Source organism: Peptostreptococcus faecalis (genome assembly GCF_900240845.1).
GTDB lineage: Bacteria > Bacillota > Clostridia > Peptostreptococcales > Peptostreptococcaceae > Peptostreptococcus > Peptostreptococcus faecalis.
Genome location: NZ_OERU01000008.1, coordinates 1 through 43792 on the forward strand (window position 1 = coordinate 1; position 43792 = coordinate 43792).

Here is a 43792-nt window from a genome sequence, read left to right on the forward strand (position 1 = left end):
AAGATTTATCTGAAGCAGTAGGGATAAGCAGCACAAATCTTTCTATATTGAAAACTGGAAAATCAAAAGGGATACGGTTTGAAACTCTTGATAAAATTTGTGATTTTTTAGAATGCACTCCAGGTGACATCTTGGAGCATAGAAAAGAAGAAAAATAAATAATATATTTTGATCGTTATTTTTATAGCTCTAGTAATATTTAAATAAAATATGCATATAAAAAAGCTTTATAACATCAATGTGATACATGAAGAGGAAATGATTATATATTAGGGGGGACTTTTATGAAATCAAAATCTAAAAAAGTTATAGCTGTAATATTAGGAGTTGTTATTGTTTATTGTGCAACTATGTATGTAACAAGCGATTACGTGGGATTTGGAGAAACTGCTTTAAAAGGCAACGAAGAAAAAGTGAAAAAAGAGGGTGGAACTCGCTGGTATCTTTTTAAAAATTTTAATAAGTAAAAAGATGATACTAAAAAACGTATATCACACTGTAATGTGATTAAATAAATAAAATGAAAAAAATCCACTGGCTATGCTAATGGATTTTTCTATTATTTTCACATTTCTTTTTCTCATAAAGTTTATCGATGATGTTTATGACAAATATACTAAGAACAAAGTTGGTTAAAAGTATAGATCTTATCAGAGTATCTTGCTTAGTATTCAAATATTAATATTTTTATAAAATTATATTTTGAGAATAAACGTATGTAAAACTTGATAGCACTATATTTATGATGTATTCTATATTATAAATAGATATACTAGCATATATAATAAATAGGATGACTTAAACGTGTTATGAAATAGAGATACGTAGATTTGATGTTAGTGTGTAGAATATCCAAAGGAGGTATTATTTATGAAAAGGGAGATAAATGTTTTTGATTATGGAGGAGAAATTATAAAAAATGTGGAAAAAGGTGTTTTACTAACTACTAAAGCTGATGAAAAAGTAAATACGATGACGATTTCATGGGGAACATTAGGTATTGAGTGGGCAAAGCCAATATTCACCGTTTTTGTAAGAGAAAAAAGGTTTACTCATGAACAACTTAATAAAAATGGAGAATTTACTATCAATATTTCGCTTGAAGAATCTAATAATCAAGTACTTAGTTATTGTGGAACTAAGTCCGGAAAAGATATAGATAAAATTAAGGAGCTAGGATTGATACTAGAAGAGCCGGAGTGTATTTCTGTACCGGGTATTAGAGAATTGCCTTTGACTCTAGAATGTAAAGTAATATACAAACAAAAGAAAGATAGTGATGAAATTTCAGAAGAGGACAAGCTGCGATTTTATCCGCAAGATATAGAAAGCTCGGATCCTGGTTCAAATAAAGATTTCCATACAGCATACTATGGAGAGATAGTAAAAGCTTATATTATTGAGTAAATATGGAATACTTTATTGATAAATGTTAAAAGGACAATCTATTGTGATTGCCCTTTTTTGCTTTAAAATTACGATTATCTAAGTTGTTTACGTCAAATATACCTACAAAATATTAACAGAAAATATTTATACTAATTAATGAAAGGTGATTTCCCAGAAACAGAACTTAGTTCGATTTTATAACATATAAACGTATCTAAAGTTCATTTACAATAATATATTTTAGTTCATTAAATATATTTTCGATTAGCTTGTCATTTAGAGGAATTTTGAAGATACCTTTAGAAGTGCCACTTTCTGATAGTGAAAAATACAGAGAGTTATCTATTTTTTGTAGAGGGTAATTAAAACTCATCGCATATTTGTCAAAAGACACTTTAAAGTTAAGAGTACAGCTATAGATTTCATATGTTCTTTTGTATTTACCAGAATTGACACCCTCTATAAATTCATTTAAATGATTGTATAGTTTTTTTGAAGTATTCGTTTTTTCAAGTAATCTATTACCAGAATTGAGTTTAGAGTCATATTTTATTTCACCAAAGACTATATCGCCCTCTTTTATTACATATCTTTTCAGATGGAACCCTTTGTTCTCTTCAAAAGCCTTGTGTGCATCTTTAATGTTATTTACAAAAGAAATATCATCAGATTCTATATATCCATTAACGTTGTTCCCTGAGAATATTTTGCTTGTATCGTATCTATCTTTTCCTGAAATTCTATCCGCTCTAAAAAAATCTTGTAGATAATCACTAACTACACTTTCTCCTCCTACTATTACATTATAAGTAGATAATCTATCTAGCTCTGACTTGATTTTAATATTTTCATTATCATCAATGTTATTTACTAGAACTACAGGCGTATCCTTTGAAGCTACAATGCTAGCATCGGCAAAAGACCTACCAGATACTAGATGTATTTTTTTTGTATTTTTAAGTTTTTCATGATACTTAAGTGTCTCTAGAGAAGTATCATATCTATTTTTACCAGATAGTCGAGTAACCTGATTATCATTGAAATACTTAGAATTTAAAGAATCCTCTCCTCCAATTAAAATTATGCTACTAGCATTTTTGATTTTTTCACTCTGTTCTAATCTTTCCTTTCCAATGCATTCATGTAAATATGGTTTTTCATCGAAAAATAGAATATCGCTATTTAATTTATTAGCTAAAGGCGTTGCAGATAGCATGTCTACAGGCTTGTCTTTAGAAACTACGACTAATGGTGTATTAGAAGTCTTTTCATCAATAGCACGTGCACTGGTTGCAAAAATAGTAGGTAGAACAAAAACACTTGTTAAAAAAATTAAAAAAAACTTATTCATAATAGATACCCCCTATATATAATTAAAAATTCTGAATAATAGATCTATTATTTAACATATCTTAAAGAGAGGTAAAAGTCAATAAATATAATAACTATTCACATAAAATAATTACAATAAATTACATAAAACTATTTTTTTATCTTAATATGATACAATAAAATTGAGAAAATATTTATTATAGGAGGAATTATGAAAAAAATATTATCACTAGGTTTATCAGTTATTATGTTTTTATCAGTTGTAGGTATGACAAAGGCAGATGAAAAATTAAATGTGTCAAGGATTGGCGGGAGAAAATAGATATGAAACTACGGTAGAAGTGGCAAAAGGGTATAAAACTGTATTAAAAGAAGATATAGACACAGTAATAATTGCAAGTGGTGAAGATTATCCAGATTCGCTTGCATCATCACCAATAGCTACAGTGAATAAGGCAGCTATTTTGCTTACTAAATCAGATAAACTAAATAAATATACTAAAGAATATATAGAAAACAACGATATAAAAAACATAATAATAGTTGGTGGAGAAAATTCAGTATCTAAAAATGTAGAAAATGAATTGAGAAATTTAAACTAATAAAAATATACAAAAGCACTTACATCAGTAGGTGCTTTTTAATATGATAAATTGCATAATAGTTGTGTTATATTAAATAAAATAATTCCACCTACTAAGATGGAATTGTTTTTTATTATGATTTGTCAGTTTTTTTACTAAATGCTTTTTTTACTAGGAATTTAGAAAGTTTATACACAAGAAAAACTAACCCAACTAATATAACAGTATTAAATAAAGTAATTAAAAATTCTGGGATCATGATAAAATCTCCTTATAATAATTTATATATATTATAACATAAATAATATAGTGAATAATAAGCAAGTTGATTCTATATCTTACGAAAAAAATAGTGTCAGTTCATACATAAAGAACTATATAACTAATAAAAATATAACGAATATAATAATCGTAGGCGAAGAAAATTCAGTGTCTAAAAATGTAGAAAATGAATTGAGAAATTTGAACTAATAAAAAAGAAATTTAAACTAATAAAAAATATGAAAACACTTACATCAGTGGGTGCTTTTTAATATCATGAAATGAGAAATATCTAATAATTCAACTTATTACAACATATACAAGTGTTGATTTTAAATTTGAGTATGATAGAATGAGATGTACACACGATATTATAAGGAGGATTAGTGAATGACAGCAGTAAAAAAAATTTTCAAGGAATTTTTTATAATTATTTTAATGATTATACTATTTATGATTCCTGATATTGTCAAAATTGTTAAAGCAATTAGTATAGCAGGGATTGAAAGTTTAAAAGACGGAAACATGCCATCTGTTCCATTACAAGGCGCAGATACAATATTCCCTATGATAGCATCAATTTTAGTCATAATTATATTTATTTACTTAGCTAAAAAATTGGGGATACAAAAATTGGATTTTTCATTTATAAACAAAAAAAATCTTATAACTATTTTATTAGGATTTTTGGCTTTACGAGCAATTGCTCATATCGGGACAGCTATTTTAAATCTTCAAGGTATGAATACTAGTGCAAATGACCAGGCTTTAATAAAAGTGTATAAAGGTTACAGCTGGTATCTAGTAATTGTAAGTATGACAATTTTCCCAGCAATTGTGGAAGAGATTCTTTTTAGAGGATACATAGTAGGACGTTTATTTAAGAATAAAAAAATTATAGGTATAATAGTCAGTGCATTATTATTTGGTGCAGTTCATACACCAACAAATATAACAAGCTACGCCATGTATTCTTTAATGGGGGCTGTTATGGGTATTCTTTATTATAAGACAGGTAGGCTAGAAGTTGCAATAGGAGCACATTTTTTAAACAATTTTATAGGAATTATAGGAATGTTTTAGTAATATTATAGATAAAAAAACTGATATATTAACTTATATCAGTTTTTTGCATATCAATATATAAAATAATATAGAGTTATTATATTTTAGTTATGTACTGTTGGAGAATGATAGTACATAATTAAAAAACTAAATCATCTAATTCTTTATTTTCTTTAAAAATTTTTGCGGCAAAGGGACAAAGAGGTTTAATTTTTAGATTATTTTTTCTTGCATATTCAACAGCAGCCATTACTAATTTTTTACCTACTCCTAAACCAGCAAATTCATCTCTGACTCCAGTGTGAGATATTGTAAATTTATCCTTTTCAGTCCAAGAATAAAAAACTTCACCCATTCTATTATCTCCATCCATGGCTATAAATTGCCCTATTTTTTCACCATTTTTATGTATTATTTTCATATTAAATACCTCCTTGTAAATATATTAAAAATCAAAAATTATAAATTTATAAATCAACACACCCATATATTGTTACTTTCATTATACTACACATTATTTAAAAATATTAAAAATAAGTATTTGGACTAATTTAATGTGGAAATATGGTTAATAACGTATAAAAACCATCAAGCTTAGATATATAAATAAATAGATAATAATCACTCATATATTTTTAATAAATTAGAAAATATAAATTATGGGTATATTTGTACAAATAGTTAAATTAAATAATTGTAGGAGGAGAGATTAAAATGAGTAAAAATACAAGTTCCTTAATTTATGTATGGGACCCATATTGTGGATGGTGTTACGGATTTTCTAAAAGTATACAAGCACTTCATGAGAACCATCCAGAATTACCGTTGACTATTTTATCTGGAGGATTGTTTACAGGGGATAGAAAGAAACCAATATCTACAATGTCATATATTGAAGAATCAAATAAAAGAATAACTGATATTACAGGAGCAAAATTCGGTGAAAAATATCAAGATTTAATTGATGAAGGCTCTTTTATTATGGATTCTGATATGGCAGCTAAAGGCTTTTCAACGTTACGTTTTTTTGCACCTGAACGTGCATATTATTTAGCATCAGCTATGTCGCAAGCATTTTATAATGAAGGAAAAAGTCTTAGTGATCCGAATACTTATAGAGAAATAGCCATTGCTAATAATCTTAATCCGGATGATGTAGTTTCGAGATTTGAGAGTGAAATTTCGACAAAAGATGCTAATAGTGATTTTATAAAGACTAGAGAGCTAGGTGTTCATAGTTATCCTACATTGATATTAAAAAAAGATGATAAATTTATTGAACTCGGTGTTGGTGATATGAATCTTGAAAGGCTGGAAAAAAAACTAAAAAGCATATAATCTATAAAGAATAAATTATTACAAATATGTAGATTATAGTATCAATTAAAAAATAAGGCAAAATAAAAAGGAATGAATCTTGTTAACCAGAGATTGCATTCCTTTTTTTATAAATCAACTTCAAAATAATATTTTGACTCAAATTATAGGAAGATAAAACTTTAATAAAAAAGCATTAAGAAAATCTAAAGTGAAGTATAAATACGTATAGATGTTTATTAGAGTAATAAATTAAAATTTTATAAAAAATATTAAGATTTTATAAAATATATGAAATATATATTTATTGCTGGTCAGAAAAGAGTATAATAATAAAAAACACGTATATAGTTTTATATAAAGCAAGTTAAATAATAATAAAGTAATAAGGGAGAAATGAGGAGGATTTATGAAAAGAGGATTTTTAAAAGCGGCAGTGGTAAGTTTAGTATTAGGCACTATGTTTGTGAGTACAGATATAAATGCAGAGTCTTATAATATAAGAATGGATGAAGGAAAAGTATACAATAATGAGAAATTGGTAGTAGATTATACAGGGGAAATATTTAGTCAAAGAATAGAAAATGGAAAAGTATATATAAATGACAAGCTAGTTTATGATGCAGATTCTGATAATATAGGTAGCACTGATTCAAGTAATATATCTAGGATATCTGGTGAAGATAGATATGAAACAAATTTAAAATCAATAAACAACAATTTTAAAAAATCGGATTATGCAGTAGTTGTAAGTGGAGAAGGATATGCCGATGCTCTTTCTGCATCACCTTATGCAAAAAAAATAAATGCACCATTATTTTTTCTAAATAAAAATTCTGTTTCTGATAAAATTATTACTACAATGAAGTCTTTAGGAGTAAAAAACATTGAAATAATTGGTGGTAATAATTCTATATCAAATATTCAAGAAAATATTATAAAGTCAAAGTTAGGTGTTAATATTAATAGAATAACAGGCTCTGATAGGTATGAAACTTCAAAAAATATATATAGTAAAATGGGTGACTCAACTTCAGCAATAGTTGTGAGTGGTCAAGATTTTCCAGATGCATTGTCATCAGTATCTCTAGCAGCGGAGTTAAATGCACCTATAGTTTTAAATAATGAGGAAAATATTAGAAATATAAATTCAAATAATAGTTTAGAGAATGTATATATTGTTGGAGGAGAAAGATCAGTACCTTCTATATCAATAGAGAGTAAAAAAAATAGTGAACGCATAAGTGGAGTAGATAGATATGAAACTTCGATGAAGATATATGAAAAGGTTAGAGGAAATAAAAATATTTTGGTATCAGGAAAAGTATTCCCAGATTCTTTATCAGCTGTAAATTTAATGCAAAACAATGCAGATAAATGGAATCTATTGCTTACAAATAAAGATAGTATTAATAAAAATACTAAAGAACTAGTTGAAAAAAACACAACAATTATATTGGGTGGAACAGAGTCTATTTCTAAGACTCTGTTCAATAAATAAAAAATGTATAAAATAGAAATGAAAAAATAAATTATAAATATATTTAGACACTAAAAAAGAGGTATACATATAAAATGATACCTCTTTTTTAGTATTTTTTAATTAATAGATTAAAAATTTAAAAAGAATGTTGCTAGCCCTAAGAAAATAAGTGCTAAATAAATTAAAATAATTGCTAGATAAATAAATAGAGTTACTAACCCCGCTCTATCCCAAGTTTTTTGTATTTCTAAAAAAGTTTCCAAGTTTCCTTCTTTATAATTGTTCCAAGCCCATTTTCTACCTTTAATTCCGCAAACAAACATCCAAATTAAGTTAAAGACAGGTATTAAAGTCAATAAAGCTAGATAGGCTTTGTTTCCGATTCCCCAGTAAAAACTTAGAGTAAATGCTCCCCAACTCCACTTGTCAAGTTCATTTTCTAGTTCGACAGTATTAACTGAATTATCCATATTAAATCTCCTTTATACTATTATTTATTATATTATAACAGAAATATAATTTTAATATAGAGGTAAAATTAGAATTAATGATATAAAAAATAATATTATTGTTTTACTGTTTTTTGCATGGAAAGTTTCTTCTTAAGTGGATTTGTTATAGTAAAATACTGTAAAACTGAAAATATATTTGAGATGTTCCAATAAAGTGTAAGAGCAGCTGGAAACATTAATCCTGAATATACAGATATTCCTGCAACCATTAGTGACATTATTTTCATAGGTCCTTGTACTTGATCTTTTGGAGTGCTTATTTTTTGCATAAGAAAAGCACTTATCCCAGACAAGATAGCCAACAAATAGTCTGGTGTTGACAGAGAGTTAATCCAAAGGAAATTTTCGATAGAAAGCAAAAAGGTTGCGTTATCCACAAAAACTCCATGAGCAATAGGATCTTTGAACACAATAAAAAGTGCATACATAATGGGCATTTGAATTAGCAGTGGAAGACATCCTGATAGTGGATTTACTTTAGCCTCTTTATAAAGTTTTGAAATTTCATTATTCAGCTTTTCGGGCTTATTTTGAAATTTTTCTTGAATCTCCTTTATTTTTGGACTTAATTCAGACATAACAAAAGTAGATTTAGTTTGCTTTATAGACAATGGTGTAAGCAATATTTTTACTAAAATTGTGAAAATAATTATGGCAAAGCCGTAATTACCAACTATATTTAGAATATGGTACAGTATTGCTCCAAAAAAATTTGCGATAAATTCCATTATTACCTCCTAAATTAATAAAGATCTGAGTCATAATTACAATGGTATTGCTAAATATAGCAAAAAAACATCACAACTTTGTGATTTTAGTAAAGATACTTTATGCATATAAATATATAATACAGACTATTTTGATGATTATTAAATATTATTGAGTATAAATTATACAGCGTATTAAATTATATGAAAAGGTATACTTTTTTATATATAAAGGTATATATTTAATGCTTAGAAGTTATATATCTATATATTAAGTATATTTTTTAAAATATTATCTATATATAAGTTATATAAAAATATTAACAGTGTGAATATTAATAAAAAACATTAAAATATAAAATTTGACGAGAAATAGTTTTTATATTTATAATAAAAAGAGAGTAATATGGTATTTAATATAAAAGTTTATTTTAGGAGGATTTTTTTGAATAAAAAAAATATTAAAAGTGTTATAGAAGAGGCTTTAGGTTTAAAAATAAATGAAGGCGATATACCTTTATAGATCCTTTTATGTTTACAGCTAGAGAATTGCTTAATAATTTAGATGAAATTGTGAGCTATCAAAATATTCATAAGAAAGAATATGAGAAAGTTATAAAAGGATTTAAAAATAGATTAACAAATTTTTCAGACGAATTAGAACAGTTTGACTATAAAATTGAAAAGATTATACATGATTTTAGCAATATAGATAATGCAGAGGAAGGTATTAATTATTTACTAGATATACATAAAGAACATAAAACTTGGAGAAAAAGAATAGTTCAAACCTTAAATATTATTGATAACATCGAATCTACAAGCATTAACACCAATAGAGTAAATGAAATCATTAGTTCAAATGATGCTGTAAGTGAAAGAATATTTAAAGAAATAAATTTTTTTGAAAAGTATCGCATAGAAAATAAAAAAAGCTTTGCTGATTATGTAATCTTATCTTCAAAAGAACATTTGATTAGTTCAGAAAAATTAAATTTTTATGATTTAGCTGTATATAGAGCGATATGTACTTTATTTGAACATGGGCATCAGCTAATGACATACAAAATGATACTTCACTCATTGTCTGGATCTAAAACAAAGACACCTAAGCAAAGTCAATTAAATGATATTGAAAAGTCTGTGGTGAAAATGAAAAATGCAATGATTACTATATACTTAAAAGAAAATTCATATAATAATGAGAATAATATTTTAAGGGAAAAGCTATTATATGTACAGATTGACAGAAATGATTATACTATTAATGGAAATAAATCAACCACTAGAGTAGTTAAGCTGTTAAGAGAACCAATTCTTTTTAGGCTAGCTAAAAAATATTTAAAAGCAGATACTATGAGTATAGATATAATCAAAGTTCCCATTTCATCAACAAAAGCGAATATCGAAATAAAAGAGTATATGATTCGTAAAATGGCGCGACTAATTTCAAATAGTAGAGAAACGGATGATAGTAGGTATAAAAATATATTCTTTGAAAGTATTTATAATGATCTAAAAGCAAATAATGCTTCTAGAAAAAAGAAAGTCCGAGAAGTAATATTAAAAATATTGCATTATTGGATTGAAGTAAAGTATATAAAAAGTTTTTACATAACTAGAAAAAATCATATTTACAATTCTATCAACATAAAATTTTAGTAAAATAAATTAAGTCATAAAAATTTTTTGTATAATTATCTTGGTATCTTTTAAGTAGTTAATAATTCTTCTCTTAAGAAGTTATAGAGGGCTTATAACATGCATATGCTTTAGAGGTTAAAGTTATATGATGACTGTTCATAAAGTTTCTAAAAATATTTGATAAAATCTGTAATATAAATATATTTAAACGTTTATAAAGAGGTATACCTATAAAAAGATACCTCTTTTTGTTGTATTTTTTAGTTAACTAATTTGAATAAAATATTTCATTTAAAAGTGTATTATTAAGTAAACTGCTATTATTAAAATAGTTATGATTTAAAATTTTCAGAATTTACTTGACAATATTATATTTAATCTCTAATATAGTAATAGTAAAATAATTAACAAAGATATGTAAATCTACATACAATTTTAAGTAATTAAGAAAGTGTTATATAAACTTAATAGTCTTATAGAAGTATACTCTTAAACAAAGCTAAAAAAAGATTTATAAGGATATATAAAGTCTAGTGTATTAGATGAAGAATATAATCCGAAAGAAATAGAAGCTATCATTTTAAAATGAATAGAGTGGACTTTGAAAAACGATTTTATAAAATGAATTATCGAACTGCTGAAATTAAATTTAATAGGATGTGATTAAAATAAACAATATTATTCAAACATATGTTAGAAAGCGCTTAGAAGTAAAAAGAGCGTATCCAATTAGTACAATTGTATCGTTAGTTATTACCGGTATCTTTAATATAGTATTTCCGGTGATTATTTATAAATTTGTATTTAATAGCCAAGTTAGTGATTCGTTTTCTACTATTACAAACACATCTAACTATATATCATATATATGTTTGGGTGCTTTATTTAATGTAATATCAATGACTATAATACTAAATATTGGTAAAAGTATGATGTCAGAGATAACGGAAGGAACTATACAAAACATATTTATGAGTCCAACTTCAAGGTTAGGATATTACATTGGTTGCCTTTTTGAGCAACTAGATAAATTGATACTAGAAGCGCTTATAATATTAATAGTGGGATACATGATTGGTGCTAGATTTGCAAATGTAAATTTATTTACAATTTTAATTGTGCTTTTAATTGCTTTGATAGCATTTTTTTCAATGTCAATTCTTATATCAAGTATTCTAATATTTTCAAGGGAGAGTTATTTAGTATTAAACACTATTTTTGTAGCTATGGACTTCCTTTGCGGAGTAATTTTTCCTGTTGAATATTTACACATAAGCTTACAATGGGTATCCAAATTATTTCCTCTTACTAATGTGCTTGGAATATTTAGAGGTGCGCTGATACTTGGAAATGATATTTTTATGTATAAATCAGATATATTATTTGTCGGAATTCAGAGTATTATATATATTTTTATAGGCATAAAGATTTTAAAGAAGATGGAGCCTAAAATAATAGAACAATTACTTTTTTAATATAGATATAATACATTTGAATATAAGACAAGCAACTAGGAGGATACTATGATAGTAAATGATTTAAAAAAAACATATGAAGTCGTTGAAAATAGTGGATTATTTAAAAGAGGAAATAAAAGATATATAGAGGCAGTGAAGGGGATTAACTTACAGGTTGAAAAAGGGCAGATAATAGGTCTATTGGGTCTTAATGGAGCAGGTAAAAGCACAACGATAAAAATGCTAACAACTATTCTTTCACCGAGCAGTGGAAATATAGAAATAGATGGAATTGATATTGTGAAAAATCCAAACTTGGCCAGAGAAAAAATTAATATGATAATAGGTGGAGAGAAAGGTCTTTATTGGAGACTTACAGCACGCGAAAATTTATTTTACTTTGGATCTCTTTATAAAATAGACAAAAAGACGTTGAAAAATAGAATAGATAAAATTATTGATGTTGTAGGATTGGCAGATTTTGAAAATGTTATAATTGAAAAATATTCTAAAGGTATGAAACAAAGAATGCAAATTGCAAGAGGACTTATAAACGATCCGGATTATATATTTTTAGATGAGCCAACATTGGGACTTGATGTTGTAATAGCAAGAGAGCTTAGAAATTACATAAAGAAACTTGCCAAAGACGAAAATAAAGGCGTGCTTCTTACAACTCATCATATTATAGATGTGGAGGAGATGTGTGATTATTTATATATAATTGACAAGGGAGAAATTGTACTCGAAGGTAAGATAGACGATGTAAAAGAAAAATATAAAACATATTTTCAGTATAGTATAAAAGTTTCGTATATAAATTCATCAGTAAAAAAAGAACTAGATAATCTAAATGGAACCAAATTTGATTATTATGAAAACGAAGAAGGGATGCTTATTGATGCATCACTAAAAGAAAATATACTGCCGGAAGTGTTAAATATACTTATTAAAAATAACATAGATATAATAGATACAAAAAGCACAGAGCCAAAATTAGAAGATATATTAATTTCAATATTTTCAAAAGGGGGGAATATTGATGCATAGCTTTAATATATTCGTTGTAGAAGTTAGAAAACTGATAAAAAATAGATACCACAATATCAGTATTTATATAAGTCTTTTCCTCTGGCCTGCTCTTATTCTAGCAAGTACATACTTTACATATTCTTCCTTTGAATTAAAGCATATTTATAGATTTGGTATAAATGGTAAAAAAGAGCTTATGATTTTTTTGTGCATAGGAGCAATGGGACTCAACGTATTTTTTTCAATGATGCAAAGTGCGTTTCATATGAGTGAAGAAAGAAAAAATGGAACACTTGAAATTATATTTTTAAGTCCGTGTAATAAAACACTTCTTATGATAGCTAGGGCTTTTAGTGCTTTAGTTGAAAATATTTGGATAATACTTTTGTGCACGGTATACATTATATATTTAAAAGGAAGCTTCGATACTTTAACTTTTTTCAAATCTATTGGGGCCATTATGATAATATTATTGTCAGCAGGTATTTGGGGAGCATTTATGAATGCTATATTTCTATTTTCTAAGGATGCCTCATTTCTATTTAATTTAATAGATTTACCTATGGATTTATTTGCAGGGGTTAGATTTCCTGTTCAAGCACTGCCTACAGCACTACAAGTTATTTCTGCTATATATCCGTTAAAGTATGCTCTTGATGTGTTTCGAAGCATATTTTTAGGTATTAGTTTTAATATTAAGGAGTTATTATATTTTGTGATTATTCTACTTATGATGTTAGTTTTGACTGTAGTTATAGTTAAGTTTGCTGAACATAATAATAAAAAAGTTGGAAGTTTTAATTTTTATTAGTGAAAATTTTTGTAGTGTTATTTAATTGGTATTGTAAGGGTTGATAAATATCTAAAGATGATAAATTTATATTTACTAGGAAGGATTCTTTTTCATAAAATCCTATAGGATTTTTAACATATAGATGTTTTAGATGTTAATGTGATATAATGACTGTACACAAAGTTCTAAAGATACATGATAAAATCTGTAATATAAAATAAGTGTTATATAAAAGTAAAAATTATTGTAAATTTCAAAAGTACAATTTTTTTGCAATGCAGGTAAAATCATTCAAATTGTAAAAGTAAATTAATATGAAGTTAAATCCTGTATGAAAGGAGATTCTTTTTATGAAAAAGACCAATTTTATAGTAACTTTTTGTTTATTAATTTCATTAATAAGTTTTGTTGGATTTTTAATAAACTTTAGTGAGTTTTGGAGAAATATATCTTTCTTAATAATTCCTTCAGTTGAAGAATATGATTTAAAAACACCGGAAATATATAGAAGTCTTATCACAAATATTCCAATGCTGATATTCACAGGGGTAACATTTTGTATAGGAGTTAAAAAAGGTATAAAGCTATATAAGAGCAGCAACGAATAATCTATGAATAATATGTTTGTGAATCAAGGGAGGATGTGTTTATGAGGAAATTAACGCTATTGACAATATCTGTACTTTTATCTATTACACTAGTGGGATGCAAAAAAGATAATAAGGCAAAAACGGATGATAAAAATACCACTAAAGTGGAAGTAAAAAAAGAATCTGAAGTAAAAGCAGGTTCTCCAGAAGAAACTCTTAAGATAGTTATTTCATCTTTAAAAAAATCTGATGGAAAAACTCTTAATGAATACGTTATTTATCCTGAAGTCAAAGGAAAAAATTATATGATAAGCGGCAATAAGTATTTTGATGATATGGACGATAAAGAAGACAAAAGGCTTGTAGAAGCAATGTTTGAAAAATTATCATACAAGATTTTAAATGTAGAAAGCAAAGGAGATCAAACAGTTATTTCCTGCGAAATATCAAATAAAGATTTTACAAAAATCATAAAAAATTTGTTGGAAAATGCAATTGATGAAAATAGTGATGAAGAAGTCGAGATGCTATCAGCAATAAAAAATACAAAGACGATATCAACAAAAAAAATTGACATAACTCTTAAAAAAATAGATAATAAATGGAAAGTTGTTATCGATGATGAGTTTGGAAAAGGAATTTTAGGAATCTTTGGAGATGAATTGTTAGAAGATTAATTACTATAATATAATATATTTCGCGCAAAAAGCACCTAGATTGTATTTCAGCTAGGTGTTTTTTGTATGGATGAAGTGATAAATTTTATTTGTCGCTGTCAGAATTATTGTTTTCAATACTTTTTTGAGAATCAACATATTTTGCTCCAAACAAAATACCACAAGCAATTTGTATAGCACTAGATTCTGAGAGCATGATGATTTCAATCAAAATATTATTAGAAAATAACTGGAAGAAATTAGACACTATATTATATAGTGTAGGACCAATTAAGGCGGCACTCCAATATAGAAGATATATAAATAATTGAAGTATTAGCAGTGAAAATGCACCTATATGAACTATTTTAGCTGTTTTTTTGTTAGGAATTTGAAGCCCAATAGCTCTTGATAGAAAAAATCCTGCTAAAAAGCATAGAATAATCATGGCAGAAATTGTCGTTATTAGCAAAGCATAAGTGTCATATTCTCTATTTGCATAATCTTTTACGTAAGGGATGATGTATAGATTTGCGATAAATATTAACGGTATCAAAATAATGGATAATATTGTAGGAATAGAATTTTTTTTCATTTTAATCAACCTCCTTGGTTAAAAAACTGAATATTCATACTTTTATTATAGCATAAAAAATATATATATAATTAAAAAGGATAACACAATAAAGTGTTATCCTCAAACGTTCATTATTAGTCTTCTTCTAATTGTGCAATTTCTCCTTTTGTTGATACAATTGGGTTTCCATTTGAATCTAGTAGAGGTGTAAGGCCGCCACCTTGTCCTTGAGCTATATAAAGATAGTTAACTCCTGTGACTTTATCAACCCATATTTCGACTGATTCAAATTTGCCTTGATAATAACTATTTACAAATCTTTTTTCCTTTTTTGCCATATCGCACCTCCATTTAGTGATTTTAGTTTTGTATAATACTAATAATAGCACCAATTTAAAACGTTTGCAATTGAGTTAAATATTTTAGAGGAGTGTTTACGTATAATTAAAAGATTTTATGTTTTTATAAATATTTGACATAAATCATGCATACATAGATAATGTAATTATAATACTAATAAAAAGGAGTGAGAGAATGAAAAAAATATTTAGCATATTGACTTGTTTTGTATTATTAATGACATTGTCAGGGTGTAATGAGGCGAGTGATGTAAAAGTAGAAAATCGTACAGATATAAATTTTATCGAAAGCGTACAAAACGGATTGACTGCAAGATGGACAATATTAGATGGAGAAGAATATAAGAAGGCAGAGCAAAATGACGATGGAGCTAAAATAGCCGAACTATTTGCGGAATCGATAAGAGTTGAACTATCTCAAGTAAAGGAGTATTCAAATGCAAATTTTAAAGATGATAATCTAAAAAAAATAGCTAATGAATATATAGAGTCTCTTGAGCTTCAAAAAAAATCTCTAGCTGAGGAAGATCAATCTAAAGCAGACGAATTATATAATGAAGGAAGCAATAAAAGAGCAAAAGCAATAATAGAATTAGTAGATAAATATAAAATGAATATACCTCAAAACTATTATGATGGATTTAAAAAAGAGGTATCTTAAGCTCGTTTTATTGAATAAAGTTCAGATTTTTTTAAAAGACTCAAAATTATTGAGTCTTTTTTGTTTGTTTTTTTAAATCATGAGGTATAAAGGTAATATACATAAAATTCTAAAAATAAAGAATTGGAATTGAATGAATTTTTAATGAAATATGGTATAATATATTCATAGCGATAGGGCTTTGAATGTTCGTATAAAATTTTTTAGGAGGATGATATTATGAAATTTGAAAGTTTAAAGAAGAATGATCCAGAAATACATGCAATATTAGAAAAGGAATACAATAGACAGCAGAGAAACATTGAGTTAATTGCATCTGAAAATGTTGTTTCACAAGCTGTTATGGAAACAATGGGTAGTTATTTTACTAATAAATATGCAGAAGGATATCCAGGAAAGAGATATTATGGTGGGTGTGAATTTGTAGATGAGATGGAAAATACTGCAATAGAAAGAGTTAAAAAGATTTTTGGAGCAGAACATGCAAATGTTCAGCCTCATTCAGGATCTCAAGCAAATCAAGCCGTATATTTTGCATTTTTAAATTATGGAGATAAAGTATTAGGTATGGATTTATCACAGGGTGGACATCTTACACACGGATCTCCAGTAAATATATCAGGAGTTAATTACAATTTCTTGGCGTATGGAGTAGATAAGGAAACTGAAACAATAGACTATGATAAATTGAGAGAAATTGCTTTAGCTGAAAAACCTAAAATGATAGTAGCAGGTGCAAGTGCTTATTCTAGAGAAATTGATTTTAAAAGAATATCTGAAATTGCAAAAGAAATAGACGCTTATTTTATGGTAGATATGGCTCATATCGCAGGATTGGTAGCAGCTGGGCTTCATAATAATCCTTGTCCTTATGCTGACTTTGTTACTAGTACAACTCATAAGACACTTAGAGGTCCAAGAGGTGGTTTGATTTTATGCAAAAAAGAGCATGCTGCTAAGATTGATAAAGCCATTTTCCCTGGAATACAAGGAGGTCCTTTAGAACATATAATTGCATCAAAAGCAGTTTGTTTTAAGGAAGCTCTACAAGATGACTTTAAAGAATATCAAAAGCAAGTTGTAAAAAATGCAGCTGTTTTGGCAGATGAATTGAAAAAGAGAGGTTTTGACTTAGTTTCAGGTGGAACAGATAACCACTTGATATTAGTGAACCTTGTATCAAAAAATATATCAGGAAAAGACGCAGAAACACTATTAGATGAAGCTTATATAACTGTAAATAAGAACTCTATACCTTTTGACACTGCAAGCTTTGTACAGACAAGCGGAATAAGAATCGGTACTCCAGCTATTACAACAAGAGGTATGAAAGAAGAAGAAATGGTGAAAATTGCAGAGGCAATGGACTTAGTTATAACTGATAAAAATATTGATAAGGCTCGTGAAATTGTGTTAGATTTAACAGAAAGATTTCCACTAGCATATTAATATCCAAATAAGGAGAATTCTATTATTTTGAAATAAATAAATATTTAAATAAAAAATCCTTAAACTGTTTTAACTTGCAGATAATATGTTAAAATTAGATTAAGGGTTTTTTGTTTTGATTGGCATTTAGCAATAGCACTTATATATTAAAATATTCTAAGAGTTGTGTTAGCACAAATAAAGAAAGGTAGTGATCAAATGGTAACTGAATTGTATAAAAATGTGTATAGTTTTCCTGTTGTTCTCCCAGATAGCCCTTTAAAAGCAATAAATATCTATGTTATCAAAGACAAAGAAAAAGCTTTGGTTCTTGATACAGGATATAATATGGAAGAATCAAAAGAATCAATGATTCAAGGCTTGAAAGAGTTAGGCCTTAAAGTAGAAGATACTTCTCTTTTTTTAACTCATCTTCATTCCGATCATACAGGTCTTGCTGCAATGTTTGCAGATGCAGGATGTGATGTATATGCAAGTAAGCTTGATGGAGAGAGTGTAAACAATATGGCTAAGGGGAAATACTGGAATTTAATGGGCGAATTGTTACAGTTATTTGGAATATCTGAAGACGAGATAAACGTTACAGATAATCCAGGATACCTATATAGATTGTCTCACGCTATTGATATAAAATACGTAGAGCCAGGTGATATAATAAAGACTGGTGATTATGAGTTTGAAGTTGCAGATTTAAAAGGTCATACTCCAGGACATATAGGGTTAATTGAAAAAAACCATAAACTACTGTTTTGTGGAGATACAATATTAAATAGAATCACACCGAATATTACTTTTTGGGGATTTGAATATGGAGATATATTAGGTACGTATATTAGTACTTTGCTGAGACTACGTGGAGAAGATATAGAACATTGTTTTTCAACACATAGATCTATGATAACTGATTATAGGAAAAGAATTGATGAATTAGTGGCACATCATATTGATAGATTACAAGAGATATTGGATGCTATGGAAGAAGGCGAAGAGTACGTAATTAGAGAAATTTCACCTAGAATTTCTTGGAGAATTAAGGCTGATTCTTGGGATGATTTCCCTGCTGCCCAGAAGTTTTTTGCATCAGGAGAAACTATGTCACACGTAGAACATTTAGTATTTACTGGAAATGTAAAAAGAGAAAACAGAAATGGAACTCTATATTTCAAAAAGGTAAATCCGAAGTATGAAAAAGAATGGTTTTAATATAAAAAATAGATAAAAGTAATATAAATAAACAGAAGTAAATTTAAATAAAAAATGTATATATAGTATATAAATGCAAATAGAGAGCTGTTAAAATAACAGCTCTCTATTCTTTGATTAAATAATATTGATAAAAGCATCCTAATTATAATAAATAATTTATTAGAATGATGTTAACTTGAATTCGCTAGCTAAAGTTTTTACAGCATCTCCACAGTCAGAAGATTTTACAACTACCGAAATAGTGATTTCTGATGTACCAATCATATCTATATTTACTCCAGCTTTAGCCAAAGCTCCAAACATACGCGCAGCTATATTAGAATGTGTAGTCATTCCAGAACCAACTATGCTGACCTTTGCTAAACTCTCATCTACAAGAACTCTTTCAGCACCGATTTCATCAGATACTTTTTGAAGAATTTTTCTAGCTTCTTCAGCATCTTCCAGTGAGCATGTGAATGCTATATCGTTTTTATTACCAATTTGTGCACTTTGCACTATCATATGTATATTAATATCTGCGTTTGCTAGTTCAGTAAATATTAAAGAAGCAATACCAGGTGTATCAGGTACACCGAATACAACCACCTTAGCTACATTAAAATCATGGGCAATTCCAGTTATTAGACCTTCTCTCTCCACAGAAGATACCTCCTTTACAACAGTTCCTATATTATGGTTAAAACTAGATCTTACGTGTATTGTGACGCCATGTGTTTTTGCTACGGTCACCGAACGAGGGTGTAATACCTTCGCTCCTAAAATTGACAATTCAGCCATTTCATCATAAGATACAATCTTTAATTTTTTTGCGTTTGGTACAATTCTTGGGTCACATGCATAAATTCCATCTACATCTGTAAATATTTCGCACAGGTTTGCTTTAAGTGCAGCAGCTATTGAAACTGCAGATGTATCGGAACCACCTCTACCAAGTGTTGCTATGTCATGATTTTCAGTTTCTCCCTGGAATCCAGCGACTATTATTATATTATCATTTTCTAATTCATTTAGAAGTCTATGAGAAACTATTTTTATAATTTTAGCTTTGTTGTAGCTAGAGTCAGTAATAATTCCGGCTTGAGGTCCGGTCAATGATACTACGTTTTCTCCTAACTTGTGTATTGCCATTGCTAGAAGAGACATAGATATCTGTTCACCAGTGGATAGCAGTCTATCCATTTCACGTTTTGGAGGTGAAGATGTAATTTTTTCTGCCATAGAAATAAGGTAATCTGTAGTTTTTCCCATAGCGGATACTATTGCAACTATTTGATTTCCATCTCTTTTTGCATCGACTATTCTTTTTGCAACTCTCATTATTTTTTCATCATCAGCTAGAGAGCTACCTCCATACTTTTGAACAATTATACTCATTTTTAGTCACCTCTCTCATATATTGGACCATTTACACAAGGCTCTAGAACAGATGCAACACCAGCTATATTTGATTTATTAGCTAGATTTTGCATTGCCTCGCATACCATATTGCTTTCGCTTTCAGAGCAATATGCAATAATAGTAGAACCAGAACCGCTTAGAGAAAATGCAAAAGCTCCGGCATCTAGAGCAGCTTTTTTAAATTCGTCAAATTTCTTAATTAATACCTTTCTATAAGGTTCATGTATTCTATCATCCATAGTAATACCTATTAATTCTTTATCACCAGTCAAAAATCCCATTATCAGAAGACCTAGATGAGAACTGTTGTGAACAGTATCTTCCATTGAAATATATTCAGGTAGTACTTCTCTAGAGTCTTTAGTAGAAACTTCGTACTCAGGTATGAAAACTACACAACGTAAATCCTCAAATGGTTTGATACTTCTATATATAACTTTTCCATCAGATGTTTTTGTAGATAAAATTAATTCTCCCAAAAGTGCTGGAGCAACGTTATCTGGGTGACCTTCTATTTCAGTTGCTAAATTTAATAGTTCTTCTTTTCCAAGAGGATTACCTACTAATTCATTTGCTACGATAAGTCCACCAACTATGGCAGAGGCACTAGATCCAAGCCCTCTTGCCATTGGAATGCCATTGTTTATTTTTAGAGTGTATCCTGTTGGATATTTTCCCACATAATCAAATAATTTATTCATAGAGTTTACAACCAAGTTGTTTTCTACATTCAATTTTTCTTTCTCAATACCTTCAATTTGAATATCTATATTATCGTTTAGTTCGCATTCATAAGTTGAATATTTTGTAAGAGCCATGCCCAATGAGTCAAATCCTGGACCAAGGTTGGCAGTAGTGGCTGGTACTAAAACTTTAAACATATATGACTTCCTACCCTTCTATTATTTTTAGAACATCTTCAAGAGTTCCAGGTATAGTCTTTGGTTTTTTAGATAATTCTAGACAAGTTCCTGGATCTTTTAAACCATTTCCTGTCAGAATAGATACTACGGTAGATCCTTTTTTTATTTCTCCATTTGCTACAGATTTTATAATTCCTGCTAATGATGCTGCAGAAGCTGGTTCTGCAAAAATACCTTCTTGGTTTGATAAAATTTGATATGCTTTTAAAATTTCTTCATCTGTAACAGCTTGTATTGATCCCCCTGATTCATCTCTAGCATTTAATGCTGAGTTCCAAGATGCGGGATTTCCAATTCTTATAGCTGTTGCTATAGTTTCAGGATTTTCAAAAATTTTATTTTCAACAATTGGAGAAGCCCCTTTTGCTTGGTATCCTTTCATTATTGGCAGTTTAGTGATTAAATTATTATCTTTGTATTCTTTAAATCCTTTCCAATAAGCAGTTATATTACCAGCGTTTCCAACAGGGATAGATAGATAATCTGGTGCATCACCAAGAGCATCAGATATTTCAAAAGCACTTGTTTTTTGGCCTTCTATTCTATAAGGATTTAGTGAATTCACTAAAGTAATAGGGTGAGTGCTTGTAATGTCTTTTACTAAATTCAAAGCATCATCAAAATTTCCTTTTATTGCAACTACTTCCGCACCATATTGAAGAGCTTGAGCCATTTTTCCCATTGCAATTTGACCGTCTGGAATAAGAACTATTGTTTTTAATCCATATCTAGCGCCATAAGCTGCGGCAGATGCTGAAGTATTACCAGTACTTGCACACATAATGGTATTTGAACCATCTTCAATGGCTTTGGCGATTGCCATGACCATGCCTCTATCTTTGAATGAACCAGTAGGGTTTAGACCTTCATATTTGAAATATAAATTTATTCCTAGATCTTTACTTAAATTAACACTTTTTATTAAAGGTGTATTTCCCTCGTATAGTGAAACGAGTGGAGTATTTTCATTTATTGGTAAATATTTTTTGTATTCGTTTAATAGTCCTTGCCAAGCCATATTATAAACCTCTTTCTATTCTAATTACTCTTGTAGGTAATGATACATTTGGAAGCATATCGATTTCCTCGACAGCTCTTTCTAAATTAAGTTCTCTACAAGAGTTTGTAATAATAACAAATTCGTCGTATTGTTTGCCATCTATTTCTTTTTGCCACTGGTTTATAGAATATATTGGTATATTATAAAACTCAAGTGACTTAATTATATTTGATACAGAATTATTATCGTGTTCAAATAAAAGTCTCATATAATACGAAAATGAAAGATTTTTTAATGATAAAACTTCCTTATTTTCGTAAAAATCATAAGCTAGTTCAGGTTTGTTTTCAAAGAGAATATTCTTAGATACAGATATAATGTCATTCACTACTGATGATCCTGTAGGAAGAGCTCCAGCTCCTTTTCCATAAAACATTGTCTGCCCAACTTTATCACCAACTACATACACTGCGTTGAATTCGTATAATACGGATGCCAAAGGATGCTCTTTTTCAATTAGAGCAGGGTGCACTCTTACCACAATACCTTCATCAAGGTTTTCGGCAACAGCTAATAATTTAATTTTATATCCTAAGCTATCTGCATATTCAATGTCTTCGAGGGTGATTTTATTTATTCCTGATACGTATACTTGATTTGATGTTACTAGAGAATGAAATCCGATGCTTGCAAGAATGGCACACTTTCTAGCTGCGTCAAGACCTTCAAGGTCTGCAGAAGGGTCTTCTTCTAAAAATCCTAATGCTTTTGCATCTTCGACAATTTCTTCTAGTGATAATTTTTCGACTTCCATTCTAGTTAGAATGTAATTAGTTGAACCGTTGATAATTCCGCCTATTTTATTGATTTTATTTCCAGATAAGGCGAATTGTAATGATCTTAAAATGGGAATACCGCCAGCTACGGCAGCGTCATAAAAGAAATGGCAATTGTTTTCTTTGGCTAAATCAGATAATTCTTTTCCGTAGAGGGAAATCAGATCTTTATTAGCTGAAACTACATGTTTACCTTTCCGAAATGAAGATTCTATTATGGATCTAGCTTCTTCAATTCCTCCCATTACTTCGACTACAATATCTATTTCAGGGTCTTCTATAATGTCGCTTGTTTTATCAGTCAGCATACTTTTATCTATGTCAAAGGAGCGTTTTTTGCCCATATTTTTGACACAAATCTTTTTTATGGTTATAGGACAACCAGCTTGTTTTTCAATTATTTCGGAGTTGGTCATAAGTATCTCTATGGTTCCGGAGCCTACCGTACCAAACCCAAATATTCCTACTTTTAGTTGTTTCACTTGCAAATCCTCCTTTGTCTAGATATAATTTTGACTGAAAAGTTTTAAATTAGTATTATTTTCAGACATTTGAAACTTTATTTAAGGGATATTGTAACATTAAACTGATGAGGTTACAATAGGAAAATTTTAAAAAAAAGTTTTTCTTATAAATTAAACAAAAAAGGATAAGCAAATTTAAATTCTAAGAATTTATTGAAACTTTGTATGCTTAGACCTGATTTTTAATTAAGTCTTCAAGAGATTCTCTTTTTATAGCTAGTTTTGAATCATTATTTTTCACAAAAACAACAGCAGGTTTTCTCATTTGATTGTAGTTAGATGCCATCGAATAGTGATAAGCTCCAGTGCAACCTACGACTGCTATATCATCGATTTTACATTCTGGAAGTTTGACATCATAGGCTATAATGTCACCAGATTCGCAGCATTTTCCAGCAATAGTTACTAATTTATTAGGTGTATCATTCATTCTATTTGCAAGAGATACTTCATATTTTGCACCATAGAGAGCTGTTCGCAAATGATCGCTCATTCCACCATCCACTGATACATAAGTACGAACTTCAGGAATCTCTTTTATAGTTCCAATTTTATAAAGTGTATATCCTGCTTCTCCGACTATCGATCTACCTGGTTCTAGCCACAGCTGAGGGATAGATAGATTTTGATGTTTAGCAGCTTCTTTTAAAGATTTTACAATTTCGTTTACTGCATTTTCTATAGGGTAGGATAGATCTTCTTCAGTGTATCTGATTCCAAAACCTCCCCCTATATTTATTACTTTTACAGTGAATGAAAGTTCTTTTTGAAGTTTTTTCAACCATACAAAAGTCTTTTTTATAGCCTCATTATATCCATCTGTACCAAAAATTTGAGAACCTATGTGGAAGTGAATTCCAATAAGATTTAAATTTGGTGAAGAAAGTATTTCCTTAATTGCATCATATGCTTGTGAGTTATCTATACTTAGCCCAAACTTTGAGTCTGTGTTACCTGTAGTTATAAATTTATGAGTATGAGCCTCAACGCCTGGAGTAATCCTAAGTAGACAGTTTGGAGTTTTGTTCACTTCACCAGCTATTTTATTCAGTCTTTCTATTTCAGAAAAGCTGTCTATTACAAAGCATCCGACATCGCTTAAAAGAGCGTAGTGGATTTCTTCATCAGTTTTATTATTTCCATGAAAGTGAATTTTTTCACTTGGAAAATCGGCAGAAAGAGCGTTAAAAAGTTCTCCACTTGAAACTACATCCAGCCCCATATTTTCTTGCTGCATTATTCTAACGAGTTCTTTGCATATGAATGCTTTGCACGCATATGATACATGGTAATCTAGGCCGGATGAACTCAAAATTTCATGGAATCTTTTGCACTGATTTCTAATAAGTTCTTCGTCATAAACGAAAAGAGGAGTATTGTATTTTTCGACAAGATCTAGCGTGTCGACACCACCGATTTCAAGGTGATTTTTTGTGTTTATTTTTGCTGTTCCGTGTAGTTGCATAATATAATCCTTTCTGTAGTAAGTAATCATTTTATGATTATAGTTCCTTTTATTTTATGAGTAAGTAACTATTTTTATGATTTATGATTATAGTTCGTTTTTATAAGTGATATTTAAGGTATTGTGATTTAGTGCTGATATCTGCTCAGAATTAGCACCGATTCCCTTAAATGTAAATTCGTGAATAGGTATTGAGCTAGAGTACAAATATACAGTATCATCAAGCATTACATTGTTGTCGATTTCAACAACTAAGTGACTCATCATGAAAGATACAATTTTATATCTTTTTTTATTTATTTCTACATCATTTCCAATCGATCTAGATCTTAATATACCGTCTCCATATCCGATATTTATTACGGCCACGCTTACGGAGCTATCTGCAATAAAAGAGGAACAATAGCCTATGGATTCTCCTTTTTCTAGATGTATAATAGATACTACATGAGCGCTTAAAGTAATGCTATGAAGTATGTTTTTCACTGGACAAGAACTATATGGCAAGCAACCGTATAAAATAATTCCGGGCCTAATGTGTGTATCTCCTTCAAATTTGCCATCTCTCATAAAAGATGCGCTGTTTTGAGAATGTATATATTCAAATTGGTGTAAGGTTTTTGATTTTTCTCTAATGCTTATCCAATTATTTTTTTCGATTTCATATGTGTTATTTTTATCAAAAGTATCAGCGTATGAAAAGTGTGTCCAAAGCCCAGAAATATTTATTTTTTTCTGCTTTGCAAATTTCAGTGCTTGACATAATTCTTCTTCGTTTCTACATCCAGATCTACGCATCAAACCAGCCCATTCTAGATGCCATTTTATACTGTGCATATTTTCAAAATGGTTTTTAATAAAATTAAAAGATGGGAGAGTACAACTAATGTCATACTCTCTCAGTGTATCAAATTCAGTTGTAGGATTTAACAACAGAACTTCGACATCTGAATATAATTTTTTAATGGATATACAATCTTGCAATGATGTTGTTGCAAATACTCTTACACCTGCCTTATAAAAGGTATTCACAGCAATGGATAATCCAAAGTTGTAGGCGTTATTTTTTACTACAGCTATTAGGCTGTTATTCGCGTTATCAAGCACATATTTTGTATTTTTATAAACAGATTTTAAGTCGAATTCTAAAGTTGCATTTTCCATATTATAAACAATATCCTTTCACTATTTCTACAAAGTAATCAACTCCATGCACTAGAGCTTCTTCTCTTAATTGAAATAGGGGAGTATGGAGCCCATTTGTAAAATCTAGTTCTTCATTTCTAACTCCGATAAATGCAAAACATATCGGTGATATCTCTGAAAAAAATGAAAAGTCTTCACCTAGAAGATATGATTCATTTATTTCAACAAATTCTATGTTTGCTTTTTTTGCTGCTAATTTTGATAAATTTATTAGCGAGTCATCATTTAAAACTGCAGGGTAACCTTCTCTTAGATTTAAGTTTATTTCACACCTTGTTGATAGAGAAAGACCTTCACAAATCTCTTTCATTCTTTTTTTAGTAAAGCTCAGATCTTCAGAGGAGTATGTTCTAATTGTACCCTCCAAATGTGCTGTTGAAGGAACTGAATTCATTACTTCCCCAGCATTTAATATTCCGATGTGCAAAACATTTGTATTATTGCTATTTAAGCTATACATAGGGATTGTCACAAATTGTTGGTATACTTGCAATGCAGCATTTATTGCATCAATGCCTCGATATTTTAGACCTACATGAGATGACTTGCCATTTATATCCACAAGGAATTCATTGCAGCTAGCCATTATAGGACCTTTTTTGGAAGCAATAGTACCTTCATCAAAATCCGGACTTACATGAATAGAAAACGAAGCAATTATATTATGTTTTTTGAAGTCGTATTTTTCCACTAGGACGTTAGCACCTCCAAAAGATTCTTCAGAGGGTTGAAATACTATTACTACATTTATTTTTAATAAGCCTTCATCTCTAAGTGCAATAAGCTCTTTTACAGTAGCTAACAGCATACTAGCATGAGCATCATGTCCACAGGCATGCATAACTCCATCATTTTTTGATTTATAATCTACATTTACAAGTTCTTTTATTGGTAATGCATCTATATCTGCTCTTAGCAATATAGATGTATCACTATTTCCGTCTATTACAGAGATAGTAGCTGTATCCATAGGAGTCTCGTAGTCTAATCCCATTTTTGATAGTTCATCTCTTATATACGATGATGTTTTATATTCTTCTTGCGAAAGCTCAGGATTAGAGTGTATATTCCTACGCCAGGTTTTTAATTCTTCTAAAGTCGTTGCCAACATAATAAATTGCCTCCATTTGTTTTAGTCAAGATTTCTTAGAGCATCTATAATGCTTATTTTAGAGCTGTCGACTTCATTAGTTCTTTTAATTACCTTTGCAGGAACTCCGGCAACCACAGAGTTCTCTGGGACATCCTCTGTAACTACAGATCCAGCAGCTACTACAGCATTTTTTCCTATTTTAACACCTTCTAGAATAACGGCATTAGCACCTATTAATACATTGTCGTCTACAACTACAGGATTTGCGTTAGCGGGCTCTACTACTCCTGCTAAAACAGCACCTGCGCCGACATGTACATTTTTTCCAGTCGAGGCTCTACCTCCTAGCACAGCGCCCATGTCGATCATCGTGCCTTCTCCAACAATAGCACCAATGTTTATAATAGCACCCATCATCACTACCGCGTTGTCTTTTATTACTGCATGCTCTCGTATAATAGCACCGGGCTCAATTCTTGCATTTACTTTAGATAAATCTAGAAGAGGTATTGCACTATTTCTTCTATCGTTTTCTATTACAAAATCTTCAATATTTGATTTATTTTTTGAAAAAATATCTTCCCAAGTGATTAAATCGGTGAAAATTATTTTTGAGTAGCTGTCTCCAAAGTGTTTTATATTGTCTGGAAAATCGATTTCCTCTAGATTGCCTTTCAAATATATTTTTACTGGAGTCGTTTTTTTAGATGTAGCTATATAATTTATTATTTCTTCAGATGTCAAAAAATCTCTTTTCATATTTCTCCTAACTATTTATATATTTTCGAATGTGTAAAATCCAGCTGGTTTGTCAATAATTGCTTGTGCAGCTTTTATTGCTCCGTCAGCGAATATTTTTTTAGATTGAGCTCTATGCACAATTTCTATTACTTCATCAGTACCCGCGAATAAAACTTCGTGTTCACCTACTATTGTTCCACCTCTAACTGCACTCATTCCAACTTCAAACCCATCTCTTTTATGTTCATTTTGAGATCTATCAAATATTGGATAGTATTTTTCGTTTGAAGACTGTATAGCTTCCAACAGCTTGACTGCTGTTCCACTAGGTGCATCTATTTTTCTATTATGGTGCTTTTCAATTATTTCAATGTCAAATCCATCTGATAACAGGGGAGTCAAAAATTTTAGAGCTTCAGTAAAGACATGTACACCGTAGCTCATATTAGCGCTGAAAAAAATGGGGCAATATTTGCTAGCTGAGTCCATTAAATCTTGTAATTTTTCTCTTGCACCTGTTGTAGCAACTACAATAGGTGTTTTATGAGAAGATGCTTTTTCCAGAATTGCAGATATATTATCAGGATGAGAGAAGTCTATTATCACATCGGATTCTGGAAGGTTTTCTGCATCATTAAAAACTGGGTAAGGAGAGTTTTCTATATCCATTTTTGAAAATACTCCCACTATTTCATGGTTTCTTTCAATAGCCAAAGATTCTACTACTTTTCCCATAGTACCATAACCACTTAGTAGTATTTTCATTTATAGAGTTACCTCCAATTCTTTACATACATCATATTCTCTTATCACATTATTTCTAACAGTATCTGTTGTAGGTATCAAAGGAAGTCTAAAATTTTCTTCCATTATGCCCATATGCTTTAATACAGCCTTTAATGGAGTAGGGCTGACATCTGAGAAAAGAGTTGCGATGAAAGGATCCATTTTTAATTGAAGATCTCTAGATGCATTCACTTCATTATTTCTGTATAGATTGTAGACTTCGAGGAATAACTTAGGAGTAGCATTTGCAACTACACTAATTACACCATCTCCACCATATACAAGAAAATCAAAGAAAGTTCCATCTTCGCCACTATACAATTTAAAGTCTCTGTTTTCTCCAAGAAGTCCTTTTAACTTAGCCATATACTTTAGACTTCCAGTGGCATCCTTTAAAGCAACTATATTTGGATGCTTAGAAAGTTCTACAACAGTTTCTGGTTCTATAGTCATTCCAGTTCTTCCAGGAACATTGTATAGTATAATAGGAATATTTACAGCATCAGCTATAGCAAAATAGTGTGCAACTAATCCCTTTTGGCTTGTCTTATTATAGTAAGGTGTAACAATCAACGCAGCATCTGCACCATACTTTTCTGCAAGAATAGTTTCTTCTATAGATGCTCTAGTATTATTTGATCCTGTTCCAAGAATTATTGGACAGTTGTATTTATCACCTCTGATATCTTGAGTTCTTTTTAATAATTCTATTTTTTCTTCCGTAGTCAATGTAGAACCTTCGCCAGTTGTACCAGATACGATTAAAGCATTTATTCCACTTTCAAGTTGAAAACGAACTAATTTTTCATATGATTCGTAATCGACTGATGAATCATAGTTCATAGGTGTTGCGAGTGCAGTTGCCACGCCGTTGAATAAAGTTGTCATAATTAACCCTCCTAAATAAAGTAAAATTATATTAAATAAAATATTGTACAAAATAATTTGATTTAAATTCTCTGATATTTATGCTTATTTTAGCGATTCTAAAAGTTCGGCTATTTGAACAGCATTACTAGCTGCTCCTTTTCTAATGTTGTCCGCTGTTGTCCAAATATGGAATCCATTTTCTTGAGATATGTCTTTTCTAATTCTTCCTACAAATACTTCGTCATGCCCTGTAGAATTTAGTGGCATAGGGTATTCATTGTTTTGAGGATTATCTATTAATACTATTCCAGGAGAGTTACTCAATATTTCTCTGACTTCTTCTACAGTAGCTGGTCCTTTCAGTGAAATATTTATTTCTACTGAGTGAGAGTTTAACACTGGAACTCTAGCGCAAGTAGCAGTGATGAGAACGTCATCCCCTAAATTTAATATTTTTTTTGTTTCCTCAATCATCTTCATTTCTTCTTTTGTATATCCATTTTCAAGGAATGTATCTATATGAGGTAATACGTTGTTGTATATTGGATGAGGGTATTTGCTTGGAGCAATTCCTTTTTCACCATTTTTTAAATCATCAATTCCTCCAACTCCTGAACCAGACACTGCTTGATAAGTAGTGTAAGATACACGATTAAGTCCAAATCTATCATTAAGTGGCTTTAGAGGTAGAACTGATTGAATAGTAGAGCAGTTAGGGTTTGCAATAATCTTTCTATCCAAAGAAGGAGTATTACACTCTGGTACTATTAAGTCAATTTCTGGATCCATTCTCCAAGCACTTGAGTTGTCTATTACGATTACTCCGTTTTTTTCTGCTATAGGAGCAAATTTAAGTGAAGTAGACCCCCCTGCAGAGAATAATGCATAGTCTATATCTTTATCAAAAGAGTTTTCAGTTAGCTCTTCAACTATAATATCTCTATCTCCGAATTTAATAGTTTTACCAGCAGATCTAGAAGAAGCCATAAGGTAAATATTATCAACTTCTAAATTACTTTCCAATAGACGTTCTATCATTTTTGTTCCTACGAGACCTGTAGCCCCAACAATTGCAAAATTAGCCATTCTTTTTAAATCTCCTTTTATATGTGTTATTGTTTATTTTATATGTCGAATTCCTTGCAAAGCAGGGTAACTGCTTTTGTGGAATTATCTCCGTCGATAGCATATGAAATCGATATCTCAGAAGTTGTTACTTGGTAAAATTTTATTCCATTTGAGCTAAGTACTCTGAATGATCTAGCGGCTACACCGCTGACATCTCTCATACCTGATCCAACTATGGAAATTTTAGCAAAATCAGTTCTTATAGAGTGCTTTACTCCGTTGAACGCTTTTTCTAAGTTGTCAATTACTTCGTTTAAGTCGTTTTTATCATCAACTTTACATGTAAATGAAATATTTATGCTATTTTCAAATACAACCTGGCTTATCATGTCGATATTTATGCTATATTGGTCAAGCTGATTAAATAGCTCTTCAACAAAGTTTGAAGAATCATCCACATAAGTTAAAGTAACATGTAATATATCTTTGTCTAAAGCGACTCCTGTAACAACCTTCTTTTCTAGTAAATCTGTATTAGCCATAATCCAAGTTCCTTTCGTTTCTGATAGAGTTTTTGCGATATATATAGCGACGTTGTAATTTTTTGCTATTTCTACGCAACGTGGTTCTAGTACACCTGCACCTAGAGCTGATAGTTCCAACATTTCTTCGTAACTAATTCTATTTATTTTTTTTGCCTCAGGATAAATTCTAGGATCTGTGCCATATACACCAATGACATCTGTGTAAATTTCACAAGGAGCACCTATTGTAGCGGCTAGAGCAACGGCACTTGTATCAGAGCCACCACGTCCAAGTGTGGTAATTTCAAAATTTTCATTGAAACCTTGGAAACCAGCTACCACAAGCACATCATATTTTTCTAATTCCTTTGAAATAAAATCTACATCTATTCCAGCGATCTTGCTTTTAGTATGTTTTCCGAATGTTTTGATACCGGCTTGCATCCCAGTAAGAGATCTCGATTTCACTCCCAAGTCATTTAGTGCAATTGACATTAGGGAAATTGTATTTTGTTCTCCAATTGATAAGAGAGTATCGAGTTCTCTAGGGTTAGGATTATCTGTAATTTCACTAACCTTTTTCAGCAGTTCATCGGTAGTTGCACCCATAGCGGATACTACGACAACAAGTTTTTCTCCTTTTTCAGATCTTTCTTTTAGATATTTTGAAATTTCCTTTATCTTATTGACGCTACTAACTGAGCTGCCACCAAATTTCAATACAGTTGTTCTGTTCATAAATACCTCCAATCGAAAAAATTGCTATAATTTTGTGTACAAAAAAAGACAGATACGAGCCGCATCTGCCTTAATATACACATAACATATAATAATGCACGAGACGTGGCTAGCACTCCATTATATAAAAAAAGGCAAATGCAGTAGCCCACATTTGCCTATAAATGACATTTGTTCTGGCTAGCACTCCATTATTTTAATATAATGACAAAACAATAGCTCTTAACACATGTTCCAAAAATAATTGTGAGGCAACACAATTATAATCTCGGCAAAATCCCCTTTCCTATCAAACTGATTGCCCTCATTATTTGAAAGTACTCTTGTCATTTGCGCCTCTATCCTGTATTTGATTGTATTGTTTCCATTATAGATGATGAAAGTATATTTGTAAAGACTGTATTTTTAGAAAATAAAAAAATTTAAAAATAAAATAAAAATACTGATTTATATTATATTTATACTGATAACTTGACTGTGGTATAATAATTGTAAATATTTAAATATAATTATAAAAAAAATTGTGTTTTTAAAGGAAAGATAAAGATAAGAATAAATAAAAATTTTTGAAAAATAGAAGAGTATAAAAATAAAAAAATAAATGATAAGGAGCTTACATATGGAAAATCAAGTAGAAGAGATAGTGCGGGAAAAATTATTTGATTTACAAGATCTAAAATATAAGGAATTTACTAGCAAATTAATACCATCAAAAGATGAGGGAGTGATAATAGGGGTAAGAATGCCGGCTCTTAGAAAGCTAGCAAAAGAGTTAGTAAAAAGCGATATTGGAGAAAAATATTTAGAAATATTACCTCATAAATATATGGAAGAGTACAACTTGCATGGGTTATTGCTGGAGAATAATAAAGACATTGATTTTGTAATTGAAAAAATTGATTTATTTCTTCCTTACGTAGATAACTGGGCAACCTGTGACTTGATATCACCTAAAGCTTTTAAAAAGTATCCAGACAAGGTATATGAAAAGATTAAAATATGGATTGAAAGTAATCACGTATATACAGTGAGGTTTGCTATTCAAATAATGTTGTCAAATTATTTAGATGACAATTTTAAGCCAGAAATGCTAGAACTTGTTACAAATATAGATACAGAAGAGTATTATATCAATATGGTGATAGCTTGGTACTTAAGTTTCGCACTGATTAAGCAGTATGACGCAACTATAGGAATTATTGAGTCCAAGGAACTAGGTAAATTTGTTCATAATAAGACCATACAAAAAGCTATAGAAAGTAGACAAATAGATGAAGATACAAAAAAATATTTAAAGACTTTAAAAAAGTAGTATAAAAATAGTATAAAAAGAGAGTATAAAAGATAGTATTATAAAACAAAAAATAGTATTATAGAAACTCAGAAAAATATGGAGGAAATAAAATTGAAAACTTTTTTAATAATATTTGCATTGCTAATAATTATAGTATTAGTAGCCGTTGGCATAATTGCCAATAAATTTGCACATGAATTATCAAATCCTCAAAGAACATACAACGAATCTAATCCGAAAAATGCTATAGGTATGGATTATGAAAATGTAGAGTTTACATCCAAGGGAAATAAGATAAAGGGTTGGTATATACCTGCTGAAAATGCTAGATTCAATTTCGTTTTTGCTCATGGATATACTGAAAATAAAGAGTGTAAAGAGTTTGAAATGTATGATTTGGTAAAAAAAATAAACTCAATGGGCGGTAATTTTCTTTCTTTTGATTTTTCTGGAGAGGGAGAATCTGAAGGAAATATCGTGACTTGTGGATATAGAGAAAAAGATGATTTGAGAGAAGCAATAAGCTTTATAAAGCAAAAATCAGATAAACCTGTATTTTCATATGGAATATCAATGGGTGCGGTAGCATCAATACTACAGGCAGAGGGGCAAAATAATGTGCGAGGAGTAATAGCAGATAGCCCGTTCTCTAGTATGAGAGATTATCTAAATGAAAACTTAGGTGTTTGGACACCACTTCCATCTTTTTTCCATCCTATTTTAATAAAAACACTAGAAAAAATATCTAATATTTCAGTAGATGAAGTAGAACCAGTAAAGAGCATTAAAAATGTTAATGTACCTGTTTTGTTAATACATGCAAAAGGTGATGAAATGATACCATATGCTGAGAGTCAAAAAATTTATAATGCAAACAAAGAAAAAGTGATTTTTAAATTAATGGATAATTATGGTCATAGATTGTCCTTTTCAAAAAATAAGGATGAATATACTGACTTATTACAGTCGTTTATAGAGGCAAATTTAATAAAATAGAAATAAAAGATAAAACATAAATAGAAATTGGAGGTAAAAATGATAAAAAAATACTTAGATAAATCACCAAAAATACCATCGTCTTGTTATGTAGATGAAATGGCGAGCGTGATAGGAGAAGTTGAGTTAGGGGAAAATGTGAGTATATGGCCTAGTGCATCGGTTCGTGCTGATGAAATGAAAATAAAAATAGGAAATAATTCAAATATACAGGATTGTTCTTCTTTGCACGGAGATGAAGACATATCTATTGGGGAAAATGTATCTGTTGGACATGGAGCAATAGTACATGGTGCGGAAATAGGTAATAATGTTGTTGTAGGAATGGGTTCTATAATTTTAGATGGTGCAAAAATAGGAGACAATTGTATAATAGGTGCAGGTTCGCTAATTACTGGAAATAAAAAGTTTGAAAGTGGAATGATGATATTAGGATCCCCAGCAAAAGCAGTGAGAAAGCTTACCGATGAAGAAATTAAATATATTGAAGACAACTCAAAAACGTATTTAGAACTAAAAAAAGATTATTTAAATAAATAGTAAAAATATAAACACAAATATATAGATTCACAAATATAAAAAGTCAATCCTCTGCATAAGCATTCACTACAGTTGTAGTGTTAGGGCGGGAGGATTGACTTTTTAAATATGTATAGTGGATAGGCAAATTATTTATATCTTTACGGTCACCTTATCAATTTTCAAATTTTTGTAAAATACCAATACACCAGAAATTACATATACTATAGCAATTATATTAGGTATTATTGGATTTATTCTTCCTGCAAATAGTGAAATAACAAAAAGTACTAAAGCAAATAACATAAATTTCATAACCCATCTATTTTTTTTAGGTTTATTTTTTTTGGATTCTTTTCTGCTCATAAAAAATATCACTCCTTAAAAAGTTCTTATACATATATTATACAACTTTATAGATAAAAGTGTTGATTTTTATTGAAATTCTTTAAAGTAATTGCAAAATATTATTTATGATTTGGTAGAAATGTAGTATGATATAATAGTAGTATTATGGTTACATTAATATACTTCGTTTTAAAGATATTATTCATTAATTTAAAATGATATAATGTTTAAAGCGAAGCACATTAATAATGCAAATTTGACAGTTATATTAAATTGTAATTTTATTTTGGAGGAACTTTTATATGAACATCAATCAAAAGTCAGTAGATGCACTTAGAATATTATCTGCTGATCAAATTCAAAAGGCTAATTCAGGTCACCCAGGTTTACCACTTGGAGCAGCTCCAGCAGCTTATGAATTATGGGCAAAACACATGAATCACAATCCTAAAAATCCTAACTGGGAAAATAGAGATAGATTTGTTTTATCTGCGGGACATGGTTCAGCATTACTTTATTCACTACTTCATTTATTTAACTATGAAGGAATGACAATAGATGAGCTAAAAAACTTTAGACAGTTTGGTCATTTAACACCAGGTCATCCAGAATATGGACACACAGTAGGAGTAGAATCGACTACAGGCCCATTAGGAGCAGGAGTATCTACTGCAGTTGGTATGGCTATGGCTGAAGCTCACTTAGCAGCTAAGTTTAATAAAGAGGGATATCCTGTTGTTGATCATTACACATATGCAATGACTGGTGACGGATGTTTAATGGAAGGGATCTCTTATGAAGCGTTATCTCTTGCTGGTACATTGAAATTAGACAAGCTAATTGTATTATATGATTCAAACAACATAACAATAGAAGGGGATACTGACTTTGCATTTACGGAAGATGTAGCAAAAAGATTTGATGCATTTGGATTCCAAGTTCAAACAGTTGAAGATGGAAATGACCTAGAAACTATCGGTAAGGCTATAGAAAATGCAAAAGCAGAAAAGAATAAGCCTTCTCTAATTATATGTAAGACTCTAATTGGATATGGATCACCTGCGAAAGTTGGTAAGGCATCAGCTCATGGTGAACCTCTAGGAGTAGATAATGTAAAAGAAATGAGAGAATTCTTAGGTTGGGAATCTCAAGAAGCATTTGAAGTTCCAGCAGATGTATATGCAAACTATGAATCAATCGCAAACGAAGGTTCTAAAAAAGAAGAAGAATGGAATGCAATGTTCGAAAGATATTCTAAGGAATTCCCTGAAGCTAGAAAAGAATGGGATGAATTTTTCTCTGATATAGATATTGATAAGATAATGAATTCTGATGAATATTGGAATTATGAAGACAAAGCAATGGCTACTAGAGCTGTATCAGGAAATATAATAAATATATTAAAAGACCTATATCCTAATATGGTTGGTGGTTCTGCTGACTTGGCACCATCAAATAAGACAGAGATGAAGGATGAAGGATTCTTCTCTGCTACAGATAGATCAGGAAGAAACATTCACTTTGGTGTTAGAGAAATGGCAATGACTGCTATTACTAATGGTATATACCTACACGGCGGATTAAAATCTTTCTGTGCAACTTTCTTTGTATTCAGTGATTTCATGAAGCCAATGATTCGTCTAGCTGCTCTAATGGGTCTTCCAGTAGCATACGTATTGACTCATGATAGCATAGGAGTTGGAGAAGATGGACCTACACATGAACCAGTAGAACAACTTGCAATGCTTAGATCAATACCAAATCTAAACGTATTTAGACCAGCAGATTATACAGAAACTGCTGTAGCTTGGGCAAGTGCAATGAAGTCAGAAGCTAAGCCTACAGCTATAGTGCTTACAAGACAGAATTTACCACAAATTGAAGGTTCTTCTAAAGATGCGTTCAAGGGTGCATATGTAATTTCAGAAGCTAAGGATAAGGACAACATAGATTTAATAATTCTTGCATCTGGATCTGAAGTTGAACTTGCAGTAGCAGCTCAAAAAGAAATTGAAACTACAGGAAAATCTGTAAGAGTAGTATCAGTTCCTTGTATGGAAATATTTGAAAGTCAGGATTCACAGTACAAAGAATCTGTATTACCAAGTGGAGTAAGAGCTAGACTTGCTGTAGAAGCGGCTAATCCTATGCCTTGGTATAAATATGTAGGAATTGATGGAGATGTAGTTGGAATGACTACATTCGGTGCATCAGCTCCTGCAAAAGTATTATTTGAACACTTTGGATTCACTACTGAAAATGTGGTTGAAAAAGCAATGAATTTAATAAATAGATAGATATAAAAAATCCCCTGCTTTTAAATAAGCAGGTTTTTTTTGTTATCAGATATATTATTGAACCATTTGTCACATTTTAAAGCCGAATATCACAAATCAATAGAATATATAAAGAATTATGGTAACATAGTGTTATAAAAAATAAGGAGGGATAGAATTGATACAATTTCTTGAAACATTTATAAATAAAGGAGTATCTTTTGAAATGACAGGAGTAGTTTTTCTTCTAATAATGATATCTTTTATACGAGGCAAAAAGGCTAGTAAAAAAGAGGTACTGATGGACTTTAGTGTAGTTATTGTAGCTACACTTATAGAAGAATTAATTGCCAGTACAGGTATTTACAAGTTGGCGATTTTTGTTGAAACCTATGCCTTTAATCCAGTTGGTTATATATCCCTAATATTGGTGTTGGTTTATATTAAAAGAAAATACAAGACGAATTATACCGCAATGTATGGAACGCTTTTCTTTTTCTTATCTACAACTGTTAATTCGTTAGTTTATAATTTTCAGAGTACATTTATAATTAGCCCTTTATTTCAAAATTTGCAAAAACTTAGATTTTCAACAGAAACATCTGAAATTATTTTTGATGCGTCTTTCATTTTTTTAACAGCTTTAGTACCATGTATAATAATGTTTTTAATAACTGAATTATTTCTTAAAAAAATCAAAAAAGACGAAGTCATATTTTCAAAGAGAGATCAGTATATATTTATAGCTATTTATATAGTCTTGTATCTAACTTTTGCGACAGTCATAGGGTTAGTAAATGATATTCCGTACGATAGAGAGCAATCTGTTATGTTTGCAGAAATTTTCCATGCTATAAATAAAAAAGAATCTCTTTTAGGTATAGGTGTATTGATTTCAGGCATACTTAATCTATACTTCTATGTAAAAATCAGCAATTTATACAAAAAAGATTGTGAAAACAAGATTACAGAGTCATTTATAAATTATACTGATAAATACCTAGATAAGGCAATAGAGCATGAAGAAAAGATATCAAAGCTTTGTCATGATTTTAAAAATCATATGATGGTAATAGCATCTTTAAAAGAAAATGGTATAGAAGAGGTCAATGAGTATTTAAAACCAATAGAAGATATGAAAAATGATCTTCCAATAAAAGTAGCATCTGGTAATGCTATAGCTGATATTATTCTAAACGAAAAAGCTAGTGACATGGTGAAATTAGGAATAAAATATGACATCAAAGTAGCGATACCAAAGGATATAAAGATGGAGCCACACGATTTAGGGTCAATACTATTTAACACTATAGACAATGCAATTGACGGAAGTATGCATGAAGAGGATGGATGGATAGATATAGACATATCCCCTAAGGGTAAAAATTTAGTATATACCATATCAAATAGCTATAATGATAAAAAGACTAAAGAAAAATCATACTCTAAGAAAGAAAATATATGTAGCGGTTATGGCAATAATATAGTCAAAAATATATTAAAAAAATATAATGGCGATATGGATATAGAAAAAAAGGATAATAAGTATTCTGTATCTATGTACTTTAGCGTATAGTAAGTAAATAGGGATCTTTAATAAAAAGAATAAAAATGATAAAATATATAATATAATGTAAGTTCTGCCAATATTTAAGTTTAAAGATATTGGCAGAATATTTCTGTAAAATAATATGCAATAAATTGGTGGTAATAATCATGATTAATATAGCGATATGCGAAGATGAGATGTCTAGTGCTAAAAAAATTGAAAATGAGATAAAACAATACTTTTCTGACTATGGTATAGAGCATAGCGTGTCTATTTACAATGGTGCAGATGAACTAGTTAAAGTTGTTGAAAATTTAGAGTTTAATATATTTTTTTTTGACATAGAACTAGGTAGAGATGATGGAGTCGAGCTTGCTAGGCACATTAGAAACATTTATAAGGACGCTTTATTTATATTTGTCACAAACAAGAGTGAAAGAGTATATGAAGTGTTTGAATTAGATACGTTTGGATTTGTAAGGAAGGATTTTTTTGAAAAAGATTTTCCAGATATTATAAAAAGGTTAGTAAAACAGTTGAAAAACCATATAAACATATATGAGATAAAGACGAACGAAGACGAAGTTTATATAAGAGAAAACGATATTGTATATGTTGAAAGAATTGCAGGTTATATAACAATTACAACTCGTGAAAAAAAGATAAAAACAGGATATAGATATTTGACAGAACTACCAATTGACTTATCTGATGAAAAATACTTTGAAATTTATAGAGGGTTGGTAGTGAATTTTAAATATATTGACTATATAGAAGGTGAATCAGTATATATGTTAAACATAGAAAAGTTACCTGTGTCGAGGAGAAAGAAACAGAGCTTAAAAGTAGCGTATAAAAATTATATGTTAAAAGATTAGTTGATTAATAAATTATGTATAACTTAAAATATTGTTTGCAATTATGATATTTATAATAATGTTTTATAAAAAATAAAGATAATAAAAAGGAGTAGAATGTTAATTCTACTCCTTTTTTGACTTTAAAATTTATATAATATTCTATAAAGCATTTAAATCGATTATATAATTTAAATATGGTACAACTTATAGATATTTTATATTATTCTACTTCGTCAGCTAGCGGTATTGGCTTTCTAACGATATATTTGTAATAGACTTTTTCTACCATTATAGATATTGCATTATCTCCAGCAACATTTGCTGCAGTTCCGAAACTATCCTGAGTTAAGTACAATGATATCAAGATAGATGCAAGAGGACTGTTAGTTGCAATCCCAACTACTGGTAAGAATGGAAGGGCACTCATTACCGCTCCACCTGGTGCACCTGGTGCTGCAACCATAGCTACACCTAGTATTGCTATAAACTGTATAAATAATCCGAAACTATATGGCATTTGATACATGTGAAGTAATGTATAAACACAAGCTGTCAAAGTAATCATTGAACCAGGAAGGTGAACAGTTGCAGATAGAGGTATAACAAATTCTCTTATCTGAGCAGTAACACCCATCTTTTTGTTACAATCAACATTTACTGGGATAGTAGCTGCTGATGATTGAGTACCAAGAGCAGTAAGATATCCTGGAATAGCTTTCTTTAATGTCTTGAAAGGATTTCTCTTTGTGTAAGTACAAGAAACTATAAACATTAAAGTAATATAAAGTAAATGAAGTATTAATATACACACAAATATCTTGACAAAAATTTGTAGTATCGCAAAAACTGAACCTGAATAAGCCATATTTGCAAAGTTACCAAAGATAAAGAATGGTAATAAAGGTATTACAGATTTAGTAAGTACAATATTTATTATTTCATTGAATTCACCAATGATAGAGTGGAATACTTTTCCAGAACCTTTTTGCTTTATCATTGATACACAAAGTCCAAGTAAGAATGCAAGAACTAGCGCAGAAGTTACATCCATAATAGGTTCAAGAGGAATTTCAAATAATGGTTTTAAGTTTCTAGAAGTAGCTGCTTGAATTTCAGTAGCCATAGCTGGATCTATAAAGCTTGGGAAAATAGAATCCGCCATAAAGTAAGAAAGTGAACCAGCAACTAATGTAGAACAATAAGCAAGTAAAACAGTTACCAGTAGTAATTTTCCAGCTCCTTCTGATAAATCAGATATACCTTTAGATACAAATGCAAGAATCATCATTGGAATAATGAAGTTCAAAAATTTCCCGAAAAATGCAGAAAAAGTAACAGCCACTTGAACAACAACAGTTGGTAAATAAGAGCCTGCTATTATACCTAGAATAATTGCGATAATCAATTTTGGAATAAGTCCTAATTTGAATTTCTTTTTCGTTTCAGTCATAGTATTCTCCTTTTATTAAGTTTTAGTAAAAAATATTTGATAATCTAATAGTGTTTTATGCAAATTTCCAATAAATATTTTAAGTACCATTTTAAAAATATAATATCGTATTTATGATCGTATTTATAAATAAAACGATTTGGGAATTAACATAAAAACGCTATAGAATTAAAGATATTAGGTCGCAATGTACTTATACTTTTTATGGACATTATATAAAACTAAATTAAAAAATTTACAAATTATAGAATGTTTTTAAAAGAAAGTAACGACTTCACAAGTTATAATACAGTATGAACGAAGTAATTGCAATAGCAGGAAAAAATAGAGAAATATTAAAAATTAAAGAATGGAATTATAATCAAGGATGTATTTTTATTAAATTAACTTTTAAAGCTTAAAAACTGAAATAATAAAAGGGGAAAAGAAGTATTACATAATTTAAAAAAAATAAAAATTGAATTATTCGACGTTTAGATAAAAAAGGTAAAACTTATTGTAGTATATATGTGCATACATATAGACACCTTAAATTTAAATTTTGCGTGTTATTTAGATAAAGATATTTTAATAATTACTACAATATTATAATTTAATACAGTGATATGGAATAATGTTGAATAGTAATAGTAAAAAAATTGCATGGAAATTATAAAAATAAAAGTATAAAAAAAGAAATGTGATCTTTTATTACTATTTATTGTATACACGTGGTGAAAAAATATAAAAAATTCATACATCAGATAAATACGTCTCATAAATACTACATAAGTATAGAAAGAAAAAATAACAATAAATCAACTAAAGATTGATAAATCAAAGCATATAGTGTAAAATGAGTTTGTGTTTTATTATAAAAAAAATATAAAAGAAAAAAATATATTTTTAGGAGAAAAAAATAGTAATAAGAGATTTTAATATGTTTTTTATATAATTTTTTAATAAAATCTTCAAAAGAACACTATGAAAGTTAAAATGATACAAACATTGAAAATACTAGTGTTTAAATGGATAAAACCATTTGCTAATTATGCTATTTAAAAGTTTTTTATAAAAAAATAAACTTTTTTTATAAAAAGTGTTGACGACTATGGGGTACTATGATAATATAATACTTGTCCTTGAGAAACAGGGAAAAACAAAAAACAAAATGTGGTTATTATAGCAAAGAGGATACACCTGTTCCCATTCCGAACACAGAAGTTAAGCTCTTTAGCGCCGAAGGTACTTGATGGGAAGCTGTCTGGGAGAATAGGACGTAGCCACGTTATTCCAAGGTAGCTCAATGGTGGAGCAACCGGCTGTTAACCGGTAGGCTGTGGGTTCGAGCCCCACCCTTGGAGCTTAATGACTTGGCTCCTTGGTCAAGCGGTTAAGACACCGCCCTTTCACGGCGGTAACAGGGGTTCGATTCCCCTAGGAGTCATTATGGGAGTATAGCTCAGCTGGGAGAGCACCTGCCTTACAAGCAGGGGGTCACAGGTTCGAGCCCTGTTACTCCCACCATACAAACATTATATGCTGGTGTGGCTCAACGGTAGAGCAGCTGACTTGTAATCAGCAGGTTGTAGGTTCAATTCCTATCACCAGCTCCATCAAAATTCAATACGGTCTATTAGCTCAGTAGGTAGAGCACTTGACTTTTAATCAAGGTGTCCCGCGTTCGAGCCGCGGATAGATCATTAAGGAGAGGTGTCCGAGTGGTTTAAGGAGCTGGTCTTGAAAACCAGTGATGCTTAACGGCACCGTGGGTTCGAATCCCACCCTCTCCGCCATTATTTTTTTTTAAAAAAATGGAATATTAAAAAAGAATATTATATGCGAGTTAAATATATGGAGAAGTACTCAAGAGGCTCAAGAGGATCCCCTGCTAAGGGATTAGGCTGGATTAAACCGGTGCGAGGGTTCGAATCCCTCCTTCTCCGCCATTTGGAGACGAGGTGTGGCGCAGTTTGGTAGCGCACATGGTTTGGGACCATGGGGCCGGGGGTTCGAGTCCCTTCACCTCGACCATTTAACTTAATTATATATGGACCATTAGCTCAGTTGGTTAGAGCGCCCGGCTCATAACCGGTAGGTCCGGGGTTCGAATCCCTGATGGTCCACCATTTTAGGGAAAACCTAAAAATGAACTTTGAAAATTAAACAGCAGGTTAATTCATATTGTTTTTATAAACAATTGATTAATCGTTTAAACCATAAAGGTTTAAACCACAAACAACAAACCAAGCCAGATATTTCGAGATAATAC

Annotated in this window: 44 protein-coding genes, 9 tRNA genes, 1 rRNA gene and 1 riboswitch; of the genes, 33 read left to right on the plus strand and 21 right to left on the minus strand. The window is 30.0% G+C overall.

Translation table 11 applies throughout. From position 1 onward, the window contains the following. The 3 genes from C0982_RS08630 to C0982_RS08640 form a co-directional block, all read left to right on the plus strand. On the plus strand, positions 1–158 hold a 158-nt coding region (locus tag C0982_RS08630; protein WP_101773825.1), incomplete at its 5' end, for a helix-turn-helix domain-containing protein. A 126-nt stretch (positions 159–284) separates the two neighbouring features. After that, positions 285–467, plus strand: coding sequence for a hypothetical protein (locus C0982_RS08635; RefSeq protein WP_101773826.1), 183 nt, complete (start codon positions 285–287; stop codon positions 465–467). Positions 468–870: 403 nt separating this feature from the next. After that, a complete protein-coding gene (locus C0982_RS08640) occupies positions 871–1407 on the plus strand; it encodes a flavin reductase family protein (RefSeq protein ID WP_101773827.1) in 537 nt (178 codons plus the stop codon). A gap of 196 nt (positions 1408–1603) precedes the next feature. Here C0982_RS08640 and C0982_RS08645 read toward each other — a convergent pair whose 3' ends face one another. After that, on the minus strand, positions 1604–2740 hold the full coding sequence (locus C0982_RS08645) for a cell wall-binding repeat-containing protein (protein WP_101773828.1): 1137 nt from the start codon (positions 2738–2740) through the stop codon (positions 1604–1606). A gap of 274 nt (positions 2741–3014) precedes the next feature. Between C0982_RS08645 and C0982_RS08650 the strand changes: the two genes are divergently transcribed. After that, a complete protein-coding gene (locus C0982_RS08650) occupies positions 3015–3323 on the plus strand; it encodes a cell wall-binding repeat-containing protein (protein ID WP_101773829.1) in 309 nt (102 codons plus the stop codon). A gap of 115 nt (positions 3324–3438) precedes the next feature. Here the strand turns inward: C0982_RS08650 and C0982_RS10815 are convergent, their stop codons facing one another. Beyond that, a complete protein-coding gene (locus C0982_RS10815) occupies positions 3439–3564 on the minus strand; it encodes a hypothetical protein (protein WP_278336048.1) in 126 nt (41 codons plus the stop codon). Between the two features lie 50 nt (positions 3565–3614). On the opposite strand from C0982_RS10815, the gene C0982_RS10575 reads away from it, so the two are divergent. Both C0982_RS10575 and C0982_RS08655 read left to right on the plus strand, forming a co-directional pair. Beyond that, positions 3615–3776 carry a hypothetical protein gene (locus C0982_RS10575; RefSeq protein ID WP_180946921.1) on the plus strand — a complete coding sequence of 54 codons (162 nt, stop codon included), beginning with the start codon at positions 3615–3617 and terminating at the stop codon, positions 3774–3776. 180 nt (positions 3777–3956) lie between these two features. Beyond that, on the plus strand, positions 3957–4649 hold the full coding sequence (locus tag C0982_RS08655) for a CPBP family intramembrane glutamic endopeptidase (RefSeq protein WP_101773830.1): 693 nt from the start codon (positions 3957–3959) through the stop codon (positions 4647–4649). A 121-nt stretch (positions 4650–4770) separates the two neighbouring features. Here C0982_RS08655 and C0982_RS08660 read toward each other — a convergent pair whose 3' ends face one another. Continuing rightward, positions 4771–5052, minus strand: coding sequence for a GNAT family N-acetyltransferase (locus C0982_RS08660; protein WP_101773831.1), 282 nt, complete (start codon positions 5050–5052; stop codon positions 4771–4773). Between the two features lie 293 nt (positions 5053–5345). Between C0982_RS08660 and C0982_RS08665 the strand changes: the two genes are divergently transcribed. Then, entirely contained in the window at positions 5346–5969 is a 624-nt protein-coding gene (locus tag C0982_RS08665) for a DsbA family protein (RefSeq protein WP_101773832.1), read from the plus strand. Positions 5970–6357: 388 nt separating this feature from the next. Continuing rightward, positions 6358–7449 carry a cell wall-binding repeat-containing protein gene (locus C0982_RS08670; RefSeq protein WP_101773833.1) on the plus strand — a complete coding sequence of 364 codons (1092 nt, stop codon included), beginning with the start codon at positions 6358–6360 and terminating at the stop codon, positions 7447–7449. 110 nt (positions 7450–7559) lie between these two features. Here the strand turns inward: C0982_RS08670 and C0982_RS08675 are convergent, their stop codons facing one another. Continuing rightward, positions 7560–7901, minus strand: coding sequence for a ribonuclease G (locus C0982_RS08675; protein WP_101773834.1), 342 nt, complete (start codon positions 7899–7901; stop codon positions 7560–7562). Between the two features lie 95 nt (positions 7902–7996). Continuing rightward, complete coding sequence (locus C0982_RS08680; protein ID WP_101773835.1) at positions 7997–8671, minus strand: YidC/Oxa1 family membrane protein insertase; 675 nt, start codon at positions 8669–8671, stop codon at positions 7997–7999. A 510-nt stretch (positions 8672–9181) separates the two neighbouring features. On the opposite strand from C0982_RS08680, the gene C0982_RS08685 reads away from it, so the two are divergent. From C0982_RS08685 to C0982_RS08710, 6 genes are all read left to right on the plus strand, one after another. Continuing rightward, positions 9182–10312, plus strand: coding sequence for a hypothetical protein (locus C0982_RS08685; protein WP_101773836.1), 1131 nt, complete (start codon positions 9182–9184; stop codon positions 10310–10312). A 641-nt stretch (positions 10313–10953) separates the two neighbouring features. Further along, entirely contained in the window at positions 10954–11769 is an 816-nt protein-coding gene (locus C0982_RS08690; protein WP_101773837.1) for an ABC transporter permease, read from the plus strand. Between the two features lie 48 nt (positions 11770–11817). Continuing rightward, positions 11818–12801, plus strand: coding sequence for an ABC transporter ATP-binding protein (locus C0982_RS08695; protein WP_101773838.1), 984 nt, complete (start codon positions 11818–11820; stop codon positions 12799–12801). Next, complete coding sequence (locus C0982_RS08700; RefSeq protein WP_101773839.1) at positions 12794–13594, plus strand: ABC transporter permease; 801 nt, start codon at positions 12794–12796, stop codon at positions 13592–13594. Before C0982_RS08695 ends, C0982_RS08700 begins: the two co-directional genes overlap by 8 nt. Before the next feature lie 332 nt (positions 13595–13926). After that, positions 13927–14184 (plus strand): hypothetical protein, encoded by a 258-nt coding sequence (locus C0982_RS08705; RefSeq protein WP_101773840.1) that lies wholly within the window; start codon positions 13927–13929, stop codon positions 14182–14184. Positions 14185–14225: 41 nt separating this feature from the next. Then, entirely contained in the window at positions 14226–14843 is a 618-nt protein-coding gene (locus C0982_RS08710) for a hypothetical protein (RefSeq protein ID WP_101773841.1), read from the plus strand. Between the two features lie 85 nt (positions 14844–14928). Here C0982_RS08710 and C0982_RS08715 read toward each other — a convergent pair whose 3' ends face one another. Beyond that, positions 14929–15417, minus strand: coding sequence for a hypothetical protein (locus tag C0982_RS08715; RefSeq protein WP_101773842.1), 489 nt, complete (start codon positions 15415–15417; stop codon positions 14929–14931). 116 nt (positions 15418–15533) lie between these two features. Then, entirely contained in the window at positions 15534–15737 is a 204-nt protein-coding gene (locus C0982_RS08720; RefSeq protein WP_101773843.1) for a DUF6440 family protein, read from the minus strand. Between the two features lie 196 nt (positions 15738–15933). Here C0982_RS08720 and C0982_RS08725 point away from each other — a divergent pair, with 196 nt between their 5' ends. The 3 genes from C0982_RS08725 to C0982_RS08735 all read left to right on the plus strand — a co-directional run bounded on the left by C0982_RS08725 (position 15934) and on the right by C0982_RS08735 (position 19071). Beyond that, entirely contained in the window at positions 15934–16419 is a 486-nt protein-coding gene (locus C0982_RS08725) for a hypothetical protein (protein WP_101773844.1), read from the plus strand. A 219-nt stretch (positions 16420–16638) separates the two neighbouring features. After that, positions 16639–17868 carry a serine hydroxymethyltransferase gene (locus C0982_RS08730; protein WP_101773845.1) on the plus strand — a complete coding sequence of 410 codons (1230 nt, stop codon included), beginning with the start codon at positions 16639–16641 and terminating at the stop codon, positions 17866–17868. Between the two features lie 198 nt (positions 17869–18066). Further along, positions 18067–19071 carry an MBL fold metallo-hydrolase gene (locus C0982_RS08735; protein ID WP_101773846.1) on the plus strand — a complete coding sequence of 335 codons (1005 nt, stop codon included), beginning with the start codon at positions 18067–18069 and terminating at the stop codon, positions 19069–19071. A 162-nt stretch (positions 19072–19233) separates the two neighbouring features. Here the strand turns inward: C0982_RS08735 and C0982_RS08740 are convergent, their stop codons facing one another. From C0982_RS08740 to C0982_RS08795, 12 genes are all read right to left on the minus strand, one after another. Beyond that, complete coding sequence (locus C0982_RS08740; RefSeq protein ID WP_101773847.1) at positions 19234–20451, minus strand: aspartate kinase; 1218 nt, start codon at positions 20449–20451, stop codon at positions 19234–19236. Positions 20452–20453: 2 nt separating this feature from the next. Beyond that, positions 20454–21356: a homoserine kinase gene (gene thrB, locus C0982_RS08745; protein ID WP_101773848.1), complete on the minus strand. Its 903-nt coding sequence runs from the start codon at positions 21354–21356 to the stop codon at positions 20454–20456. A 10-nt stretch (positions 21357–21366) separates the two neighbouring features. Beyond that, entirely contained in the window at positions 21367–22416 is a 1050-nt protein-coding gene (thrC, locus tag C0982_RS08750) for a threonine synthase (RefSeq protein ID WP_101773849.1), read from the minus strand. 1 nt (position 22417) lies between these two features. Continuing rightward, entirely contained in the window at positions 22418–23716 is a 1299-nt protein-coding gene (locus C0982_RS08755; protein ID WP_101773850.1) for a homoserine dehydrogenase, read from the minus strand. Between the two features lie 211 nt (positions 23717–23927). Next, on the minus strand, positions 23928–25253 hold the full coding sequence (gene lysA, locus C0982_RS08760; RefSeq protein WP_242961544.1) for a diaminopimelate decarboxylase: 1326 nt from the start codon (positions 25251–25253) through the stop codon (positions 23928–23930). 57 nt (positions 25254–25310) lie between these two features. After that, positions 25311–26387, minus strand: coding sequence for an alanine racemase (locus C0982_RS08765; RefSeq protein WP_101773852.1), 1077 nt, complete (start codon positions 26385–26387; stop codon positions 25311–25313). Position 26388: 1 nt separating this feature from the next. Then, the gene (locus C0982_RS08770) at positions 26389–27540 is read right to left on the minus strand and encodes a M20 metallopeptidase family protein (protein WP_101773853.1); all 1152 of its coding nucleotides are present in this window, start codon (positions 27538–27540) and stop codon (positions 26389–26391) included. Positions 27541–27561: 21 nt separating this feature from the next. After that, complete coding sequence (gene dapD, locus C0982_RS08775; RefSeq protein ID WP_101773854.1) at positions 27562–28281, minus strand: 2,3,4,5-tetrahydropyridine-2,6-dicarboxylate N-acetyltransferase; 720 nt, start codon at positions 28279–28281, stop codon at positions 27562–27564. A gap of 15 nt (positions 28282–28296) precedes the next feature. Next, positions 28297–29028 (minus strand): 4-hydroxy-tetrahydrodipicolinate reductase, encoded by a 732-nt coding sequence (gene dapB, locus C0982_RS08780; protein ID WP_101773855.1) that lies wholly within the window; start codon positions 29026–29028, stop codon positions 28297–28299. Beyond that, positions 29029–29937, minus strand: coding sequence for a 4-hydroxy-tetrahydrodipicolinate synthase (gene dapA, locus C0982_RS08785; RefSeq protein WP_101773856.1), 909 nt, complete (start codon positions 29935–29937; stop codon positions 29029–29031). A gap of 84 nt (positions 29938–30021) precedes the next feature. Then, positions 30022–31005 carry an aspartate-semialdehyde dehydrogenase gene (locus C0982_RS08790; protein ID WP_101773857.1) on the minus strand — a complete coding sequence of 328 codons (984 nt, stop codon included), beginning with the start codon at positions 31003–31005 and terminating at the stop codon, positions 30022–30024. A gap of 38 nt (positions 31006–31043) precedes the next feature. Next, positions 31044–32249: an aspartate kinase gene (locus C0982_RS08795; protein WP_101773858.1), complete on the minus strand. Its 1206-nt coding sequence runs from the start codon at positions 32247–32249 to the stop codon at positions 31044–31046. Positions 32250–32422: 173 nt separating this feature from the next. Then, positions 32423–32598: riboswitch (Lysine riboswitch) on the minus strand. Between the two features lie 270 nt (positions 32599–32868). Here C0982_RS08795 and C0982_RS08800 point away from each other — a divergent pair. The 3 genes from C0982_RS08800 (at position 32869) to C0982_RS08810 (ending at position 35079) form a co-directional block, all read left to right on the plus strand. Beyond that, positions 32869–33561, plus strand: a complete 693-nt coding sequence (locus tag C0982_RS08800; RefSeq protein ID WP_101773859.1) for a DNA alkylation repair protein — start codon at positions 32869–32871, stop codon at positions 33559–33561. A 93-nt stretch (positions 33562–33654) separates the two neighbouring features. After that, positions 33655–34539, plus strand: a complete 885-nt coding sequence (locus tag C0982_RS08805; RefSeq protein WP_180946922.1) for an alpha/beta hydrolase — start codon at positions 33655–33657, stop codon at positions 34537–34539. A 39-nt stretch (positions 34540–34578) separates the two neighbouring features. Then, the gene (locus tag C0982_RS08810; protein WP_101773861.1) at positions 34579–35079 is read left to right on the plus strand and encodes a gamma carbonic anhydrase family protein; all 501 of its coding nucleotides are present in this window, start codon (positions 34579–34581) and stop codon (positions 35077–35079) included. A 132-nt stretch (positions 35080–35211) separates the two neighbouring features. Here C0982_RS08810 and C0982_RS08815 read toward each other — a convergent pair whose 3' ends face one another. Further along, positions 35212–35424 carry a hypothetical protein gene (locus C0982_RS08815; protein ID WP_101773862.1) on the minus strand — a complete coding sequence of 71 codons (213 nt, stop codon included), beginning with the start codon at positions 35422–35424 and terminating at the stop codon, positions 35212–35214. Positions 35425–35708: 284 nt separating this feature from the next. Here C0982_RS08815 and tkt point away from each other — a divergent pair, with 284 nt between their 5' ends. The 3 genes from tkt (at position 35709) to C0982_RS08830 (ending at position 40109) form a co-directional block, all read left to right on the plus strand. Further along, positions 35709–37703, plus strand: a complete 1995-nt coding sequence (gene tkt / locus C0982_RS08820) for a transketolase (protein WP_101773863.1) — start codon at positions 35709–35711, stop codon at positions 37701–37703. A gap of 157 nt (positions 37704–37860) precedes the next feature. Beyond that, positions 37861–39258: a sensor histidine kinase gene (locus C0982_RS08825; RefSeq protein ID WP_101773864.1), complete on the plus strand. Its 1398-nt coding sequence runs from the start codon at positions 37861–37863 to the stop codon at positions 39256–39258. Between the two features lie 140 nt (positions 39259–39398). Continuing rightward, the gene (locus C0982_RS08830; RefSeq protein ID WP_101773865.1) at positions 39399–40109 is read left to right on the plus strand and encodes a LytR/AlgR family response regulator transcription factor; all 711 of its coding nucleotides are present in this window, start codon (positions 39399–39401) and stop codon (positions 40107–40109) included. Between the two features lie 202 nt (positions 40110–40311). On the opposite strand, the gene C0982_RS08835 is transcribed toward C0982_RS08830, so the two are convergent. Further along, on the minus strand, positions 40312–41541 hold the full coding sequence (locus C0982_RS08835; protein WP_101773866.1) for a dicarboxylate/amino acid:cation symporter: 1230 nt from the start codon (positions 41539–41541) through the stop codon (positions 40312–40314). A gap of 1151 nt (positions 41542–42692) precedes the next feature. Between C0982_RS08835 and rrf the strand changes: the two genes are divergently transcribed. The 10 genes from rrf (at position 42693) to C0982_RS08885 (ending at position 43649) form a co-directional block, all read left to right on the plus strand. Further along, positions 42693–42809 (plus strand): 5S ribosomal RNA (gene rrf, locus C0982_RS08840). Positions 42810–42812: 3 nt separating this feature from the next. Next, positions 42813–42884: transfer RNA gene (locus C0982_RS08845), tRNA-Asn, on the plus strand. 11 nt (positions 42885–42895) lie between these two features. Beyond that, positions 42896–42967 (plus strand) — tRNA-Glu (locus tag C0982_RS08850). 4 nt (positions 42968–42971) lie between these two features. Further along, positions 42972–43047 (plus strand) — tRNA-Val (locus C0982_RS08855). A 14-nt stretch (positions 43048–43061) separates the two neighbouring features. Further along, positions 43062–43136, plus strand: a tRNA-Thr gene (locus C0982_RS08860). 14 nt (positions 43137–43150) lie between these two features. Then, positions 43151–43223, plus strand: a tRNA-Lys gene (locus C0982_RS08865). Between the two features lie 4 nt (positions 43224–43227). Beyond that, positions 43228–43316: transfer RNA gene (locus C0982_RS08870), tRNA-Ser, on the plus strand. Positions 43317–43376: 60 nt separating this feature from the next. After that, positions 43377–43469, plus strand: a tRNA-Ser gene (locus C0982_RS08875). An 8-nt stretch (positions 43470–43477) separates the two neighbouring features. Beyond that, positions 43478–43554: transfer RNA gene (locus tag C0982_RS08880), tRNA-Pro, on the plus strand. Positions 43555–43572: 18 nt separating this feature from the next. Continuing rightward, a tRNA-Ile gene (locus C0982_RS08885) sits at positions 43573–43649 on the plus strand. The last annotated feature ends 143 nt before the right edge of the window (positions 43650–43792 follow it).

What these genes read in the sequence shown, in the direction of transcription:
- C0982_RS08635 (WP_101773826.1), top strand. Translation starts at nt 285, where the DNA reads ATGAAATCAAAATCTAAAAAAGTTATAGCTGTAATATTAGGAGTTGTT.
- C0982_RS08640 (WP_101773827.1), top strand. Translation starts at nt 871, where the DNA reads ATGAAAAGGGAGATAAATGTTTTTGATTATGGAGGAGAAATTATAAAA.
- C0982_RS08645 (WP_101773828.1), bottom strand. Translation starts at nt 2,740, where the DNA reads ATGAATAAGTTTTTTTTAATTTTTTTAACAAGTGTTTTTGTTCTACCT.
- C0982_RS08650 (WP_101773829.1), top strand. Translation starts at nt 3,015, where the DNA reads ATGTGTCAAGGATTGGCGGGAGAAAATAGATATGAAACTACGGTAGAA.
- C0982_RS10815 (WP_278336048.1), bottom strand. Translation starts at nt 3,564, where the DNA reads ATGATCCCAGAATTTTTAATTACTTTATTTAATACTGTTATATTAGTT.
- C0982_RS08655 (WP_101773830.1), top strand. Translation starts at nt 3,957, where the DNA reads ATGACAGCAGTAAAAAAAATTTTCAAGGAATTTTTTATAATTATTTTA.
- C0982_RS08660 (WP_101773831.1), bottom strand. Translation starts at nt 5,052, where the DNA reads ATGAAAATAATACATAAAAATGGTGAAAAAATAGGGCAATTTATAGCC.
- C0982_RS08665 (WP_101773832.1), top strand. Translation starts at nt 5,346, where the DNA reads ATGAGTAAAAATACAAGTTCCTTAATTTATGTATGGGACCCATATTGT.
- C0982_RS08670 (WP_101773833.1), top strand. Translation starts at nt 6,358, where the DNA reads ATGAAAAGAGGATTTTTAAAAGCGGCAGTGGTAAGTTTAGTATTAGGC.
- C0982_RS08675 (WP_101773834.1), bottom strand. Translation starts at nt 7,901, where the DNA reads ATGGATAATTCAGTTAATACTGTCGAACTAGAAAATGAACTTGACAAG.
- C0982_RS08680 (WP_101773835.1), bottom strand. Translation starts at nt 8,671, where the DNA reads ATGGAATTTATCGCAAATTTTTTTGGAGCAATACTGTACCATATTCTA.
- C0982_RS08685 (WP_101773836.1), top strand. Translation starts at nt 9,182, where the DNA reads ATGTTTACAGCTAGAGAATTGCTTAATAATTTAGATGAAATTGTGAGC.
- C0982_RS08695 (WP_101773838.1), top strand. Translation starts at nt 11,818, where the DNA reads ATGATAGTAAATGATTTAAAAAAAACATATGAAGTCGTTGAAAATAGT.
- C0982_RS08700 (WP_101773839.1), top strand. Translation starts at nt 12,794, where the DNA reads ATGCATAGCTTTAATATATTCGTTGTAGAAGTTAGAAAACTGATAAAA.
- C0982_RS08705 (WP_101773840.1), top strand. Translation starts at nt 13,927, where the DNA reads ATGAAAAAGACCAATTTTATAGTAACTTTTTGTTTATTAATTTCATTA.
- C0982_RS08710 (WP_101773841.1), top strand. Translation starts at nt 14,226, where the DNA reads ATGAGGAAATTAACGCTATTGACAATATCTGTACTTTTATCTATTACA.
- C0982_RS08715 (WP_101773842.1), bottom strand. Translation starts at nt 15,417, where the DNA reads ATGAAAAAAAATTCTATTCCTACAATATTATCCATTATTTTGATACCG.
- C0982_RS08720 (WP_101773843.1), bottom strand. Translation starts at nt 15,737, where the DNA reads ATGGCAAAAAAGGAAAAAAGATTTGTAAATAGTTATTATCAAGGCAAA.
- C0982_RS08725 (WP_101773844.1), top strand. Translation starts at nt 15,934, where the DNA reads ATGAAAAAAATATTTAGCATATTGACTTGTTTTGTATTATTAATGACA.
- C0982_RS08730 (WP_101773845.1), top strand. Translation starts at nt 16,639, where the DNA reads ATGAAATTTGAAAGTTTAAAGAAGAATGATCCAGAAATACATGCAATA.
- C0982_RS08735 (WP_101773846.1), top strand. Translation starts at nt 18,067, where the DNA reads ATGGTAACTGAATTGTATAAAAATGTGTATAGTTTTCCTGTTGTTCTC.
- C0982_RS08740 (WP_101773847.1), bottom strand. Translation starts at nt 20,451, where the DNA reads ATGAGTATAATTGTTCAAAAGTATGGAGGTAGCTCTCTAGCTGATGAT.
- thrB (WP_101773848.1), bottom strand. Translation starts at nt 21,356, where the DNA reads ATGTTTAAAGTTTTAGTACCAGCCACTACTGCCAACCTTGGTCCAGGA.
- thrC (WP_101773849.1), bottom strand. Translation starts at nt 22,416, where the DNA reads ATGGCTTGGCAAGGACTATTAAACGAATACAAAAAATATTTACCAATA.
- lysA (WP_242961544.1), bottom strand. Translation starts at nt 25,253, where the DNA reads ATGATTACTTACTACAGAAAGGATTATATTATGCAACTACACGGAACA.
- C0982_RS08765 (WP_101773852.1), bottom strand. Translation starts at nt 26,387, where the DNA reads ATGGAAAATGCAACTTTAGAATTCGACTTAAAATCTGTTTATAAAAAT.
- C0982_RS08770 (WP_101773853.1), bottom strand. Translation starts at nt 27,540, where the DNA reads ATGTTGGCAACGACTTTAGAAGAATTAAAAACCTGGCGTAGGAATATA.
- dapD (WP_101773854.1), bottom strand. Translation starts at nt 28,281, where the DNA reads ATGAAAAGAGATTTTTTGACATCTGAAGAAATAATAAATTATATAGCT.
- dapB (WP_101773855.1), bottom strand. Translation starts at nt 29,028, where the DNA reads ATGAAAATACTACTAAGTGGTTATGGTACTATGGGAAAAGTAGTAGAA.
- dapA (WP_101773856.1), bottom strand. Translation starts at nt 29,937, where the DNA reads ATGACAACTTTATTCAACGGCGTGGCAACTGCACTCGCAACACCTATG.
- C0982_RS08790 (WP_101773857.1), bottom strand. Translation starts at nt 31,005, where the DNA reads ATGGCTAATTTTGCAATTGTTGGGGCTACAGGTCTCGTAGGAACAAAA.
- C0982_RS08795 (WP_101773858.1), bottom strand. Translation starts at nt 32,249, where the DNA reads ATGAACAGAACAACTGTATTGAAATTTGGTGGCAGCTCAGTTAGTAGC.
- C0982_RS08800 (WP_101773859.1), top strand. Translation starts at nt 32,869, where the DNA reads ATGGAAAATCAAGTAGAAGAGATAGTGCGGGAAAAATTATTTGATTTA.
- C0982_RS08810 (WP_101773861.1), top strand. Translation starts at nt 34,579, where the DNA reads ATGATAAAAAAATACTTAGATAAATCACCAAAAATACCATCGTCTTGT.
- C0982_RS08815 (WP_101773862.1), bottom strand. Translation starts at nt 35,424, where the DNA reads ATGAGCAGAAAAGAATCCAAAAAAAATAAACCTAAAAAAAATAGATGG.
- tkt (WP_101773863.1), top strand. Translation starts at nt 35,709, where the DNA reads ATGAACATCAATCAAAAGTCAGTAGATGCACTTAGAATATTATCTGCT.
- C0982_RS08830 (WP_101773865.1), top strand. Translation starts at nt 39,399, where the DNA reads ATGATTAATATAGCGATATGCGAAGATGAGATGTCTAGTGCTAAAAAA.
- C0982_RS08835 (WP_101773866.1), bottom strand. Translation starts at nt 41,541, where the DNA reads ATGACTGAAACGAAAAAGAAATTCAAATTAGGACTTATTCCAAAATTG.